This window comes from Bacillus bingmayongensis (genome assembly GCF_000299035.1).
GTDB classification, from domain to species: Bacteria; Bacillota; Bacilli; order Bacillales; family Bacillaceae_G; genus Bacillus_A; species Bacillus_A bingmayongensis.
This window is the reverse complement of record NZ_AKCS01000020.1, coordinates 1-56,688: the sequence shown is the minus strand read 5'-3', so window position 1 is coordinate 56,688 and position 56,688 is coordinate 1. Positions and strand designations below refer to the sequence as shown.

Here is a 56,688-nt window from a genome sequence, read left to right as displayed (position 1 = left end):
TCAGTTTTCAAAGAACTCGTTTGCCGCTCATTTGCGACTTCCTTATGTTAACATCTTCATTTTTCGATGTCAACTAAGTTTTTTAATTTCTTTTTTCGCTTTCTGCTGTTTCGCATCAGCGACGGTTATTAATATAGCATGTAGAAAAATGAAATGCAACACCCTTTTAAAACTTTTTTATAAAAATAGCCAAGTTTCTTTATTAACCTCATATACTTAAATAAAATAGCCATTTTCACCTCTATCCAATTCCTACATATATTCCAAAAGCTAATACCTCATTTGGCAGGAAATCATAACCCCGTTGTTAAAAACCTTAAGTTACGAATGAATATTTTACTCATTTATTATCACTACATTCCATTGAACAAACTTATCAAGGAGGAATATACATATGGACTATACCGATTTACTAATCAAGCTAGGTCTCTCTGCTATTTTAGGATTCGCTATCGGTTTAGAACGTGAGTTAAAGAGAAAACCACTCGGTTTAAAAACTTGCTTAGTCATTTCCATTATTAGTTGCCTCCTTACCATTGTTTCTATTAAAGCAGCTTATACTTTACCTCATACAGACCATATCAACATGGATCCACTTCGCCTTGCAGCTCAAATTGTTTCAGGAATCGGTTTTTTAGGTGCTGGCGTTATTTTACGAAGAGGTAATGACAGCATTGCAGGACTAACTACCGCTGCTATGATTTGGGGTGCTTCTGGTATCGGAATTGCTGTTGGGGCTGGTTTTTATCTTGAAGCAATTTTCGGCATGTGTTTTCTTATGATTAGCGTTGAGCTTATTCCATTAACGATGAAGTTTTTAGGTCCTAGGTCATTCAGACAACGAGATATTGCCGTCAAACTAGTCGTACGCAATATGGATAACATCCCCATCGTTATTGAAGAGATAAAAGAAATGGACATAAAAGTAAAGAACATGAAACTGAAAACACTAGAAAATGGCTCCCACTTTCTACATCTTAAATTATCTGTTGATCAAAAAAAGCATACAGCTGATGTTTATTATGCCTTGCAGCATTTCGAAAGCGTTCAGCAAACAGAAGTTGAAAGTATGTAGCACTTTCTATATAACGTTAAACGACTCTCTAAATAGATATAGAGAGTTTTTCTTTTTTTCATAATGGTAACAATGGATATAGCTATACAACATAAGGAGGAATAAAATTTTGAAATCACGAGCTAACCTAGTGGATGTATTTCGTAACTCCATTATTTTTCGTTTAGTCAGCTTCATCATCATACTTATCGCTACCTTTGGTTTCCTCATATATAAATTAGAACCAAAATACTTCTCTACATGGTTTGACGGTATATGGTGGGCAATTGTCACCACATTTACTATCGGTTACGGCGATTACGTCCCCCACACACCTGTAGGGAAACTCGTCGGCATGCTCCTTATTTTATTAGGAACAGGTTTTTGCTCTTATTATATGGTGCTATTTGCTACTGAAATGATCAGTAAACAATATATGAAAATTAAAGGGGAAGAAGCTGCTTCTTGTCATGGTCATATGATTATCGTTGGCTGGAATGAACGCGCCAAACATGTAGTAAGTCAAATGCATATTTTACAACCAAACCTTGATATCGTGCTCATCGATGAAACACTTTCCCTGCTTCCGAGACCATTTCATCACTTAGCGTTTATTAAAGGGTGTCCACATCACGATCAAACTTTATTAAAAGCGAATATTAAAACTGCCCACACCATTTTAATAACGGCAGATAAAGAAAAAAACGAAAGCTTGGCTGATACACAATCTATTTTAAATATTTTAACTGCGAAAGGATTAAATCCGACTATCCATTGTATTGCCGAACTCCTTACTTCCGATCAAGTTCAAAACGCAACTAGAGCTGGCGCAACAGAGATTATTGAAGGAAATAAATTAACAAGCTATGTCTTTACTGCCTCTCTTTTATTCCCTTCCATTTCAGGTGTGTTATTTACGCTTTATAATGAAATCTCAGAAAGCAAATTACAACTAATGACTGTTTCTTCATCATATATCGGAAAAACTTTTGAAGCTTGCAGTAACCTGCTTTTAAAACAAGATACTTTGCTATTAGGTATACAGCGCGATGAACAGTACCACATCAATCCCGTTCATTCTTTTATTATTATTGAAAGCGACATATTTATCGTAATTAAGCATTGATTAGATGCTGTTCCAGCTCTTGTACTAATACCTTTCCAATATCAATATATTTTCGTTTTATATTACCATCTGCATCTTTCGGTTCTGCAAATTGATCTAATCCACTTGCCCCAGCTGCTAGCGTATTTACTTGATCATCAAGTTCGTCTTGATATACATGCGAAAGAAGATACGGTGTTTCAAGACGAACCATTACATCTGGTACATCAAGCTCTCCTTCCACTGCTGTAAATGGCACTCGTAAAAACTGATAACCATCTTCCTCATCTATTTTATAATCGAAGCATCCTTTGTCATAATCCCAATTACCGCCAATACTATAGCCGAGTGGTTTTAATGTTTCTTCTAATTTAAAAAGCGCATATGTATGCCCTTCTAAATTTGATTGAATTGGAATCAAGCTATTCATCCTTCCTAGATTTTTTTCTTAGCATGTCCGATTCCTATTCGTTCTAATATCAATATATCGGCGATTCGACATAACTCATCGACCATTAAGCAATATTCGAGAGGCCTCGTCTCGATTTTGCCAATAAAAAAAGCTGTCGGGATAATCCCGACAGCTTCCGCTTTTCTTATTTCAAACGTTCTTCTAATTCTGCTTTTAGTTCTTCGAATCCTGGTTTTCCAAGTAGAGCGAACATATTTTTCTTGTATGCTTCTACACCTGGTTGGTCAAATGGATTTACGCCTAGTAAGTAGCCGCTCATCGCACATGCTTTTTCGAAGAAGTATACAAGGTAACCGAATGTGTACTCGTTTAATTCTGGAATGTTTACGATTAAGTTTGGTACTCCGCCATCACTATGTGCAAGTAATGTACCTTCGTATGCTTTTGTGTTAACGAAGTCTACGGTTTCACCAGCAAGATAGTTTAAACCATCTAAATCGTTCTCATCTAATTCGATTTTTAGTTCATGTGTAGATTTTCCTACTTTAAGAACTGTTTCAAATAAGTCACGACGTCCTTCTTGAATGTATTGACCTAATGAATGTAAATCAGTAGAGAAGTTTGCTGAAGATGGGAAAATACCTTTTTGATCTTTTCCTTCGCTTTCGCCAAATAGTTGTTTCCACCACTCAGCAAAGTATTGAAGCGCTGGCTCATAGTTAACAAGCATTTCAATTGTTTTCCCTTTATTGTATAGAGCATTACGCACAACTGCATATTGGTAAGCAGGGTTTTCTTCTAGCTCAGATTTTGCAAAGTCGTCACGTCCGGCAGCTGCCCCTTGCATCATCTCTTCAATATTTAAACCGCTCACTGCAATTGGTAATAGACCAACTGGTGTTAATACAGAGAAGCGACCGCCAACATCATCTGGAATTACGAATGTTTCGTATCCTTCTTCGTCAGCTAATGTTTTTAAAGCACCACGCGCTTTATCAGTTGTTGCATAAATACGTTTACGTGCTTCTTCTTTTCCATATTTCTCTTCTAATAATTTACGGAACAGGCGGAATGCAATTGCAGGTTCTGTTGTTGTACCTGATTTGGAAATAACGTTAATGGAGAAATCTTTACCTTCTAATACATCCATTAAATCTTTCATGTAAGTGGAGCTAATGTTTTGTCCAACAAATAGCACTTGTGGAGTTTTGCGTTGTTCTTTAGAAAGCGTGTTGTAGAAAGAATGATTTAACATTTCAATTGCTGCACGTGCTCCTAAGTAAGAACCACCAATACCTACAACAAGTAAAATGTCAGAGTCATTTTTAATTTTCTCTGCACTCTTTTGAATGCGAGCAAATTCTTCTTTGTCATATTGAAGCGGAAGCTCTACCCACCCAAGGAAATCGTTCCCAGCTCCAGTTTTTTCATGGATTGCATGATGTGATACTTTTACTGCATCACGTAAATAAGTTAGTTCGTGTTCACTGATGAACGATAACGCTTTAGAATAATCGAACGTTACATGTGTGCTCATCTTTTTCCCTCCAATTATGTATATGTATTTCTGTATTCACTTTAGCGAAACTGAAGGTGTAAATCAAGCAATTGGAAAATTGTAAACGTAACCAATATATATTTTTTTTAAAAAGTTCATTTTTTGCATAAAAATTCGCATTTTTCGGTATAGATGTATATACATCCTATAATAGATATTTTTTGTGTATAAAAACTACAAAAGACAACCATTCTATAAAGGAGTTAAGTTGTATAAAGCGTACTTCCATTTCGGATTTCGCTTTATATCCACTAAGGTGGATTCTTACTACTCACGTACACTAAAAGCTTGCTTATGCTTCAAATTTAAGGAGGACTTATTCGAGATGAGTACTTTACAACGTATTGCATTAGTATTCACTGTAATCGGTGCCGTCAACTGGGGGCTGATTGGATTCTTTCAATTTGATTTAGTAGCAGCTATCTTCGGTGGACAAGGTTCAGCACTTGCACGAATCATCTACGGTATTGTTGGTATTTCCGGGCTTATTAACCTTGGTTTATTATTTAAGCCATCTGAAAATCTTGGAACACACCCGGAAACACGCGAAGTTCGATAATAGACAAGTATAATTCGCGTTTTTCATCCGACATACGAATATGATTGCATGCAATCATATTTGCTAATATATATCATAACAAAGTAAAAGAGGATCGCTGGTTTAGCGATCCTCTTTTACTTTGTTAACTGTGATTCTTCAATCCACTCTGTTAACTTTTCGCGAAGCGTATTGAACCCTTTATCAGACGGCTTGGGTACCATGATTCTTCCTTGCTTACGCTTTGCTGCTTTTAACGATAAACTCATTTTTCTGTGTTCTTCATCAATTGAAAGTACCTTTACTTCTACCATATCTCCGACCTTTAAAAATTCATGAATATCTTTTACATATCCATTTGTAATTTCAGATATATGCACAAGTCCTTGCGTTTCTTGATCCAATGCTACAAATGCACCGTAATCTTGAATTCCAGTTACTTTCCCTTTTACAATCACTCCTGTTGTGTATTGTTCTGACATATGAAACACTCCCATACGTTTACCAGTTTCCCTGCTATTTACAGGTTGCAGTAAAAGTACTCACCTCAACATGTAAACGAATGTCGCTACGCAAAGTGAGTAACTGCTTATAAATACCCGATTGGTGAAGGCTCATTCTAAGCAGAAAGAAATATACCACTTGAGAAAAACTTCACTCTATATTAGTAAATTATACCACCAGCTCCCGTTTCATTCAAAATCCATGAAAAAGTTTCCTTTAGTAAGTATAATTTTCAAATATTGGGATAGAATACTAACACATGGCTTTCTAGTATTCCCCCCCTTTTATGGACAAAACGTATTCTGTTTTGTCCTTTTTTTATTCTCTATAAATCGTTTCATCCGCTTCATCGCTTCCATCAATTGTTCAAGCGAAGTTGCATATGAACAACGAATAAACCCTTCACCGCTCTCACCAAATACACTTCCAGGTACAACTGCTACTTTTTCTTCTAACAATAATTGTTCTGCAAATTCTGCTGAGGATAATCCTGTTGAAGAAATGGAAGGAAACACATAAAAAGCTCCGCCTGGCACATGACATGTTAAGCCCATTTCATTAAACGATGTCGTCATAAAATTACGACGCTTTTTATAACTGTCTCTCATTCGAATGACTTCATCATTCCCAAAGCGAAGCGCTTCCAATGCTGCAAACTGTGACATCGTTGGTGCGCACATCATTGAATATTGATGAATTTTCAGCATCAATTCTGAGAAATGTACAGGAGCCGCAATCATTCCGAGGCGCCATCCAGTCATCGCGAATCCTTTTGAAAATCCTGAAATTAAAATCGTATGATCGCGCATATTTTTAATGCTCGCAAAACTCGTATAAGCTTCGTCATATACAAGCTCTGCATAAATTTCATCAGATAATACAATGAGATTATACTTTTCAACGATTTTTGCTATCTCTTCCAATTCAGACTTGTTTAAAAGTGCTCCGGTTGGATTATTTGGAGAGCAAAGTAAAATTGCTTTTGTTTTTGTTGTAATGGCTGCTTCAATTTGCTCCGGTTGTACTTTAAATGCCGATTCTAAAGAAGTTGCTACTGGAACTGGCACTCCGCCAGCTAATGTAACAAGTGGCGCATATGATACAAAGCTCGGTTCAATAATGATCACTTCGTCACCAGGATTTATAATAGCGCGCATCGCAACATCTAATGCTTGGCTCGCCCCAACTGTAACAATAATTTCTTCATTTGCATCATATGAAACATGAAATTGCTTTTGAAGATACTTTGCTATTTCTTGACGTAACTCCAATAATCCTGCATTCGCAGTATATGCTGTATATCCTTCTTCTAACGAACGAATACATGCCTGCCTTACATTCCATGGTGTAACAAAATCCGGCTCTCCCACTCCAAGTGAAATAACACCTTTCATACCTGCCGCTAAGTCAAAAAACTTACGGATGCCGGATGGTTGTAAAGATTCTGCTGCTCTTGATAGTTCAAACTGCTTCATGGTGCCACCACAATTCGTTTATCATCATCAGTTTTGTCATAAATAAGTCCCTCATGTTTATATTTTTTCAAAATAAAATGTGTTGTTGTTGACACAACCGATTCAATTGTTGCTAACTTTTCAGAAACAAAGCTTGCCACTTCACTCATACTTTTTCCTTCTAACGTAATAGAAAGATCGTATGTCCCTGACATTAAATAAACAGATTTCACTTCTGAATAACGGTAAATTTGCTCTGCAACAGAATCAAAGCCAACGCCATGCTTCGGCGTAACCTTCACATCAATCATAGCTGTTAAACCGCTATGTTCTTTTACTTTTGTCCAATCTATATGTGTAACATAATCAACAATGATTTTTTCTCTTTCTAATTTCTCAACCATTTCTTTTACTGCTTCTACTTCTATATTTAACATTTTCGCTAAAGTTTCTACGGATAAACGACTACTTTTTTCAAGACAAGCTAATAATTCTAATTCTTTTTCAGTCACCATATTCTTCATCCTTCCTTTTCTTTGTTTCTAAATTATACAGACACCCTTTTATGTTTGAAAAGAAGATTTTTTTAGAGAATTATGTAAAAATAAAGTGAAACTTTAATCAGTGGAGGTCTTCTTCATCTCCGCTGATTATTAGCCCTCACCAATCGGGCTTTTACAGGCAGTTGATCCTCACCTATCTTCTTCGCTTCTCTCTAACTATTTAGGTGAGGGTTTTACTGCCCGCTAAAGTGGGGTAAAAAAGAAAGGGGTTGAAACCGTGAAACCAAAAGTATATATTGCTGAACGCGTTCCCAAATTTGTAGAAACATATATCTCTGAGCATTGTGAATATGAAAAATGGGATAGCAGTGAAAAGATACCTCGTGAAGTTCTATTAGAAAAAGTAAAAGATAAACATGGTTTGCTTAACTTTGGTTCCAAAATTGACGAAGAGTTGTTACAAGCAGCTCCTCACTTAAAAGTTGTCAGCAACATTTCTGTTGGTTATGATAATTTTGATTTAGAAGCGATGCGGGACAAAAATGTGATTGGAACAAATACTCCATATGTATTAGATGATACCGTTGCTGATCTTGTTTTCGCCCTGATGCTATCAGCTGGACGCCGGGTATGCGAACTTGATTCTTATGTAAAACAAGGGAATTGGAATGCTGAAATTAAAAAAGAGCACTTCGGGCTGGATGTACATCATAGTACAATTGGAATTATTGGAATGGGCCGAATTGGAGAGGCTGTTGCCAAGCGAGCAAAATTCGGATTCGATATGAATGTTCTGTACTATAATCGTCGCCGTAAAGAAGAAGCTGAACAAAAATTCGAAGCGACGTACTGTGATTTAAACACACTACTAGCGCAATCGGATTTCATCGTTCTTCTGACTCCTTTAACAGAAGAAACATACCATCTCATCGGAGAGAAGGAATTTTCATTAATGAAAGAAACAGCGATTTTCATTAACGCTTCTCGCGGGAAAACAGTCGATGAACCTGCATTAATTAATGCGCTGAAACAAAAGAAAATCTTTGCAGCAGGCATCGATACATTTACACAGGAACCGGTCGAAAAAGATAATCCGTTATTATCCTTAACCAATGTTGTTACTTTGCCACACATTGGTTCTGCGACATTAAAGACAAGACACGAAATGGCGATGACAGCTGCGAAAAATCTAGTGGCTGGATTACAAGGGAATACGCCGCCTAATATTGTGTGTGGATAAAGTGAAACTTTAATTAGCCCGCACCAATCGGGCTTTTACGGGCAGTTAACTTCTTTGCTTTCGCTGAATTTTGAGGCGGAAGTATTACTGCCCGCAAATAGCGGGATAAAACTAAAAAATACCAAAGGCAAGATGGATCTCCATCTTGCCTTTTTTTGTTAACATAAATCTTTTTCTATTAGGAGATGATATGAAAAAAATCAATGGAGTGAAAAAAAATGAAACATGAGATAGCGCATCCTTACTTCACTTTTTCCACTCGCGGCACTACTGTTCATTACGAGTTATATGAGCACCAGAGTAAAGAGGAAAGACCAACTTTTGTACTCGTTCACGGTTTTCTATCATCCTCATTTAGTTACCGGCGACTCATCCCACTGCTTGCAAAAGAAGGAACTGTTGTCGCACTTGATTTACCACCGTTTGGAAAAAGTGATAAGTCAAATCAATTTACATATTCCTATCATAATTTAGCAACTGTAATTATCGATTTAATGGAACATTTAGCATTGCAAAATATTGTGCTAGTCGGTCATTCAATGGGCGGACAAATCTCACTCTATGTCAATCGCATACGTCCTGATTTAATTGCAAAAACAATCTTACTATGTAGCTCAAGCTACTTAACAAGGGCTAAATTCCCGCTCATCTACTCTTCCTATTTACCGTTCTTTCATTTATACGTAAAAAACTGGATTATAAGAAGAGGCATTGTTCATAATTTAATGAATGTCGTTCATGACCACTCTTTAATTGATGATGAAATGATGGAAGGCTACGCTGCTCCCTTTTACGATAACCGCATTTTCCCTGCTTTAACGCGAATGATCAGAGACCGCGAAGGAGATTTATCGTCAGCTGAATTACGAAAAATTGAAACGCCAACTTTACTCATTTGGGGTGAAAAAGACCGCATTGTTCCTGTTCATGTTGGGCACCGGTTACACGAAGACTTGCCAAACTCTAAATTTATTTCATATGAAAATACAGGACACTTACTACCAGAGGAAAAACCAGAGCATGTATATGAAGAAATCATGGCATTTTCAGCACAGTAGTATCCATATATCGGCGACACGAACTTCCTATCAAAAAACAAAGGCTGTCGGAACACCCGACAGCCTACAATGAACAACTTCCGCCTTCTTTTAATACGAGTAATTCCGCTGCTAGCTTCTCGCATTTTTCAATAGCTGGTACTTCTTCAAACGACATGAAATAAATATGCTGGATTTTTTTTGCAATATATTTCGGATCGTCAAACGCGCTTACCACGTACACAACATCGCTTGCTTCTGTTTCATAAAATTCCGGTCCCATTTGAAAAGGATCCCAATTCTTCACCAACTCTACCATCTTTTCATATGCACCCATCTACTTCCCGCCTTTTCCACTTTTTATCATTGAGAATGAAGAAATTTCACAACGATAAAAGTTTCACTTTAATTCTTTTCTTTATCGTATCATATCAGCTATTCTAGAAGAAGTGAGAGCACTTTCACAAAATAATTCATCAAAAGAGAGGAGAACATATATGCAGCAATTTCACAAAACTGTAAACCGCCGAGGAACCCATAGTGTGAAGTGGGATACATATCCAAACAAGGAGCTTCTTCATGCATGGATTGCAGATATGGATTTTGAGGTCCCAGAACCAATTCAGACTGCACTAAAAAAACGACTTGAGCATCCTATCTTCGGGTATACAATACCGCCAGAAGAAATCACGGATACGATTTGCCAGTGGACGAGAAGCCAATACAATTGGGAGATCAAAAAAGAGTGGATTGTATTTAGTGCGGGCATCGTTCCTGCTCTCAGCACTAGTGTGCAGGCTTTAACGAATGAAAATGATACTGTACTGGTGCAACCACCTATTTATCCTCCATTCTTTGATATGGTCATAAAAAATCAGCGCCGTCTGTGTGAAAACCCATTACATTTGCAAAATGGTTTTTACACAATGAACTTTGAACATTTAGAAACACAGTTTAAACAAGGTGTAAAACTCATGCTTCTTTGCAGTCCACACAATCCTGTTGGCCGCGTTTGGACAAAAGAGGAGCTCACAAAACTTGGAACACTATGTGAAGAGTACAATGTAACCATCGTCTCAGATGAAATTCATGCAGACATGATTTTCTCAGGTCATACACATACACCATTTGCTTCATTGTCCGAACAATTAGCAATGCGCACCATCACTTGCATGGCGCCAAGTAAAACATTTAACATTGCAGGCTTACAAGCATCTATTATTATTATTCCTGACAAAAAACTTCGCCACGCCTTTACATCCGTACAACAACGCCAAGGATTCCACGGATTGAATATATTTGCTTATACCGCAATGCAAAGTGCCTATACAGAATGTAACGAATGGTTAACAGAAATCCGTTTATATATGGAAGAAAATGCTCGATTTGCTCGTGAATTTATTGAAACGCATATTCCTGCACTTTCTGTCATTCAATCAGAAGGTACTTTTTTACTATGGGTTGACTGTTCTCGCCTTGGACTGTCTCAAAAAGAACGCACAAAACAACTTGAAGACAAGGGAAAAATTATCGTTGAACCAGGTGAAAAATACGGAACAGGCGGAGAGCAGCATATTCGTATTAACATCGGTTGTCCAAGAAAACAACTTGAAGAAATACTGAACAGACTTAAGTATACATTTTCATAGTCAACTAAAAAGCTACCCTTTCGAAGGTAGCTTCTATTTTTTATTATTAGCTGATGCCTTTTTTACAATGACACCACAAGCTATTCGATTCCCTGAATTTCCAGCAGGCTGTGTCATACCATCATCAGGCTTTTCCGTAATAATAATAGATGCACCATCTTTTCGATGAATCGTCGTTTTTCCTTCTTCAAGTGTTATTTGGGGTGCCTCGATATCTGCCTTAATCTTCCCTGTATCATCAGCAATTACATTTGGCAAATCACCGTTCTCTGCTCCCTTTGGATTCATAAGTCCATGTTTCTTTTCCTTATCTAGATTAAAGTGATTACCAGCTGATATGAAACGAGGTGCTTTACACTCTCCAATTTCATGAATGTGCAATCCATGAGCTCCCGGTTTGAATCCTTCTGCATTAATGGATATTTTCACACCACTTGTTTGCTGAGTGACCTTTGCTGTTCCAACTTTATCACCAGAAGCATTATATAATTTCACATCAATTTCTTTTGGATTTCCTTTATCACAGCCTGCCATAAGAATCAGCAAACAACACCCGAATAAAAGCTGCTTTTTCATCACAATTCCCTCCAAAATACATTCTGCCCTTAGATTGTCCGAGCATAGAGGGAAACATACAAAAACGAATTAGTGTTTCTTTTCCGCTAACAACTTTTGTTCCACTTTCTGCAAACGTTCTGCCTCTTTCTTTGATACGCGAATAAACATGCGCCACGTTGCAATTGCACCGATTATAAATAAAACACAAACAATCCCTGGAATAATATATTCTGTTTTATCTTCTGGAAAATATAAAGGCATCATAAAGATCACTCCTTTGTTTTTTCTACAGTTTTGGTATCTGTAATGTTTCTCCTACTGGTTTTACACTTTCCAATACTTTATGAACCATATCTTCTCCGGCAGCAGTCGATACGTTACCAACATTCACGAAACTCTCTTCTACAACTGAACACCATATTTCGATAACTGCCTCGCAACTGTAAGATAAGTAGTCGCTCTTTTTCCAGTTAATAATCCCAGTATCCCAAGTATTAAAGCACCCGAACACATGGAACCGATCAGTTGTTTTTCAAGATTTTGTTTAAGCTGATTTAAATAATCCGGGTCATGAATAAGAAGCCGTACTCCTGGGCCACTAGCAAATATAACTGCATCCGCATCTTTCATATCCTCAATTGTCCCTGACATAGGAATAGTAAGCCTTGCCACCGATGTATGTACTGCTTTCGTTCCTACAATCTTAACTTCCCAATCCTTTATTTTTCCAACCAACCTTACTCTATTTAGTAAATCCCACGGCAAAAATACATCTATATCTGTGAATTCATCGAAGCAAATGATGCATACCTTCATCCTTTCAACTCATCAGAATTTTCTGTTATATCATTTTAAAGTATAACATTTCTCTCATCACAGGCGCACTTAACTTTTCAAAATCATTATCCAACAAATGATTTCTTTGACTCTATTCCCCACTTTCCTTACTATAAAATTGAGGTGAAAAATATGAGCGAAACATTCCAAATTGGTGATATTGTTACTGGTATCTATAAAACAGGAAAGTATATCGGTGAAATTACAAACAGCCGTCCTGGGAGCTATGTTGTCAAAGTATTAGCTGTTTTAAAGCATCCTACGCAAGGTGATTTACATAATGTTAAGCAAGCGGATGTTCCATTTTTCCATGAAAGACGTGCTTTAGCTTTTCGCGAACAAACAAATATTCCGCAAACAATGGTTAAAAAATATGAAGGTGACATACCGGATTATAAAGAATCTCTGCAAATCGCATTAGAAGCACAAATGAATGCCTTCTCAGAAGATGATTCTCCGTTTGCGAGGCGTAGTTTGCAAACGCTACAGCAATTAAAACAAGATTACAAGCTGTAAAAACAAAACGACCAAATTACATAGTTTGTAATTTGGTCGCTATTGTGTACTCACTTTCTTTAACACTTTCGAAAAGTCTATGAGCTCACCTAAAGTCGGCGGAGATGGCTTTACTAAATATTCTTTGTCCTTTTCGACCAGCTTAAAAATATTATATGTCGTCATCGCATCATCAAGCGCACAATGATGCTTCCCCGTTCCTACTTTCCCGTAGGCTTCAATCGCTTTCCATAATCCAGTTTGATTCCGTTCGCCAAAGAAACGTTTATACTCGAGTGATAAATCTCGGCATTGTCCCGAAAAAGGAAATGCTACACCTACAGCCTCACAATTACGCTTTAATACTTTCATATCCATATTGCCCCACGTTACAATCGTTGTTTGACAACGTTTTTCATATTGGACAAGTTTCTCAACAAGTTCCAAAAAAGAAATCCCTCCATCTACTGCTTCCTGTTTAATACCTAAAAATTTTTTGCACCGCTCTGTTAAGCATGAAAAAGTTTCCGGCCTTACATAAGATGAATACGTATCTTCCACTACACAATCAATAACTGATACAAGTCCTACCTCAATAATCTCTGGGAAAAAACCATTTGGTTTTTTCCTATTTTGAGGCATCGTGAACTCGAAATCTAAAAATAAAAATTGTTTTTCATCCATACGATCCCTTCCTTATCATTTCGTCTACTTTGTCCTCCTACACGAACAGGCTCGAATGCTAATCATTCAGATTGGATGTATCTTATGTATATGTCAAATAACCGCAAATATTTTCAAAAAGGAGAAAAATTCATTTCCACAGAAAATATGACAAAACAAATCCTTTCATTTACACCCGACATTTTTCTACTTTATAATGGCTTTAAGTGTGTTTCTTCCAGAAATTTATGACACACTAAGAAAAGTTATTCGAAAGGAGATGGAATTTTTGCACGAAACAACGCAAGAAATTGCAAACTGGCAATATTACTTTGCAATCGCAGTCTTTCTAATTACATATGCCATTATCATTTCAGAAAAAATTAACCGTGCTGTTATCGCACTTCTTGGTGCAGCACTTATGGTAATAGTAGGTGTTGTTGATTTACACAATGCTTTTACAAAACATATTGAGTGGGGAACCATCACGCTACTCATCGGTATGATGATTTTAGTAAACATTACAAGTAAGTCAGGCGTGTTCCAATATGTTGCGATTAAAGCAGCTAAACAAGCACAAGGAAATCCAATTAAGATTTTAATTTCTCTTTCCTTGCTTACCGGGCTAGGTTCTGCATTTCTAGATAACGTAACAACTGTACTTCTTGTTGTTCCTGTTACTTTATCTATTACGCGCATTTTACAAGTAAATCCTGTTCCATATTTACTTTCTGAGATTATTTTCTCGAATATTGGGGGAACTGCAACATTAATTGGTGACCCACCAAACATCATGATTGGTTCTGCGAACAAGCATTTAGATTTTAATGCTTTCTTATTCAACTTAGCTCCAATCGTAATTATCATTATCGCTGTAACAGCAACAATGATTTACTTTATGTACCGCAAGCAGCTCATCGCTGATCCTGTACAAGTTAAAAAATTAATGAGCTTAGATGAAAAGCAATACATTAAAGACCCTGTATTAATGAAAAAATCTTTAACAGTACTTGGCCTTACAATTCTTGGATTCATGACTCATTCTATTTTCCACATTGATGCAGCGGTAATTGCATTAACAGGTGCTACTGTACTTATGCTAATTGGTGTAAAAGAACATGAAATTGAAGAAGTATTTGCTCACGTAGAGTGGATTACAATTTTCTTCTTTGCTGGTCTATTCGTACTCGTTGGTGGACTTATCGATATCGGACTTATTAAAATGCTAGCTCAAAAAGTAATTAATTTAACAGGCGGAGATATTTCTTACGCATCTATCCTTATTTTATGGGTATCTGGTATTGCATCAGCAACAATTGATAACATTCCATTCGTTGCAACAATGATTCCACTTATTAACGATATGGCAGTCGGTCTTGGTCTATCACCTTCTGATGCACAAATCGATGTACTATGGTGGTCATTGGCACTCGGAGCTTGTCTAGGTGGAAACGGAACATTAATCGGTGCTTCTGCTAACGTAATCGTAGCAGGAATCGCAAGCCGTGAAGGACATAAATTTAGCTACATGGACTTCTTAAAAGTCGGTTTCCCAATTATGATCGTTTCATTAATTATTTCTCACATTTATATTTATCTACGTTACTTAATATAGTTATAAAAGCGGCAGTGGCTCGCTTAGAATGTGAGGGGGATGGAGCTTCTGACATAGAGGCGCCCTTTGCCTCGGCGGAAGAAGCGAAGCCACCGAATATTCTAGCCACTGGAGTTAGATTCCATAAAAAGCGGCAGTGGCTCACTTAAAAGTCACTATAAAAAAAGCTATCGCCATACGCGATAGCCTTTTTTATATAATAATATCGACCGATCGACAATATGCAACATAATTATATACAATAAATTCTAATATTTCGTTGGTTCATTTCGAATTAAAAACAGGTGAATCGGAAGAAAAATGGAACATGTTATCACATGAATAATCGTAAATAATACTGAATTCGTACCATACCGGTCCAAAATGGCATATACCAAATAAATTGACAGAACAAGCGAGACTCCTGTTGCTAGCACACTTATAATTGGAACAAAATTCAAAATAAAACATAGAACATATATCCCAAATACTTTCCACCCTGCCTCTTCTTTCAAAAAGCCAGGCAACTTCTCCCTTGCCAAATCCCCCCACACTTTACTATTTAAAAACGGAATAAAAGCAAGAACACCATCATTAGCACCATCATTTTTCGCCATCGTATAAAGTGCAAATGCCGTTAATACATACGCAAGGATACCCCAAATTACGATAATTAAAATAAAAGTAAAACTTAGCGCTAAAAAACCAGCAAATATACCTTGATCTTCCATTGCTCCCTCTCCTTTCTACTCTCATCATATTTTTATATCCATTTCGTATTACTTCTTTATATAATATGAACAAGAAGCCTGAAAGGAGAACGATTTTATGCACCTATTTGTCAAAGCCTTACAGCAACAGTTTATCGCACATCAAAACCTTGAAAAAGCCGAACCAATGGCTCGTTATATGAAAAATCACTTTCCCTTTCTCGGTATTCAAACACCGGAAAGAAGAAAGCTATTACGTGAAGTAATACAAGTACATAAAATTCCAGACAAAGAGGATTTTCAAATCGTCATCCGTGAACTCTGGTCTTTACCTGAACGTGAATTTCAAGCCGCCGCTCTTGATTTATTACAGAAATATAAAAAACATCTCAATAAAACCCACATCCCTTTCTTAGAAGAGCTCATTACAACAAAGTCATGGTGGGATTCCGTTGATGGTATCGTCCCTACATTCCTAGGGGACATCTTCTTGAAACATCCAGAGGCCATTCCTACCTATATTCCGAAATGGATTGCTTCAGAAAATATATGGTTACAGCGTTCCGCAATTTTATTTCAGCTGAAATATAAAAAACAAATGGATGAAAAACTTCTCTTCTCAATCATTGGACAACTCAAATCTTCAAAAGAATTTTTTATCCAAAAAGCAATTGGCTGGGTACTTCGTGAATATGCAAAAACAAGCCCAAATGTCGTATGGGAATACGTTCAAAACAACGAACTCGCTCCCTTAAGTAAACGAGAAGCAATTAAGCATATTCGTGCAACAATGAGCGTCTCCTCAGAATAGAGAGTAGTAAAATAGGCGAAACTCTATCATATATACATTTTGATTTTCCAACATACAACTCGCGGCTATGAAGAAAAAAGGGCCCTGCACTTATTTTCTCTCTTTGTTTTCACATGGCATGGGGCGAAAGAAGGATCCGACCGCTTCTATCCACGGCCGGATCCTCTCTCCCACCCCAAAAAGAAAGGTTTTCTATCAGTTTTTCTATTTGTATGTATGCAGATACAAGCGTTCCTCTATTGTGATTTAAAAAGGAACGTGATAGAATATGGTCATTATTATTAAATATAGTAGCGATGACGGACTTATAAGTACTTGCACAAAAAGCGATTCAGGGACAGTGAAAGCCTGAAAAAGCGAGGAAACGGCAGTCTCGAGCAATACGTGATAAAGTGGATGCGTGTTTACACACTCATCAACTAGGGTGGAACCGCGGGTATATACAAGCTCGTCCCTAGGCATAAATGCCTAGAGACGAGCTTTTTTGTATTTGGCTCGCTCAAGAAAATTGCCGCTTCACAAGTACACCCTGTCGTCGCCAATACGTTAACTTTTAAAAGGAGGATTTTTTATTATGTATTCAATGGAACAAGTTGTAAACTTAGCGAAGCATCGTGGTTTCGTTTTCCCTGGTTCTGAAATTTATGGTGGTCTTGCAAACACTTGGGACTACGGTCCACTTGGTATCGAGTTAAAAAATAACGTTAAAAAAGCTTGGTGGAAAAAATTCATTCAAGAATCTCCATACAACGTTGGTTTAGACGCGGCGATTTTAATGAACCCTAAAACTTGGGTAGCTTCTGGCCATGTTGGTAACTTTAACGATCCAATGATCGACTGTAAAAAATGTAAAGCGCGCCACCGTGCTGATAAATTAATCGAAGACGCATTAGATGCAAAAGGTATCGAAATGATCGTTGACGGTCTTACTTTCGATCAAATGGCTGACTTGATGAAAGAACACGAAGTAAAATGCCCAGACTGCGGTAGCGAAGACTTCACTGAAATCCGTCAGTTCAACTTAATGTTTAAAACATTCCAAGGTGTTACTGAATCTAGCACAAACGAAATCTTCCTTCGTCCTGAAACAGCACAAGGTATTTTCGTAAACTTCAAAAACGTGCAACGCTCTATGCGTAAGAAACTTCCATTTGGTATTGGCCAAATCGGTAAAAGTTTCCGTAACGAGATTACTCCTGGTAACTTCACATTCCGTACACGTGAATTCGAACAAATGGAACTTGAATTCTTCTGTAAGCCTGGTGAAGAACTAGAGTGGTTCACATTCTGGCGTAACACTTGTAAAAACTGGTTACTATCACTTGGTATGCACGAAGAAAGCATGCGCCTTCGTGACCACGGTGAAGAAGAATTATCTCACTACAGTAACGCAACTACTGATATTGAATTTAAATTCCCATTTGGCTGGGGCGAACTTTGGGGCGTTGCGTCTCGTACAGACTTCGACTTAAAACGTCATATGGAACATTCTAACGAAGACTTTAACTATATCGATCCACAAACGAACGAACGTTACGTACCATACTGCATCGAGCCATCTCTTGGCGCAGACCGCGTAACATTAGCATTCTTATGTGATGCATACGAAGAGGAGCAATTAGAAAACGATTCTCGTACAGTTCTTCGTTTCCACCCTGCTTTAGCACCGTACAAAGCAGCTATCTTACCACTATCTAAAAAGCTATCTGAAGGCGCTGTGGAAGTGTTCGCAGAACTAGCAAAAGACTTCGTGGTAGACTTTGATGAAACTGGTTCTATCGGTAAACGTTACCGTCGTCAAGACGAAATCGGTACACCATTCTGTATCACATATGACTTCGACTCTGTTGAAGACAAAGCTGTTACAGTACGTGACCGTGACACAATGGAACAAGTTCGTATGCCAATTAGTGAGCTAAAAGGCTTCTTAGAGAAGAAAATTCAGTTCTAATTATGAAAAGGCTGCCTCTGGGCAGCCTTTTCTTATGTCGCATATTGTCGGGCGGTCGATATATTCGAAAAATCGCTGATATATTGACGATCCTATTTTTCACGTTTCTCTTTAATTGCTACTGTACATCTTGAAATGCACAATAAATCATCATTTTCATCAATGATGCGTATATCCCAAACCATTGTTGTTTGTCCTTTATGGATTGGTGTGCCGATTGCTATTACAATTCCATCACGTTTCGAACGGATATGGTTCGCATTAATTTCAAGTCCAAAACAAATACACTTTTCCTGATCAATTAAATTATAGGAACCTACGCTCGCTACTGTTTCTGCTAATGCAACTGATGCCCCGCCATGTAAAAAACCAAACGGTTGGTGTGTACGTCCATCTACTGGCATAGTTGCTACCACTTTCTCTTCTGTCATTTCTAACAGCTCAATCCCAAGTGCATCCATTAATGTTTTTGGCATGTTACTTCCCCCTTTTCCTCATTTGAAAATGTATAATTTTCCCTATTTATTTTCAAACTATCCATAGCACTTATCTAAGGAGGTTCCATCTACATGAAAAATAAATTTTGTACTCTATTACTCTTAGTCTCCTTGCTCATTATTGTACCAAATTGTACGAATGCAGCCCACCCTTCTAACCTAACAATCGATATTAAGACTGTTACGCAAAAAGGTAAGAAACCTTATTTAGAATATCAAATTAGCAGGCCTTACTTTAGCAACTTTTACGATCCAGAATTTCAAAAGAAGTTGAATACATACTATAAAACAACTACAGATCGTTTTAAAACAACATTAGCGAAAGAAGCAAAAAAATACTATAAAGAAGCTCAGGAATCAGGCGCTCCTTTTCATCCGTATATTGCAAATGTCGATTATAAAGTCACATTACAACAGTCTCCCTTGCTTAGCTTATATGTAAATTATTATCAATATACGGGCGGAGCGCACGGCATATATACATGGAAAGCAAATACATTTGATCTAAAACAAAAGAAAGTACTACGTTTAGCTGATTTATTTCAAAAAGACAGCAACTATAAAGATATCATTCGTACAGAAATCGTTAGACAAATTAAACAAAATGAAAGTATTTACTTTCCAGATGCAGCTGAAAAAGTGATGAGCACAAAGAAATTCAACTACTTTTTAGAACCAGATAACCTTGTCGTCTATTTCTCTTTATATGAGATTGCTCCTTACTCAAGTGGCATTCCGCAATTTCGGATTCCATACACATTACTTAGAGATTCACTAAAGCCTAACTATCAAAACATTTTAATTGACAACAGATAAATGAATTCGCTACGATAATGTTAACCATTTGACAAATGGAGGTTAACATTATGAAACAATTACGCGCTTTAGATTTAGCATTAGCTGCCATGTTCGTTGCACTCATGGCGATTGGTGCAAATATCGTATCTTGGGCACCTTTTTTACAAGTAGCTGGTATCCCACTTTCTATGCAACCATTTTTCGCTATTTTAGCAGGCCTTCTTCTCGGAAGTAGACTTGGTGCCTTATCTATGACTGTTTATATGCTTGTTGGTATTGCAGGAGCACCGATTTTCGCCAATTTCAAAGCTGGGTTTGGTGCACTGTTAGACCCTACCGGTGGTTTTATTATCGCATTTATTATTGTTGCTTACGTATCAGGAAAACTAGTAGAACAAAGAGAAAAACCACAGTTCGGTACATTTGCAATTGCATCTTTTACCGGAATTATTTTAACGTATATCATTGGTACTACTTATATGTATGCAGCTGTAAACTTCTGGATGAGCGGAAATATGAGCTACAAAGCAGCTTGGGCAATTATGATGTGGTTCGCTGTTAAAGATATTATCTTTACAATTATCGGCGCTGTCATTGCACCTCGCATATATTATGCAGTTCGTCGTTCTGCTTATCAACATTCTCATTCAACACTATAACAATGAAAAAAGAGTTACTCCATACGTTGAGTAACTCTTTTTTATCTTAAGATTCTTGTTTCATTTGCTCTTCTAAAATTTTCTTCATCATAACAAGCATGTCATCTCTTAATTCTTCATGCTGAAGTGCCATTTCAATTGTCGTTTGAACAAAGCCTAATTTCTCCCCAACATCGTAGCGCTTTCCTTCAAAATCATAAGCAAATACACGTTGAATTTCATTTAAACTTTGAATCGCATCTGTTAATTGAATTTCGCCACCTGCACCAACATTTTGATTTTCTAAGAACATAAAGATCTCAGGTGTTAAGATGTAACGTCCCATAATTGCTAAGTTTGAAGGTGCTGTACCTTGTACTGGCTTCTCAACAAACTTTCGAACTTGATAACGACGACCTTCTTGTTCTAATGGATCAATGATTCCATAGCGATGTGTTTCTGCTTCTGGAACAGTTTGCACACCGATAACAGATGAAAGTGTTTTATCATATTCGTCAATTAATTGACGTAAACATGGTTTTTCAGCTTGAACAATATCATCACCTAATAAAACAGCGAATGGTTCATCACCAATGAATTTACGCGCACACCAAACTGCATGACCTAATCCTTTTGGTTCTTTTTGACGGATATAATGAATATCAACCATTTTAGAAGAAGCCTGTACTTTTTCAAGTAACTCATATTTTTTCTTCTCTAATAAATTTTGTTCTAACTCGAACGCATTATCAAAATGATCTTCAATAGAGCGTTTTCCTTTACCAGTAACAATAATAATATCTTCAATTCCAGATGCCACTGCTTCTTCTACAATATATTGAATCGTTGGCTTATCTACAATCGGAAGCATTTCTTTTGGCATTGCTTTTGTCGCTGGTAAAAAACGCGTTCCTAATCCCGCAGCAGGGATAATCGCTTTTCTCACTTTTTTCATAACAAATACCCTCTTTTCTAATCATCAAATATCTTTTTTTATTGTATGGTGTAATTCTATATCTTCTATACAGTGAAATGTTCTTTCACCCTTAGCAAGCGAATTTTTCCCACATGCAAGAAAAGAGGAGGCCGTTCTACGTTCTCCTCTTCCTTCATTAATGGAAGTAACACTCTATCTTATTATAAACGATTCATGATATCTTCTTTAATAGCAAGTAACTTTTGTTCACTATTTTGTAAGGAATCATCTTTCACACCAAAATAAAACTTGATTTTCGGCTCTGTTCCAGATGGACGTAAGCAGAACCAAGAACCATCTGCTAATTGATATTTTAACACATTTGATTTCGGTAAGTGAATCTCTTCCTTACTTCCATCTTCTAGAGATGTAATGATGCTTGCTTTATAATCCTCTACTGAAGTCACTGTTAAATCAGCTACTTCTTTTGGTGGATTTTCACGGAACGATGCCATCATCTCTTGAATTTTCTCTGCGCCATCTTTTCCTTTTAGCGTTAATGATACAAGGTCTTCACGGAAGAATCCGTATTTCGCAAACACTTCTAATAAACCATCATATAATGTTTTGCCTTGTGACTTATAGTATGCTGCAACTTCACATGCAAACAGTACAGATTGTACTGCATCTTTATCGCGGCAGAATGGACGAATTAAATAACCATAGCTTTCTTCATAGCCAAATTGGAAGTCATATTGTCCACTTTCTTCATACTGCTTAATCTTTTCACCGATAAATTTAAATCCAGTTAATGTATCTACTGTATCTAAACCATATGCTTTTGCAATTGTACGACCGATTTCAGAAGTTACGATTGTCTTTAATACAACACCATTTTCTGGAAGTGTACCATTTTGTTTCTTTTGTGATAATAAATAGTCAAGCATTAACGCACCTGTTTGGTTCCCTGTTAACACTTGGTACTCACCAGCGTGATTACGAACAGCTACGCCAAGACGGTCTGCATCTGGATCTGTTGCGATTAACACGTCTGCGCCTACTTTTTCACCGTCACGAATCGCAAGTTCAAACGCCGCATGCTCTTCTGGATTTGGTGATTTTACTGTGGAAAAGTTTGGATCTGGTAACTCTTGTTCTTTTACAACTGTTACATCTTTAAATCCAACTGCCTCTAAACCGCGATGCACAGGAATATTGGATGTTCCATGTAATGGTGTAAAGACAATTTTTAAGTTCTTTCCAACTTCTTGTACCATTTCTTTATTGATGATGACTGTTTTTAACTCTGCTAAGTATGCATCATCTACTTCTTGTCCAATCATATGTAATAAGCCGTCCGCTTTCAACTGTTCCACATCAGCAACTTCTACTGTTAATTCATCTTCTACTTCGTTTACGTAGCTAATTAACTCGTCGGCTTCTTTTGGAGGCAGTTGTCCACCATCTTCTCCATACACTTTATACCCGTTATATTCAGGTGGGTTATGACTTGCCGTAAGAACGATTCCACTTACTGTATGTAAATAACGAACTGCGAAAGAGAGTACCGGTGTTGGGCGTAAGCTTTCAAATACATATGTTGTAATACCATGTGCACCAAGTGTTGCCGCTACTTCCATTGCAAATTCAGGTGATTTATGACGAGAATCATACGCTACAACAACGCCGCGCTTCTTCGCTTCTTCACCTAATTTTTCAATAAAGTGTGCCAATCCTTTTGTTGCCTTTCGAACTGTATATACGTTCAAACGGTTCGTACCAGCACCAAGCTCTCCACGCATACCACCTGTACCGAATTCTAAGTTTTTATAGAAGCTATCTTCTATTTTCTTTTCATCTTGCTGCATATTTTCTAGCTGTTCTTTTAGTTCTGCATCTAAGTTTGCATATGAAAGCCAGCGACTATATTCTTTTTTCCAATCCATTATCTTATCTCCTCTCGCGTGTCATAACCTCATTATATGAAAAAAACGGTAAGTATCTCAATACATTTTGCAATCTAGCAGGATTTTACTGTTAGAATTTGTATACACTAACGCTATATACTTTTAACAAAAAGGTGAGAAAAATGGAAGAATGGGGATTATCAGAAGAGTTAAAAATAAAAACGAAACAAATGATTGAAGTTGTAGAGACCGAATTACGGGACATGAAGCAAACCGTTGAACAAGACGGTGAGTGCATTTTATGTAAAATGGAAGAAATTCATCATCTACTAAGCAATGTTCAAACACTAGCAGCTTCTTATTATTTAAAGGCCTATTTATCACCCTTCACATCAGGCTATGCTTCCATTACAACAGCAATTCAACATTTAGGCGATAGGAAACATGGTGCGTTAATTGTTGTAGAAAGAAATAATCCACTTGATTCCCTGATTCAAACCGGAACAAGACTTGAAGCGTATTTAACCGTTCCACTACTGGAATCCATCTTTTATCCAGGAAATCCGCTTCATGATGGAGCTATTCTCATTAAAAATAATCATATTGTTTCAGCAGCAAACATCCTCCCACTAACAAAGAATACAGAAATTGATTCAAGGTTTGGAACACGTCACCGAGCTGCAATTGGTTTATCAGAAAAAAGTGATGCACTCATATTAGTTGTCTCTGAAGAAACGGGTCGCACATCCTTTGCTTTAAACGGAACCTTATATACCATTTCTTTATAAAAAAGGCAGCGTAATTCGCTGCCTTTTCTACACCTATTTTATTCTTCTCCAAAGCGTTCAACAAGTGTCGCAAGCGTACGAACCATTGCACCCGTTGCTCCAGCTGGACCTAAATCATGCGCACTCGTTGTATCAGATGTCCCTGCAATATCTAAATGTACCCATGGTGTTTCTTCTGCAAACTCGCCAAGGAATGTTCCGGCCATTACCGCATGACCTTCGCGGCCTGGTGAGTTATTTAAATCAGCAAATTTACTGTTGCGAACGCGTTCTTTATCACGCTCAAAAATCGGTAATTGCCAAATTGGTTCATCTGTTTCCATTGATGCTTCTAACACTTGTTCATATAGTACTTCATTATTTGTCATTGCACCTGTTGTATGATTTCCAAGCGCAACGATAACACCACCTGTTAATGTTGCAATATCAACAAGATAGTTTGCACCAAGTTTCTTCGCATACGTAATACCATCAGCTAATGCAAGGCGGCCTTCTGCATCTGTATTTAATACTTCAATTGTTTTACCGCTCATAGATGTAATTACATCATCTGGTTTAAATGCTGTACCGCTCACGACATTATCTGTTGATGGGATAACAGCGACTACGTTTTGCTCTGGGCGAAGTTCACCGATAATTTCCATTGCGCCAAGAACTGCTGCAGCACCGCCCATATCACCTTTCATTCCTACCATGCCTTCGCGTGGTTTTAAAGAATAACCGCCTGTATCATATGTGATCCCTTTTCCAACGAATCCGATAACATCCGTCCATTCTTCTTTTCCTTTATAAATAAGAACAATCATTTTTGGTGGCTCTGTCGAACCTTGGTTTACGGCAAGTAATGCCCCCATACCAAGCTCTTCCATTTCTTCTTTCTCAAGCACCTTATAATCCATGTCATATTTCTCAGCTAATTCAACAGCATACTCTGCAAGTTTTGTTGCTGTTAATACGTTCGGCGGCATATTTACAAGTGTACGAGCTGAGTTTGTAGCACGTCCATGCACATATCCTACTGTTAATGCAGCTTCGATTTCTTTTGCATCCTCTGCTGTAATAACCACAAAATTTTCTAGCTCTACACTTTCTTTTTTGTCCGTTTTATATGTTTGTAAATCATATGTACTTTGGCAAGATACTTCATTGGCAATATGTGCAACATCAATTGCGTCTAACTTATCTGTTACGAATGAATCAAGTAAAATCGCAGCTTCTTTCACTTTATTAGCTTTTAATGTTTTAAATGCTTTACTAAGTGAAGCACGTAACGTTTCTGTTGAGTATGATTCTTTTTTGCCAAGACCGACAAAATAATAACGTTTTACATTTGTTTTTCCTAAGCTATGTACTTTGGAAATGGCTTTTTTCTTTGCAGAAAGCTCTTTTTCTTCTAATAAAACTTGTAATTGTCCTTCAAATGCTTTATCTAATTCCTGTACAAAACTACTCGCTTTTTCTTCTTCAAATAAAGCAACGATGACTGCTTCATGGCTTGCTAATTCTTTTTGTACTTGAAACATGTTCACACCCCCTAGATTTCGCTATTTTTATTATAACTGTATTTTCTTGAAAATGCGATAATTCCAACTTCTCTTGCACTTCACTTTTTTTATGTCACTTCATATATAGAATAAGCTCCGGTAATGACGGCAAATTATGCACTTGTTCATATGGGACTTTCTCTATCTGTTCAGGTATTACTTTCCGGCACTTTTGAATAAATGCCACGACCTCGTTTACATCTAAGCTCCAATACAAGGGGCAATACGGTGTCAAATATTGCTCCGCCACTTCCATCATCATTCGCGCCCCTTTTATATTTCCATAACTATAATGATACTGAGCAACTACCATTTGTAATAAACCTTTTAAAAATAAGTTGCTCCGCTCTTCCAGCCACATTTCTTCTAATAAGTCGTGACACGTATAATAATCTTCTTCATTATATTTCACAAAAAACTCATAGTATGCCAACGGATAATCTTCCACTTCCCCACCCCATTTTTCTTATATTGTGAACCAGGACAAATTAAAAAGTCTAGCGTTAACCCCACTAGACTATCTCTGTTTCAAATATTGGCTGCGAAATACCTGCAGCGTTTCATCTTGGTTCAGCAGCGTTAACTGCTCTTCTGTTAACTTACCGTTACCCAGTTTCACTACATATACATTTACCTTCTTCTTGCCCCACTCACTATATACATCTTGAACAGTTTCATAATATAAATCGAGTCTATTTCCTTTTATGGCTCCACCTTTATCCGCTACCACACCATACCCATAACCTGGTACAAAAAGAATGGTTCCAATCGGAAACACACGTAAATCCGCTGCGATTGTAGAATATATATCCCTTTTTGCCTTTACACCTGAATATGTAATGCCATACTCTGGGTGTCCGGGTCTTTTACCAGTTGATTCTATCCCTGACGTATAACCAGTTGCTGTCATTTCCATTACACGGTATTTAGACCAGTCTCTTCCCTGTTCTAAAGCATTTATCACTTCTTTACTCGGAACAACTCGTTGCTCTACTTCTGCCGCATGTACTTCTTTTACATCGCTTCCCTGATATGTTTTTATAATCTCTATTAAAGAGACTCCTGTGAATGCTTGCCATGTCACACATAAAGCTGCTACAAGTAAACAAGTCATCATAATGCGAATACCATATCGTTTTAACATTTTAATATTCCACACTCCTTCATCGTTAGTCATTCCCCATACGATGTAGAAATATGCAAAAAAAAATAATCCCCAGGAAGCTGGAGATTAAAACATTTGATACCCGCTTTGACGTAGTTTCTTTATCACAACACCGGACAAAATTGCCCCGATTAATCCAGTTGATAAAATAAAGAGATCCGCTTGTCCAAGATGCGAGACACTTGTTCCAAATGAGGAAAACGTTTCTTTCGGTTTTGAAAAATATTCCCAAACACTTGACTTATTAATGATTAGTATGCAAACAATTGGATAAATGATAACCATTACCCAAGTCGCACGTAAAATCATGTTAAGTAAAAATCCAATTCCGAAGAACAGTATAAAAAACAACATCATTGAAATAAGTAGTACCGGTATACTCACTTGTTCCCCATCTCCTTCTCTCCCGCCGTAAACACATGATACGCTGTATATCCAAATTGCTCTCCTGGATTTAATGTTGGATCCATTTCAAGAATTGATCCTGTATTCCCTTCTAATAAATATCGAATTAATATAGAAGTATTTTGATCATATGCAATATCTTTCGGATATAAAAATGCTACTTCCGACAATTCCTCTTCTTGAACCGTAACCTCTTCTCCTTCTGGTTCGAGTAGAAAAATAATCATATTATCACTAATTTCATCACGAATGACACCAGAGCGAATACCAATCACGCCTTTTACATGTGCAGTAATACCTGTCTCTTCCAAAATTTCACGTTTAACAGCTTCATCAATCGTTTCGCCTTCATTGACAAAGCCCGCTGGTAATGACCATTTCCCTTTTAACCCACTATATTTTTTCTTAACGAAGAGCCATCTACCATCCTTTGTCACTACTAGTCCACTTACAGCTAACCAGACCTTCCCACGTTTCCCCATGATGTAAAACCCCTTCCAATTAAACGAACAGAATATTCATTCTTTTCTATGTATTATACTATATTTTTCAGTGAGAATAATATAATCTTCCTTGTTCCTTAGTTGATACGTTTCTTTCTACTCTTCTATCTCATTTATCACTTTCCATATATTTGATATAATGTGAATATAGGGTATTTGCTCCCTTTAGAAATGTCTCAAATTCCTTCAAAATTCTTCCTTGAATATTACATCACACCTATTCATTGCGAAAGGAGTAAAAAGTAAAATGAGAAATCAATCAAAAAAGTCCAGTACTGTATTTGCAACATTAGTTTCCGCATTACTCTTCTGCTCTGTCTTAGTTTCCATTTCACTTTCACCACTTGCTGATTTAGGACCTAATGCAAATAAATTTAACTCTTTAGGCATGTGGAAATCAATCGGCATGATTTTACTATTTTATATCGTACCTCTACTTCTTTATATCGTAGGGGTGAAGGCAATACGATTTATCATGGCTTTTCTTTGCAGTATGGGGATATTCGTACATCTTGTGATACTTGTAGTCGTATCTATTATAATACGCACAGGTGACTATAACGCCTCCTCTTTCTTAGGAGTCATCATTCTTTGCGCAGCAGTATCCATCACAAATGTAATTTGGTTTTTTGTTGCTTTTCGCCCAAAAAGAACTTCTACTTATACACTGAATGTACGCTGAAATAGAAGTGTAAGAAAAGCTTGTATTACACAAAAAGCAGAAACGACTCATAGCCGTTTCTGCTTTTTTCTACTATATACTAAAAGAACTTTAATTTACCTTTTTTAAGAACTAATAAAGGTCCACCAAGTAGGAATAGGTAACGGTTATCGATTACTTTCTTCATGAAGGAAGCTTTCCATCCTGTTAACTTTTTCCCCATAACAACGCCCATTGCATCGTCATGTCCTAATGAACATACAGATCCTTTGTTATCAAATACGAATTTCTTCATTTCGCCTTTACCACGAATTAACACAGCTAAGTTGTGTGCAATGTTGTAACCTTGTTGAATTGCAATTTGTGCTGTTGGTGGGTATGGACGATTAATCTCTTCATTGATGATTAACGCTGCGTCACCAACCATGAATACATCTTCATGACCTGGAGCATGCATATACTCATCAACTTTTACACGTCCGCGCATTGCTTCAAAGCCAGACTCTTCCACAATACCGTTACCGCGAACACCAGCAGCCCAAACAACAGTTTCAGACTTAAGTAATTCTACATCGTCACCGTTCGCAACTAGAATACCTTCTTCAGTTGCTTCTTTGATTGCTGTACCGATGCGGAATTCTACACCTTTTTTCTCTAACTGTTTTACAGCGTACTCAACTAATTCTGGATCGAAACCAGGAAGTGCCGATGGAGCAGCTTCTACACAGATGATACGTGCTTTTTCACGTGGAACATCATACTCTTTGCAAAGTTCAGGAATACGATTTGCAAGCTCACCTACATACTCGATACCTGTAAATCCTGCGCCACCAACAACAATTGTTACTAACTCATCACGTTTTTCAGTCGCATATTGAGAGAACTTGTATTCCATATGCTCACGAATTTGGCGAGTTGCATTAATGTTAGTAATAGAGAATGCATGCTCTTTCAATCCTTTAATACCAAATGTTTCAGACTCAAAACCAAGACCGATTACTAAGTAATCATACTCTAACTCAGCATTTTTTAAGATAACGCGTTTTTCAGCTGCCTTAATTTCTACAACTGTATCTTGTACAAAGTTTACTTTATTTGTATCAATAACGTCTTGAATGTCGAGACGGATTTTATCATGATGTAATGTACCAGCTGCACTTTCATGTAACCAAGTTGCTTGGTAGTGATAGCTGTTGTTGTTTACTAACGTAATTTCAGCTTCACTTACAGATAATGTTTTTTGCAGACGAACAGTCGTAATCATCCCGCCATAACCTGCACCTAAAACTACGATTTTTGGAGTTTTCACTCAATCACAACCCTTTTCTTTATATAATAGTAATAAAAAATAAGACCAAAGTACTAAACACTTACTTTGTCAAGAATGTGGAATTCCTCACATTCTCAAGCATAACAAAACGTATTCAAAAAATCTTACGAAATTTGTCATAAAAAATTAACATAATACTTTCCTATATTAGTCGGTTTTATGTCATAATTCAAGCGCCTAGGGAATTATCAATATTTTAAAATAACATAGCGTTTTCAAGGGTTTTTTAGCCTTTTTTTCATCGATTTACCTATTTGGTATATTTTATACATTTTCATCCTATCTATGCACAAGCTTACATATAATTCAGTCATTTCTTGCAGTATTATAAACTGAAATATGTTATCATTTTTATTGTAAAGTGCAATCTTATTTGCAGGATTTCCGTATACATATGAACAATATATGGAATCAATATCAAAATTCCATCTATAGGGGGAATAAATAGTGACAGAAAATCAAAAAGTTTACGACATAACGATTATCGGTGGAGGTCCAACAGGGTTATTCACAGCGTTTTATGGCGGAATGAGACAGGCCAGTGTAAAAATTATTGAAAGCTTACCGCAGCTTGGAGGACAATTATCCGCACTATACCCTGAAAAATATATTTACGACGTTGCGGGATTCCCGAAAGTACGCGCACAAGAACTTGTTGATAATTTAAAAGAACAAATGAAAAAGTTTGAACCGACTGTTTGCCTAGAAGAAGCAGTTGATACACTTGAAAAGCAAGCTGATGGCGTATTTAAGCTTGTAACAAATAAAGAAACGCACTATTCTAAGTCTGTCATTATTACAGCTGGTAATGGCGCTTTCCAACCACGCCGTTTGGAATTAGAGGGTGTGGAAAAATTCGAGAAGAAAAATTTACACTATTTCGTTGATGATATGAACAAATTCGCCGGAAAACGCGTCGTTGTATTTGGCGGCGGCGACTCTGCAGTGGACTGGACAATGATGTTGGAACCAATCGCTGAACAAGTAACAATCATTCATCGCCGTGATAAATTCCGCGCTCATGAGCACAGCGTAGAAAACTTAATGAACTCCCGTGCAGACGTAAAAACACCTTACGTTCCGGTTGAATTAATTGGCGAAGATAAAATTGAACAAGTTGTATTGCAACATGTAAAAACAGAAGAAAAAGTTGTCATCGACGTTGATGATGTCATCGTAAACTACGGCTTTGTTTCTTCTCTTGGTCCAATTAAAAATTGGGGCTTAGACATTCAAAAGAACAGCATCCTTGTAAACTCTAAAATGGAAACAAACATCCCTGGTATTTACGCAGCTGGTGACATTTGTACATATGAAGGAAAAGTAAAACTGATTGCATGTGGCTTTGGTGAAGCACCAACAGCAGTAAACAATGCAAAAGCTTACTTCGATCCAAATGCAAAACTGCAACCAATGCATAGTTCTAGTATGTTTTAATTTATAGGTATGATAACAAAGACGCAATTTCTAAGGCAGAAATTGCGTCTTCTTTATTCTATGTAAACAAGTGACAAAGGTTAAAACGTTATAGGATAATTATAGATAAAGCATTTTTTAAAGGCGGCTTTTGACATGGACATTAGATGGAAAAGTGAAGATGTTATTTTTGACACACAGAGGGAATCTGAAGTATGGACGGACTCGATAGCAAACGAAATATATGGAAGAACGATTGACGGGTATATAACCCCTGACTATAAAATTGCTTACGCGCTTTCACAATAGACTTTGAACTATACGATGAACGAGCTATTGATCCAAATGATGCACAGGTTGATATTCATATCGCACTTGCTTAATCCATTTCATGTATTACACTCTTTACCTCAAAAGAAACAGCGAATCTTCGCTGTTTTTTTTACTATACTACATTTTATAATGCAATCCATATTTATCATTTCATTACATATACATTCAATTTCTCCAAACCTTACAAAACTGTGAGGTTTTTGTAAGATGAATCGATAGTACTTTACTGCATTCTACCTCATACTAAAAGTATAACAACAAACACTATTTCATGAGGTGATATATATGAACGGAAATAAATTATTATCTGCTTTTTCATACTGGAGTGTTTTCTTTGCTCCTATTTTATTCCCAATTATTGTTTGGATTATAGGTGAAGATGAAACGAAATATCATGCAAAGCGAGCGCTATGGACACATATTATTCCAAGTATCGCAGCCTTTGTAGGAATGATTGTAGTAGGAATTATGGGACTTGGTTCCAATCAACCTGATGTGACACTTGGCATCGGTGCGATTATTACTTTATGCATTTGTGGTATTATTAGCCTATACTTCTTTATTTGGAATATCGTAAAAGGAATTCAAGTCATGAAATCCTAACATGAAAAACCATCAAACACTCCAGGCGAAGAGAACGTCTGATGGTTTTTTTTATGTTTTCTACTGTAAGATGACTCCCCTCTTTTTTTCCTTAAAAAATACACTGGGCAAATGTAATATTATTGTCTACAATGAAAAAGTGCAGTATAGAAATATTAGAAACTGTATAGAACGAGTGTTAACAGGATTTTATATTCATTCAAAATTGTTATATAGAAAGGAAGCAATATGGAGGAACTACAACAAAACAAATCTGCTCCAGCAGAAAGCAGAACACCTTTGTTAAAAAATACAAACTTCCTATTTCTCTGGGCAGCTACACTGTTTTCAAGCTTTGCTTTAGCTTTTTTTACTTTTTCCCAAACATGGTACATAGCGAAAACATTAAATCTCGAAGCTTCACTAGGCGTTGTTTTTGTTGCACTTAGCGTCCCAAGGCTTATCTTTATGATTGTCGGCGGGGCCGTCGCAGATAAATTTCCGAAAAAAAATATTATGTTTTACTCAAATATCATTCGTGCACTTCTTGTTGCAACGATTCTTGTTTGGTTTATCGTCGGTCATGTAACATTATATACATTTGCTTTGTTTGCTTTATTTTTCGGATTAGCGGACGCCTTCTTCTGGTCAGCGGATGGTTCCATTCTACCTGAGCTCGTAGAAAAAGATCGTTTAACACAAGCGAATTCACTTACACAAATGACAAACCAAGCATCCGTAATTTTAGGACCTGTACTTGGGGGAATCCTTATTAAATTTAGTAACTATGAGACAATCTTTACGATTACAATTCTTTTACTAATTGTCGCCGCCATACTCGTCCAAAAAATCCAGTCTACATTGCAAATCGAACACGATAAACACAAAGGAATGTTTACATCTATTAAAGAAGGGATTTTGTATGTTAAGGAATCGCCTTTTCTTTCAACATTCCTCATTTGCAGCGCCTTTTTAAATTTATTTTTAATCGGTCCGATGCAAGTTGGTTTCCCATTATTTATCAAAAACGTTCTTCATGGTGACTCGCTTCAATTTAGTTATTTAGAAGCAGCTGTTGGAGCCGGTATGGGAATCGGAGCTGTCATTGTTGGTCTTAAGAATATTAATCGTAGACGCGGCTTATTCTGCATCATTATGATGCTGTTATCTGGTGTCTTCTTCTTATCGATTAATTTCAGTACAGCACTTTGGCAAGCATTATTAGCAGGCGCATTTTACGGCATTACCATTGCCATGGCCATCGTTCCATTAATGGCAATGATTCAATCTACTGTCAAAGAAGAAATGATGGGACGCGTCATGAGCTTACTGATGCTGTCATCCATGGGCTTCATCCCGCTTTCCTATGCATTCACATCACTCGCACTTGCTGCTGGTATTCCAATTGTGACAATTATGAAAAGCGGCGCCATCGCAGTTATTGTCTTTGTATTATTTGTGGCAATTCGCGTTCCTGTTGTACGAAAATTCGATTGATCAGGGAGAGTCATGTATTATACACATGACTCTTTTTTAAATGGATCAAATAAAGTCACCTTGGTGCTTCTTCTTATAGCCGCTCCCCACTCTAACTCAATATCTAGAAATAGATCTCGCATCGTACTATATAAAAGAGCCTTAACATCTTTACGAATTTCTCCTAACTTATACGCCCTGACGACACTTTTCACACGCCAAATGAGCTTTGCCTGCATGTCTTCATCATTTATTAACTGTTCCAAAAATATACCTTGCTCTAATAATCCACTCTTTTTATAAGCAAGTTGCACCTTACTCCAAAGCACATTAATCATTTGTGGATTTCGTGACATCGGTACAATCGCATGTATGAATTCAGCTGGAATATCATGACGACAATATGTTTCATCAAGCTCATACGTTATTCTATTCTTTTGTATTTGAGAATAGTTTTTAAAAAGAACTCTTTCCCTCTCTTCCTGCATCTCTTCCTTCTTACATCCATCTACACTTTCTCTCTTTTCACATGCGGTCATTTCCATGCGGTCATCCATGCGGTCAATAGCAGTTTTACGAAACACATACAAGTTTGCACTATACCCTCCGCGCTTATGTCTTTCTTTCGTAGGAATCCGCTCAATAATCCTAAGTTCCTCCAGTTTTGCAACAGAGCGCCGCACCGTACGAATGCTTTTTCCTATCTTAGCTGCGATCGTTGCCATTAACGGACAAGCAACTCCAACTGTTTTTTGCTTTTCATTAATCGCATACCTTCCTAACAAACGAATCACTAAAAAATCCGTTTTATTTATATCAGCTTGATAACGTACAAAAATTTGCTGTTGATACGTATTAAATTCTTCTTTACTTTGAAATTCGCTGTATGTTTTCATTAAATTATAGAAAGTTCCCATTTTTATCACCTCGTATATAAATAGAAACTTAAAAGCAAAATTGGCGTTGACTTCATCAATTTTTAATGAACTGAGGTAGAAAAATATGATTGTACTTAGTGCTTGTTTAGGCGGTATTGCCTGTCGTTACGATGGAAATGACAATCTAATCTCAAAAATAGAAGAGTTATTACAAAACGAAGAAGCTGTGTTAATCTGCCCAGAAGTATTAGGTGGATTACCAACCCCGCGCCCATCAGCGGAAATCATCGGCGGTAATGGGGACGATGTACTAGATGGCGAAGCAATGGTAATGGATAAAGATGGAAACGATGTAACAGAAGCTTTTATTCAAGGGGCTTATAAAGCCTTAGAAGCAATAAAAGATTTGAATCCGGAATACATCATTTTAAAAGAACGCAGTCCGTCTTGCGGAAGTTCTACGATTTATACGGGAGAATTTAACGGAAACAAACAAGATGGTTATGGCGTAACAACAGCTTTATTTCGAAGACACGGTTTTACGGTAATGTCAGAAGAGGATTTTGCAAACAAATAAAGGAGTTGACCTACAGGTCAACTCCTTCTTCATTATTTCACGCCTAATTTTTCTTTTACCTTCGCAGGAAGCTCATCCTTTTTCACTTCTTCCCAAGCTGTTACACCTTTTTTATCAGAGTAATATACGCGAAGGAATGCTTCTTTACGAAGATTTTTCTGAGCTGTAAATTCCATTTCTTTTTCTTTACCTTCTTTATCGAATGCAGGTAATTTATACTTAAATGATTTAAACTTCTCACCAGAATCTGATTTTGAAACTTCCTCTTTTCCATCAACTGTAATTTGTACATAGTACTCATCTTTTCCCATACGGTTTAAATCACAACCAACTAACATCGTAGCAAATACAACTAAAATACTAAAAAGTGCAATATATCGTTTCACGTCATTCACCTCATATGTTTTTTATTATGTCATTATCATAGTCCTTTTTCATTTGAGGAGAAATTCAAAAACGTGACATGAACATTACACTTTTGTAAGATAATAAAAATAACCTTCTCACTTATTCGTGAGAAGGTTATTTTTAGCACTCTTCCGGCTTACCAGCATTCGTTGCTGTACGGAAAGATGATCCACATCCGCACGATGCGATTGCATTCGGGTTATCGATTGTGAACCCGCCGCCAAGCATAGATTGCTTGTAATCAATTTTTACTCCTTTTACAATAGGCGCACTTTCTTTATCAATAACAAATTCAACACCGAAAAACTCAAGAACTGTGTCGTCTTCATTTGGTTCTCTTTCAAATCCTAAGCCGTAAGAAAGACCGCTACATCCACCGCCATGTACAGCAAGGCGAACGTATTTCTCTCCATCTTCAGCATCTTTTAACATATCTTTAATTTGATATGCTGCTTGTTCTGTTACATCAATCATGAAATCCACCTTCCTTTCTTCTCTCGTTCTATTATACATCTTTACGCTTCTATCTTGTACTCATACACTCCGCGGCAAATTACTTCCGCTGGACCTTTCATCATAACGTTCCCTTCTTCTGTCCAAGCAATCATTAAATCGCCGCCTGCTAAATGAACCGTAATTTCTTCACCACGCTTCATTTTTTCATTTAATACTGCTGCCACAACTGCTGCGCATGCTCCTGTTCCACAAGCCTGCGTTACACCTGATCCACGTTCCCAAACGCGGAAATTCATTTCATTGTCATTCACAATTTCAATGAATTCCACATTCACTCGTTCTGGGAACATTTCATGAGTCTCAAGTACCGGTCCTAGTGTTGTAAGCGGTGCTTCTTCCACATCATCAACAAAAATGACCGCATGCGGATTTCCCATTGACACACCTGTAAATATATAACGATGATTATTATATAGGAAGTCTTCACGAATAAATGGTGTTTCTCCTTCACCAAGCATTGGTAACTCTGCACGCGTTAAACGAGGTGCTCCCATATCAACCTTCACCAATGTAACGATATCGTCTTCTACCGTTACCTCAGCTGTTACAACTCCAGCTAATGTTTCAATAGTAAAAACAGTTTCTTCTACTAGTTTATGCTCATACGCATATTTCGCTACGCAGCGCAGTCCATTCCCGCAACTCTTTCCTTCTGAACCATCATTATTAAACATGCGCATTTTAACCGGTGCTACTTCAGATGGACAAATTAAAATCATCCCATCTGCCCCAATTCCAGTGTTAATATTCGAAACTTTTTCCGCCACAAGAGCTAGTTCTTCCTCTGGAATTTGTTCTTCAAACATATTTACATATATATAACTATTTCCAAGACCATGCATTTTTGTAAAAGAAAATTGGTTCATCCTCATTCACTCCAAAAAAAATTTGTTGTTTTAAGTATAAAATGCATGCTTTTGGAACACAATAAGAACGTCCCCCGTTTCTCATATTTGACAACATTTTGGCGGCTTCCCTATAGAAGTCGTTCTTACACAAGTTGTGTAAGAAAAAAGCCCTTCTAACAAAGGGCCTTTTTTTATTTCATACAAACATCCCAGCAATTGCGACGCGTCGGTGCCATTCCACCTAATCCTCCAAGTAAAATGGTAACCGAAGATAAATTGGCAAATCCGCAAAGTGCAAATGTAATCATCGCTGTTGTTTTCTCTGAAAGTTTTCCCATATGAGGAGCAAAGTCAGTAAATGCTACAAACTCATTTAAAATTAACTTTTCTCCAATAAAACTTCCAGCTATAATAGCTTCTGTCCACGGTATACCAATAACAAAAGCAAGCGGTGAAATCGCTCTTCTATTATTTGAAAGCAAATATCCAATAAGAAAAATAACAATAATTCCAGCTAATCCCCAAATAATATTCATCCTATCACCTCAAAGATTCAAATTATTTGTTAGCATTTCCTCCGAAAGAATTTTTACTCTGATGGAACAGATGACAAATGAAAAAGGTGCTGCTTATTTGCAGGCACCTTAAAACATTGGATTTTCATCTAAGTAATCATATACGTTTTTCACAAGCTCTTCTACCGTTGCACCTTGTACGACTTCTCCGTTTACAAGTGCAAAAGGCCCTTCAAAACAAATACCACAATATCCTAGACAACCATACTCCATAACATCTAAATTCGGATCTTTTTCTAATTTTTCTAGCGCTGCTTGTGAACCACTTGCAAGGTTACCTACACAAAATTCAATTAATGGCTTAATCAAAACTATCCCCCCTGTATCTCTAAAAAATAAATCTATAATAAGAAAACTAAGCTGTTTCTTGTTGTTTTCATTACACTTGCTAAAATATTTAGTTGCTTCACTATTTCATTTCAAAGCAAAAGGCCTTTTTTATTCAAAAATCCATTTCTATATAAATATGTTTTTTTCAAACAAATTGACAAAATGAAACAGTTTGCTTCACTTTTCTTCTTATTGTACAACAGAGTACACATTCATGCATTGTTATTTGTTCACAAATTCGATATAATTTGAGTGAGTAAAGTCAAAATATTTTTTCAATATATAATTATATGATTAGGGGATATTTCAACAGAAAAGGGGTAATCCATCATGAAACACCTCGTACTACTAGGTGGAGGCTACGGCGGGATGAGAATTCTACAGCGGCTTCTTCCAAACAATCAACTTCCAGATGATGTCCAAGTGACATTAATCGACAAAGTACCATACCACTGTTTTAAAACAGAATATTATGCATTAGTAGCGGGTACAATTTCAGAAACGCATATTCGCATTCCGTTTCCAGAACATCCGCGCCTCAACATTCAATATGGCACCGTGACGAATGTTGACCTCGAAAACAAAGCCGTTCATCTCGATAGTGGTGAAGAAATCCAGTATGATGATTTAATTATTGGACTTGGCTGTGAAGACAAGTATCATAACGTTCCAGGCGCAAAGGAAAATACACATAGCCTACAATCCATTGAACAAACTCGTAAAACATATGAACAATTAAACAGTTTAGAACCAAACGCAACGGTTGCAGTTGTCGGTGCTGGTTTAAGCGGCGTTGAAGTAGCAAGTGAACTTCGGGAAAGCCGTTCTGATTTAAAGATCTACTTATTTGATCGAAAGGATCGGATTCTATTCCCGTTCCCAGAAAAATTAAGTAGATACGTAGAAGAGTGGTTTGTAAAGCATAATGTTACGATTATACGAAACTCTAACATTACGAAAGTAGAACCAAATATTGTGTACAACCATGATGAACCGCTTGAATGTGATGCAATCGTATGGACAGCTGGTATTCAAGCAAACGAAGTTGTACGAAACCTTCCAGTCGAGCAAGATAGTAGCGGACGGGTTATATTAACAAAATATCATAATATTCCGAACAATGAGCATGTTTATGTCGTAGGTGATTGCGCATCCTTACCACATGCACCATCTGCCCAACTTGCTGAAGGCCAAGGTGAACAAATTGTCCAAATATTATTGAAACGTTGGAACAATGAAGCACTTCCTGATGAACTGCCTGTTATTAAATTAAAAGGTGTTCTCGGTTCTCTCGGTAAGAAACATGGATTCGGATTATTAGCAAATCAACCGTTAATGGGACGAGTACCTAGACTTTTAAAGTCCGGTATTCTTTGGATGTATAAATATCATAATGGTTAAGCAGAAAAACAAGAGCGGATCGCTCTTGTTTTTTCTATTTTCCGCCTTTTTTGGTACGATATGAATATATAAAGACAAATTGAAAAACCGACATAAAACCTTTCTTTTTAAATGGGAAAGAGCATCCGGTCCTGCAGAGAAACGGTCATGGCCTTTCCCTGCTCCATGCCATGTTAAAATAAAGTGAGCAAACGAGTGGAAATCCGCTTTTGTTTCTATAGCCACGATTTATATGTTGGAAAATCAAAATGGATTTATATCGAACCAGAAAGGAGAAAATTATGTTTCTATTAAAAGACGTAACATATAAAGACATCTTACACATTCCTTACTTAGAGATTCACAAAGAAAATATCACCTGCATTATCGGTGAAAGCGGCAGCGGAAAAAGTACATTACTTCGCATGCTCAATGATCTACAATCACCAACAGCTGGCGAAATTGAATATAATGGGGCGCCTATTTCGTCTTATCCACCTATTCCATTACGCCGTGAAATTGTTATGCTAGGACAAACGCCTCCCATATTTGAGGGAACGGTAAAAGATAATCTGCTAATGGGACTTCGCTTTTCAGAGAAACCTTTTCCAACTGATGAATCATTACAAGAAGCCCTAGCAATTGTAAACTTGGAAAAAGATTTAACAAGTGTCGCCTCTTCATTATCTGGCGGCGAAAAACAAAGACTTTCCTTAGCACGCGTATTATTAATGGACCCGCCCGTTTATTTATTAGATGAGCCAACTTCTGCATTAGATGCTGATACAGAAAGGCGCGTCATGAAACAGTTTACTGCCATTGCGAAACAAAAAAAGAAAACGGTTATCTTTATTACCCATTCACAAAGGCTCCCAGAAGAAATCGCAGACGACATTATTGAAATTAGTAAAACCAAAGGTGCTATTAGAAGGGAAGTGCACGCACTTGAAGGGCGTTATTGAACTACAAATTTGGCAACTTGCTGCAGCATATATTTTCATTATCGTTTTAATCGGACTTGTAAAATTAAAAGGAATACCGCGCGAAAAACAAATTACGATTGCTACATTCCGTATGACAATCCAGCTTGTACTTGTTGCATACGTACTTACATACATATTTGAAAATAGTAATCCATTTTATACAATCGCTATTATTACTTCTATTACCACATTCGCTATTTTTAACATTTATAAACGAGTAAATATACCTATGTCAAAAGAGTTAAAACGTGTGGCTGCACTCTCGATGATTGCGGGATCAATCGGGCCGCTCTTATTATTTATCTTTGTCATTATTGGACACGACCCTTGGTATGCTCCGCAGTATATCGTTCCAATCGCCGGAATGCTTATCGGAAACGCTATGACTGGTATATCTCTCGGTGCAAATACATTCTTAAACAACATGAAATCAAAGCGTGAGCAAATTGAAGGCGCACTTATGCTTGGGGCAAATCCAAAACAAGCAGCCGCTCCGCTTGTTAGAGACGCTTTTGATTCAGCTATTCTGCCAACCATTAATTCCATGGTAGGAATGGGAATTATTAGCCTCCCAGGTATGATGACAGGACAAATTTTATCAGGGATTTCACCGTTTACCGCTATTCAATATCAAATTGCTATTATACTTGGTATTTCCGGAAGTACAGCTTTTTCTGTCCTCATCTTTTTACAGCTTGGGTATAAGACATTTTTTAATAAGCGATGTCAGTTGAAACAGATGGAGTCTTAAATGCTAATTGTGCTACTTAAGGAACCATACTATAATCATTAAGACTGTACAGATAACATAGAGGCGAATTTCATGAAAAAACATAAAAACTGCCAAAGCTGTGGCATGCCATTTTCAAAAGATGAAAAAGGTGGCGGAACAGAAAAAAATGGAGAAAAAAGTACGACTTATTGCAGTCATTGTTATGAAAATGGAGAATTCACTCTCCCACATATCACAGTAGATGAAATGAAACAGCTTGTTGAAAATAAAATTGTTTCATTTGGTTTCCCTAGATTTTTATCTAAATTCTTTACAAGAAGTATCCATAAACTAGAGCGCTGGAAAAATATTTAATATAAAAAGAGTTCACATCCTATTGTGAACTCTTTTTATATTAAATATCTCTTTTTAGGTATCTCAATCCAATTTATGGATAATATAGTAATAAATCTTTAGATTTGGATCGTTCTATAACGGAGGTGTATGTGATGTATTATGTTAAATTAATTCAGGGACAATCCTTCTATGCTTTTGATCATCGCTTCTTATTAGATCAAGAAGAACAAGTTACACAAAGGATTTTTAAATACTTGTGCAAAAATGAATTTTTTGAAGTACGTAAAGATGAGAATAGTTCCACAGCATAATAATGAGTAGCTATGTAGCGTGTACGTTAAGAACTAACAAATCCCTTTATCTACAAACCGACCTCTATAGTGCTACTACAGAGGTCATAATATTTTATCCCGCTATTCGAGGGCAGTAAGACCCCGATTGGTGAGGACTAATAATCAGTGAGGGATGAAGCCCCCACTGATTAACTTTTCACTTCATGGAGTTTCATTTAGAGTTTTACGATTAATACCACGCATTTTCCTCAATATAAATTTGATACTCTTCTGCTTTTTTATCCTTCCCACTTCTTCCGGCACTCCTCAATCCCACTAAGCAAATACCTCTTCGTCATACCTGCCCGCTTCCAAATGGACATCGTTCGTTTTGCTCCCTTATTATGGCGTATCCGCTCTACCTCTTGTAACAAAGGTTCCCATTTTCCAGAGGATGATTCCATCATATATTGTAATCCTTTATCCTTCGAAACAATCGTTTCATGCTCTAACGTATACAAAATACGTCCCATCGTTACAACAGCCGATTCCACCCACTCTTCAATAAGAAATAAGTATGGCCTCGCTGCTTTTTCACTCCAGTATTGTTCCACGTTATATTTCATTGTCTCTACAACTTTACTCCATGGAGCCTCAAAGGGAAGCTCACTTACTTCTTCTCCGATCACAGTAATTCCACGGTTCTTCAGTGTCCACCATGTCACAGCATTCACATCCCAGTGACCTACGTTAATCTTCCCATCAGCACAATATACATATTGCGGCATCTCCTGATTTTGTTTTCCTAAATTAGCAAGCGGAATATACATACCATCCATTCGTCTTCCTAAAGTATGATTGTTAAGTCTCTTATGTAGATTCATTATTTGTATTTTCTCAGCTGCACTAATCTCTTCTCTCGTTACCGTTACAAAATCAACATCGCTTGTATCTAAATGAAACGCACCTAAAGCGATTGAACCGTATACATATACACCAATTAACTTTTCATTCGAAAAAACGGCTTGCAATCCATTCACATATTGCTTCATCAAACTCTGTATTTCTTCTGGCAACTCATGTTTCACTACATATTCCCTCCTAAATGAAACAATCCACATATAAGAAAAGCCTTTGCAATGTTTCACTCATCACGAAGGCTTTTATATTATAAATATTTCTCGATTTCTTCGTATACGTCCTTCAAACGAGGATTTCCTTCTCCAACAATCTCTCCGTTTACAAGAACAACTGGATAAAATAAATCCTCCTCAATCACACGCTCTGCAAAAGCTTGCTTCTCAGCATCTTCTTGCTCTTCCTGAATATCAATGTATTCAAACTTGAATTTATCATCTTGTCCTTCATATTTGCGGCCAATCGCCGCTTGTAGCCATTCAAATGTTTCAGTCGAAGACGGCATTCCAACGCAGCTCGCACAAATTACTTTCGCCCCATATACTTGAACATTTACCATTACTTTTCCCCCATTTCCCTGTTCTAACAGTACATCTAGACGCCTTATCTTATAAGCACATCCCTTTACAAGTTCATTTCTTGTCCCTATACTGAAAAAACACGTTGTAAACATGATACAATATTTTGACAATAAAACAAGAACAGAAAAAATAGATTTTCCCCTGTATCTTGATTATAATAAAATGGATGAAAGGAGTCGATAAAAATGGAAAACCCAAATATGCAAGAACAAGTACTAGAAGTATTAGATAAATTACGCCCGTTCTTACTTCGTGATGGCGGTGACGTTGAGTTAGTAGATATTGAAGATGGTATTGTAAAACTGCGTCTTATGGGTGCATGCGGTAGCTGTCCAAGTTCTACAATCACATTAAAAGCTGGTATCGAACGCGCACTACTTGAAGAAGTACCAGGCGTTATCGAAGTAGAACAAGTATTTTAATTTAAAAGCGGAAGCGGCTTGCTCAGAATCGCAGGACGTTGGAGCCTCCGACAGAGAAGCGCTTTTTGCTTCGTCCGAGGAGGCGAAACGGCCGGAGATTCTAGCCGCTGGAGCTGGATATCTTTTAAAAGCGGAAGCGGCTTGTTTAGAATCGCTGAAACTGGATAATTTATAAAAAAGAGACCATAATTGGTCTCTTTTTTATAAATTCCTATTAAGATAACCAATCCAACTTTCGAATCCCGAACTTATCAACAGGCAAACGAAGAAATTCATAGAAGTGTTTCATAAATTGCTCTGAACGGTTCACATCGTGTAAAATGTCTTCTAAGTGATCTCGGTACATGCTCTTTTGTTCTTCATTTCCCGTCAGATAGTACTGTTCTACCGTTTCAAAGTAGCGAAGTGGAAAAAGAAGACGCGCAAATAGTAAACGCCAGCCGAAAGAAGAGAGTGTATAATTTTTCTCATAATCAGTTACAAACTGAAAAATTGTTTGTTCCCAATCTTGCTTCTTTTCCATCGATATATAGCGAATCCATTCCGCTATATCCCTGCTTGGATGATCATATACCCAATCGATGGGGATTTTTAATTTATTCGTTTGCTGCCATAATAAAGGTGTAAAGCGTTCTTGACAGATCGTTGCTGCATCAGCGAGCTGAGGTGTATCATCTATTTCTGTATCAACAACATATTGAATTGCATTTTCAGCAATGCCTAAATAGTATGGGAAAGACTCAATAAATAGTTGATCGAATACATCTGACGGCTGATTCATAAGTTGTGATTGCCAAAATTTCTCTAATTGATCAAGCCTTTTTTCCCATAATGACTTCCATTCACCGATGCGACTTAATTGTTCTATTTCTTCAGGAAAAAAGGCGCCTCGTTTATGGAATAAGGAAAGCTCGCTTCCTAACGAAGTAGCATGTCGATCAAGCAAACGCATACCTTTTAATAAGCAGTAGTTTTTTTCTTCTATCTCACTTACATAGTAACCGTGCACCGTCGGAACGAAAGTCGCAACAGTAATATCCCCTTGCTGGTTCATATAATCACTTAATTTTTTCATTTCAACAAGTACATCTTCCTCCATATTCCCAATCGGGAGGAGTACATAAATTTTATTGCGAATCCAAAAGCTTTTATAGGGGCCAAGGGGGATTAATTCTTTGACATGCATTTGATAATGCTCATAAATATGCTGAATCATCATAGTCGCCACCTATGGTTTTTCTATATATATATGAGCTTGTGCTCGACTTTCATTCCTATCTATGCACATGATACAGCAGCGAAACGTATACAAATAATAAAAAGAAAAAAAGGTGATAACATGAAAGAATCCAATCAACTACAAGAAAGAGCATTACAACTACTACAAGAACGTGGTGTAACAATCGATGATATTGCGGAGCTTGTTCATTTTCTTCAAAAGAAATACCATCCAAAATTAGAGATGTCAGAATGTCGTTACAACGTAGAACGTGTATTATCCAAACGCGAAGTACAAAATGCACTCATTACAGGAATCGAATTAGACGTCCTTACCGAAAAAGGAATGTTAAGCGAACCATTACAAGATATCGTAAAACGTGATGAAGGCTTATATGGAGTCGATGAAGTAATCGCACTTTCAATCGTAAACGTGTACGGCTCTATCGGTTTCACAAACTTTGGATATATCGATAAATTAAAACCGGGTATTTTAGAATATTTAAATGATAAATCATCTGGAAAGGTTCATACATTCCTTGATGATATTGTCGGAGCAATTGCTGCCGCTGCGTCTAGTCGCTTGGCGCATCGCGCTGAGCATGCGGAATAAAATTGTATGTCTAGGCTGTCAGTTTCGTGCTGACAGCCTTTTTCATGTTACATTTTGTTGAATGGTCGATATATATAAAAACTCCGATATATTTATTTCAAGTCGTATTCCATTAGCATAAACTCTATTCCTCGGCTCATGAAAGTTGGTCCTATTTGAAAACCAATATTTTTATATAATTTAATTGCACGTTTATTAAAAGTTGCTACACTTAAACGTATTTTTTTAGCCTGAAATTCACTTATGGCAAACTCTATTCCTGTTTGAAAAAAAGACTTCCCCGTCCTTTTCCCTGTTAGCTCTGGCTTCATTCCAAGTCCGATATCTACGGTCTCTTCTCCTGTATATAAATTCGCATCCCTTCCCCCTGGAACTTGCGCGTGTCCTCCAAAACAAAAGAAACCAATGAATTCTCCATGTTCATTACTGCAACCATAATATGTACCATCTAGCAGTTCTTCTATTGTTTCATCACTTCCTGAAAAGCTGTATAACGAATACGGTTCCTCATACTGCCATGTATTGATTTCTTTTGCTTCTGTCCTTGTTAGTTTATGTATATTCATCTTTCTTTCCCCTTTCTAAAAACGAATTACTAACAAAGTTCTACATGAATCCTGAAATTAACCTTCTATTTTTGAAAACTTTGTAAATTTTTAAAATACTAAATTGGAAAACTTTTGTTAGCGTGTTACGATTGGGTTAACTATTTTAAATGAGGTGGTGACAACTTGAAGTATTTTTCCTACCTCCCTGTTGAAGAAAAGCAAAAACTTTTCTATCAGGAGCCTATTGAGTTTTCAAAAGACATGCCAAAAGAACAATTAGCTTATGCATTAGGAGCTACTCTATATACACCTGGAACAAAGAGAACTATTGCAGATGACATCGTTAGAAAAAAGCACGAAGGTACAACATCGATTGTACTTTGTTTAGAAGATTCCATTAGTGATGGAGAAGTGAAACTTGCCGAGCAAAACGTCGTCATACAAATGCAACTACTGGCTCATATGATTGATGTAAATAAATTTCTTCCATCAGATATACCACTTCTCTTTATTCGGATTCGTGAACCAAAACAAATGCGTTCACTTGTTCACGAACTAGGCAACGCCATTCATTGTATAAGTGGTTTTGTTTTTCCTAAGTTCACTCCAGCTAACGGAATGTCTTACATTCATGAACTATCGGATATAAACGAAACATATTCGCTTTCACTTTATGGGATGCCTATTTTAGAGTCTCCTGAAATTATTTATAAAGAAACTCGTATTGATACGTTACTAGCAATTAAAGAAATCTTAGATTCTTACCGTGATTTTATTTTAAATGTCCGAATTGGTGCGACGGATTTTTCAGGTCTATTCGGCATTCGCCGTAACAAGGATACGACGATCTATGACATTTCTATTATTCGCGATTGTATTTCTGATATTATCAATATTTTTTCTAGAAAGGCAGATGAATATGTTATATCTGGACCGGTGTGGGAGTACTTCGGAAACACGCAGCGCGTACTAAAACCACAGCTCCGGCAAACACCGTTTCGTGATTCATTCGGAAGCGCTGGGCTTACAATGCGTGAGGACATGCTTCATCGCTATGAGGATGGATTAATTCATGAAGTCTTGCTCGATCAATCAAATGGATTGATTGGAAAAACGGTTATTCACCCTTCCCACATTAAACTTGTACAAGCCTTGCATGTTGTAACGTTAGAGGATTATTTAGATGCAAAAACAATTTTTGAAGCTGCTCAGACGTATAACGGCGTGATGAAAAGCAGCTTTTCTAACAAAATGAATGAAGTGAAGCCGCATTATAATTGGGCGCGTAAAACACTTCTGAAATCTAATATTTACGGGGTGCTACATGAACAACAAACTTTCATCGATCTCCTTACCGAAAAATCAAAACAAAACGTACACGTACCACATTTTAAATAAAATAACAGTTCATATAGATGTACGAGATAATCCATATTTATTATCGCCAGATCAGCTATTTCAAATGGCCGCAAGAATGAATAAGAAACGCGGTTTTTTATTTGTGAGTACCATTTTAGGGAAACACCTTCCCGTTCTACCTGCAACCTCTTTAGCTGGAGGACGCGCTCTTGCTGCAAGATATATGGAGATATTGCATCATACAAATCATCCATATCAAAAAGAAATTCTTAACCTGATTTCTTCTAAAGACAGTACCAATAATGAACTAGAGGCAATTCTCCAGTATCAATTCCCTCTAGAAAAAGAAGTCTTATTTATTGGATTTGCTGAAACAGCTACCGCATTAGGACACGCTATGTTTCAATGTTTTCAAAATGCAAAATATGTTCATACAACAAGGGAGACGATCTCACAAATCGATTCCGTCATTACATTTGAAGAAGAACATTCTCATGCGACGTCTCATCGTTGCTATGTGGACAAAAGCTATTTCCAAAATGAACAGCCTATCGTCCTTGTGGATGACGAAATGACAACAGGAAAAACCGTACTAAATATCATCAGATCCATTCAAGAAAAGTTTCCAAGAAAAGAATATATCGTTGCTTCTTTATTAGATTGGCGCTCAGATGCACATCGAAAACAATTTACAGAGCTCGAGCAAGAACTTGATATTACGATTCATGTGATTTCTCTATTAAGCGGTTCAATTAACGTAATTGGTAGTCCTATTGTTACTTCCTCTTCACGTGATGAAACAGCTTATCAATCAATAGAATCTAAAATAGAAAAACATATAATTCCATGCCCTACTTTACCTTATACATCTATCCAGCATGATATCAACTACATAAACTACACAGGGCGCTTTGGCATTTCATCTGATGATCAAAAGCATATCCACTCTTTTTCTAAAAAGATTGGCCATGATTTAAAGAAAAAACGAAAAGGTCAACAGACACTCTGCTTAGGAACCGGTGAATTTATGTATCTTCCAATGCGGATTGCTGCTGAAATGGGAGAAAACATTTCCTATCAATCAACAACACGAAGTCCGATTCATCCTTACATAGGTGATACACAATATGCTATTTATAGCCGTTTTTCCTATGAAAGCCCTGAAGACAAAGCAGTTACAAATTATTTTTATAACATCCGGCCGGGGGACTACGATGAAGTCTTTCTTTTTATAGAGCGTGATTTACAAGAAGATACTTTCCACCCCCTTCTTACACAATTACAAACGGTTATTCCGCTCATTCATATCGTTTCATTTAAGGGCTTACTAGAAAGCGAGGGTGAAGAAATATGACCAGGGCCAAAACATTACAACTTATCGGTAGTTATGCGAAAGAAGATGCTATTTTTCTATTAAAAGATATTAGTGATGTCATAGAAGAAAGGGCAACAGAAGAAAGAGAACAAGCAATTCAAACGGGCACACATTACTCTGAAATGCTTCCAATTGAATATAAACCATCTAAACCTTATATGGATTTATTTTTTGCTTCACTCGAGCAATACAAACGTAAGCTAGCCATTGCAGCCGGTGTAGTAGCCGAGCAAATTATAAGAACGAAAGGAAAGAACCTTGTTCTTGTTTCGCTAGCAAGAGCCGGTACACCAATTGGCGTTTTAATAAAACGATATATTCGTTATCAATATAATCTTGACTTGCCACATTATTGTGTTTCTATTATTCGGGGGCGTGGCATTGATGAAAATGCACTTCATTATATTTTGCAGCACCATCCAAATCAAACCATTCAGTTCATTGATGGCTGGACTGGAAAAGGTGCGATAAAAAAAGAACTACGCCAATCTGTGCATACATTTAACGAAAAGAATCATGAATATATCTCAGACTGCATGGCCGTACTTGCTGATCCTGGCTATTGTACTTCTATATATGGAACACGAGAGGATTACCTCATTCCAAGCGCATGTTTAAACGCGACCGTATCAGGATTAATCAGTCGCACAGTTTTAAATGAAACTTATATTGGTCCAAATGATTTTCACGGCGCCAAATATTATAGAGAACTAGAAACAGAAGATTTATCTAACTTCTTTATTGAAGAAATCACAGCACTATTCCCTTCCATTAGCAATGACGTAACAAAGCAACTAGAGCACGTTATCGCTACCTATACAGAACCATCTTGGCAAGGGCTGCAAGACATCACGTCTATTCAAAAGCATTTTGGAATAGAAAATATAAATTTAATTAAACCAGGAGTTGGAGAAACAACGCGGGTTTTACTAAGACGAGTACCATGGAAAATTTTAATCCGTGACGAAAACAATCCAGACCTAAAACACATTTTACTTCTTGCAAAAGAAAAAAACGTACCAGTAGAACTCTATAAAGATATGACATACTCGTGCTGTGGCCTAATCAAACCTCTTGGGAGGAAACCTTCATGATTTTTGCAAGTGACCTTGATCAAACGCTTATATATTCACGTAAAGCATTTCGTACTTCTATAGAAGATGAACACATTCAACTTATCGAGACGTTAGACGGTAAAGAGATCTCTTTTATTACACACAAAACTATCTCTTTATTAAAAGAACTACAATTACAAGCACAATTCATCCCAGTTACAACACGAACAATGGAACAGTTTCAACGCATCACACTATTTCAAACAGAAGTCATTCCGGAATATGCGATTACGAGCAACGGTGGAAATATTCTTCACAATGGCAAACAAGATAGCACTTGGAAGAACATACAAACAAAGCGCTTAGCAGCATGCATGGAGAAAGAAGACATTCTAACAGAATTTCAAAATATCGCTCATGAAGAATGGGTCACTTCACAAAAAACAGCAGATGATTTATTTCACTACTGCATCATTAAGCGTGACAATATTCCATACGACGAATTACATTCATTCACCACTTGGCTTGATAAACAAGGATGGACTCATTCATTGCAAGGCAGAAAATTATATTTTGTGCCAAAGCCTGTGAACAAATGGGATGCTGTCCAGTATGTACAAGAAAAACTCCAGACAACAACCGTAATTACTGCTGGAGATTCCTTACTTGATTTATGCATGTTAGAAGGGGCTAACCATGCAATTGCCCCTATTCACGGTGAACTTGAAACAAAACAAAAAAGTTTATTACCTCACATTGTAAGAACAAATGAAATTGGTATATATGCAGCAGAGGAAATTGTCAGTACAGCCCTTAAACTTATCCACACCTCTCTTCCTACTGCCTAAATTGGTAAAAGGAGCGATTAAAATGGGAACTATTACATTAAGAAAAGAAGCGGTACGCGTTGTATTAGAAAAAAAGAAATTAACAGGAGTTGTCGCAAAAGTTGCGCTCGTATTAGACATTTCCGGATCAATGCGAACACTATATAAAAACGGCACTGTCCAAGAAGTTGTTGAACGTGTTCTTGCAGTTGCGAGTCAATTCGATGATGATGGTTCGCTAGATATTTGGGTATACGATAATGAATTTTCAAGATTACCATCTGTTACCGAGAAAGACTTTGCTAATTACGTAGAAAATCACATTTTAAATAATAACTCCATTCATAAATTTGGCCGAAATGACGAGCCACAAGTAATGGAAGATATCATTAGAAAATACACGATTGAGGAGAAAAGTGAAGAGCCTGCCTTTGTTATTTTCATTAACGATGGTGGTTGTAAAAAAGGCATTCAAAAACCGATTGTATTCTCTTCTAACCAACCGATTTTTTGGCAGTTTGTCGGCATCGGCAACGGAAAATTTGATGTTTTAAGAAAGCTAGACGAGATGGACGGCCGTTTCATCGATAACGCTAACTTTTTCCACATTCGCGATATCGAAAAAACAACAGATGAAATGCTGTATAACAACTTATTGAATGAACTTCCGACGTGGATAAAAGAGGCAAAGGAGAAACGCATTTTAATCTAAAATAGAAGGTTTTGAGCCTGATATTATTATTCGTGATGGATTTACTCTTAAAGATTACGGCGTTCCTGGTAAAGTTATACATACTCCCGGTCACACAGCAGGTTCACTCTCTATTATTTTAGAGAACCAGGACGCTATTATTGGCGACTTACTGATGGGCGGGCATTTTGGGGGGCATTCTATCTCCTCATGCTCCAAACATTCATTACTTCGCTGACGATATGGAACAAGTCCACAACCATATCCACAAAGCAATGAGTTATCAACCAAAGCGGGTCTTTGTTGGTCATGGCGGGATGTTGCTTTGGGATAATATTAGGAGATGTTTCCCTATCCCTGTTGATAGAGTTACATCATTTGACGTAACTCCAAAATTATAACTAAAATATTTACAATAACCCTTTATTATTTGAACAAACTATCTACATATCCACAAATAGGAGGAACAAACATGAAACATTTAATCGTTTATGCACATCCAAATCCACAAAGTTTTAACCATGCAATTTTAGAAACAGTACAAGCTGAACTAGAAGGAAAAGATCATGAAGTACGCGTTCGTGACTTATATGAATTAAACTTCAATCCAGTATTAAACGCTTCTGATTTTGTTTCCTTTTCTCAAGGGAGTACGCCAGCTGATATTAAAGAAGAACAAGAACATATCACTTGGGCTGATAACATCACATTTATTTATCCAGTTTGGTGGGCGGGTCTTCCAGCAATCTTAAAAGGATATGTTGACCGTGTGTTTAGCCATGGCTTTGCGTATGCTTACGGTGAAAATGGAATTGAAAAGTTACTAAGTGGTAAAAAAGGATTGTTATTATCCACAATGGGGAATACGAAAGAAGCGTATACAGCAAGTGGCATGTTTGACGCAATGAAGAAAACAACGGATGCTGGTATTTTTGAATTTACAGGAATTGAAACGTTAGAACACACATTCTATACAAGTGTTCCTGCTGTGGATAACGATGTGAGAAAACAATATCTTGAAGAAGTGAAAGAAGTAGTGAATCGCGTATTTTAATGAAAAATCCACCTTTATAAGGTGGATTTTTCATTTCATGATAAGCTTAGGAATATATCTTTGTAGAATGTTTTCTAGCTCACTCATATCTTCTTGCCTGATGAGTAAGTTCACATTATCATGCCACTTTTCTTGCCCACGATATAAGAAGATATTTTCTTTCGGATTTTCCCATGTGGATGTTTTATAACCCTTTAATTCTGCATAAAAATAGTAATTCATCCCATCAATAACTCCCTTTTCATACACCTTGACGTCTTTAATTAGATGAATCACGAAAAGGATCATAAAACAAATCGCTACCATGTAAGCTCCTATTTTGAGTAAAAATAGTTCGAAGCTATCAATTTCTCCATCTATATACCGAACGTATGTGAGTATAAGTTGTACAAAGAAATAAGCTGGACCAAGCAATGTGAACCAACGGCTTTTTTTACGTGGATAAGTAGCGATGAGCTCTCCAATACCATTTTGCACACTTTTTATTTTATATATTTTCCATATAGCAAAGCCTAAAATACACAACGTTAAAACAAGGATAATAATAGACATTATATACAATTCTATTCCTCCTATCTCTATTGCATATATCCATTAATAACACAAACACTTTATATACTAATAAATTAATTTTACCTTTTATATCCACATATCAAATATGCAATTATGCATAAAAAACAGGCAACCTAAAAGATTGCCTGCTCATTATTACATCTTCTCAATCCACTCCGTTAAGTTATGCACAACATGAGTTGGTTGCACATCATATTCCGTTAACTTCTCCACAGTTGTGACTCCAGTGTGGACAAGAAGCGTATGCATACCAGCATTTATCCCCGCTAAAATGTCAGTATCATAGTTATCCCCAACCATTAGCGCCTCTTCTTTCGCCATGCCAAGTACTTTTAATGCTTGCTCCATAATAATGGATTCTGGTTTACCGATAAAAATTGGATCTACACCTGTGGATACTGTAACAACAGATGTTAATGAACCGTTCCCTGGTAGTAAACCACGCTCAGTTGGAATGGCAATATCTCCATTTGTTGAAATAAATGTCGCGCCATTACGTACTGCAAGACATGCCTTCGCTAGCTTTTCATATGTAATTTCACGATCTAATCCAACAACAACAAAATCAGGATTTTCATCCACAAGCTTGAATCCTTTTTCCACAAGTGCGTCATGCAATCCTTCTTCACCAATCATATAAACAGACGCATCTTGTTTACGGTCATAAATAAAGTTTGCTGTCGCCATGCTCGTTGTAAAAACTTGCTCTGGCTTAGCTGGAATATCAAAACGAACAAGCTTCTCTGCCACTTGCTCTGGTTTACGTGTTGAATTATTTGTTACAAACAAATATGGGATACCGCGCTCCTGCAAGGCCTTTACAAAGTCACTCGCTTCTTCAATTTGTTCTTCACCGCGATACATTGTACCGTCTAAGTCGATTAAATAGCCTTTATACATCTATGTCTCTCTCCTTTTTGTCCTAGCGTTCATACCTTCTTATATTAACCGCTTTTGCCAAAGAAAAAAACGCTTCGTCTAAAAGCGTCCCATAACGTTCATTTTTTCTCTTGTATGTGATACGAACAGTGACAGTCACCATCGCACATATTTGATAACACTTTCACATCTTCATCAGAAAACAACCGCTTATACATATTTTCTTCCTCCAAACAAAGCTGTGGATATTTTTCAGCAACAGCCTTTAATGGACAATTTTGTTTTTGTAATATGTATGAGTTTTCCCCATCTTGCTTCACTTGTACCATATATCCATTTTCCTCTTGGATAACGGTAACCTCCCTAAGCTTCTGCAATACATTCTCTCGGCGACTTACTCGTTTTTGTAATTGCTCCTCCATCCGATTCGTCCTTGCCTTTAAAATGGCATTTACAATGGTTTCATCACCAATTTGCTCTAAATCCTCTAACATCCCTAAAGCAAATTGCTTATAATCTTTCGGAAATGAATCTTCGCCTTTTTGACTTAGGGCGTATACATATGTTGGCCTTCCTACATGTTGGCGCACCATTTTCGATTGGATTATTTCTTCTTTCTCAAGCTTACTTAAATGACGACGTACTGCCATCTCTGTAATCTCCAAAGATTCCGCTAGCGATCCAACCGTTTGTTCACCATTTATTTTTAAAAGCTGTACAATTTCTTCCTTCGTTGTACGTGCTTCCCCCATCTCTCACCCTTCTTTCTTTTAAGCGCCTGCATAAAAATATAAGACCCCCAAAAAGGTGAATGGGGATCTTATCCATACACTTATTCTGCTACAAAAGCAGATACAGGTCCTAATTCCTTTTCTAAGTAACGGCGAATATTCGCAGGGTATTTCTGTACCACAGCGATTTGTTTTTGAATCGTTGTATATAATTCTTCATGGTTCATTTGAATATAATCTTGCATAAGCATTTTCCGAAGAAGAATCACTTCTTTTATTCCTTCTCCTTCTTCCGCGCTTATGACTTTTTCATCCATTAAAATATCAATAATATCTTCGTAACTTCCTGGATCACGCATAATAAATCCATCAATCATTGCATTTCCAACATCTAATATGCAATCAATGACAAGATGCGACATACGCTCTAATGCGTAATATTCAAAAGGAGTTTCATATTGCTGCTTCTCTTGAAATGTATCCACTACCTGCTCTAAACATGTTAACATTTGTTCTATTTTTTTTCTGTCTACAAAGTACATGAATGTCACCTACCTGGAAATAAAAGCATTTACATTTTAATTGTAACCGTTTCTTCTGAAAAAATCGACAATTTTTCGAATTCACCTTTTCCTCGTTATTTGTTATAGTTATAACTGTATGATTTTTGAAATTGGAGGAATGTCACCTTGGAACGTGAACTCGCATTAGAAATTGTCCGTGTAACAGAAGCAGCAGCCTTAGCATCCGCACAATGGATGGGCCGCGGAAAGAAAAACGAAGCAGATGATGCAGCAACTACAGCTATGCGTGATATGTTTGATTCAGTAAACATGGCGGGTACTGTTGTAATTGGTGAAGGAGAACTTGATGAAGCACCAATGTTGTATATTGGTGAAAAACTAGGAACAGGTAACGGTCCAGAAGTTGATATCGCTGTTGACCCATTAGAAGGTACAAACATTGTTGCCAAAGGCCTTGCAAATGCAATGGCAGTTATCGCAATCGCAGATAAAGGAAACCTTCTTCATGCTCCGGATATGTACATGGAAAAAATCGCGGTTGGTCCAAAAGCAGCTGGTAAAATTAGCTTAGATGATCCAATTGAAAAAACAATTGAAATTGTAGCAGAAGCAAACAATAAAAAAATTCGTGACCTAACGGTTATCGTCCAAGAACGTGAACGTCATCAAGATATTATTGACCGTGTGCGTGCAAAAGGTGCACGTGTAAAACTATTTGGTGATGGCGATGTTGGTGCGTCAATCGCAACAGCTCTTCCAGGAACAGGTATCGATTTATTCGTTGGTATTGGCGGTGCTCCAGAAGGGGTTATCTCTGCAGCAGCACTAAAATGCCTTGAAGGCGAAATGCAAGCACGCTTAGTTCCAATGAACGAAGAAGAAGAAGCACGTTGCCGTAAAATGGGATTAGAAGATCCTCGTCAACTTCTTATGTTAGATGACTTAGTATCAGGTGATGATGCAATCTTCTCAGCAACAGGTGTATCCGCTGGTGAGCTATTAGATGGTGTTAAATTCCTTGGTGGGGATTTAGCAGAAACGTATTCTATCGTTATGCGCTACAAAACAAGAACAGTACGCTTTATTAAAACGCATCATCATTTAGATCATAAACCTCACTTAAACTTAGATATTTAAAAAAAGGAGCCTGTGTAGTATGGAAGAACGTTTCTTTCTTTACGACGATACAGTCGATACAAAAACGCGTTTCGTTAGCTTTATGGGAGAAAATGAGCGCCACGATTTAGCGCTTTTATATTCCGATCGTCATTACGGTAAAACAATTGTCCTTGATATGCAGCGCAATAAATTTGCAATCATCGGTACCGACGATTTAAACGAACCCGGCTACTTAGAGCACGCTTTTTCTGTTTCTGAAGAAATTGCAGAGGAACTACGCTCATTCTTATTCGAACTTATATAGTATTATGCACCAGCTATTACTTTAGCTGGTGTTTTTTCATGTAATTTATTTTGAATTTTCAATCTTTTATGATATACTTATGAGCAAACCTATTTGGAAGAAAGGACGTCTACTACGTATGCCAACATTTACTTTGTAATGGATCAGCAATTGAATAGCATTACTCTTAAAAAAGCTGTGTGCTTTTATCAAGGGAGTAGTCTGTTCATTTCCCATTACAAAGGAACGTAACGCATCTGTAGTATGATGTTGTATGGAGGTTCCTATAAGGGAACCTCTTTTTATTTTTGTCTATTTCTTCCTCATTCATACTGCAAGACATCCAAATAGCTGTATTACGTTCCTTTACCATCAAACGAGGTGAAGGAAAATGCAGAAAGTACAACTTTCTTCAGAGTGTTGGGAAACCCTTTAGGGTTTCCGACACTC

Annotated in this window: 67 protein-coding genes and 3 pseudogenes; 35 read left to right on the top strand and 35 right to left on the bottom strand. The window is 37.1% G+C overall.

The genetic code is table 11. From position 1 onward, the window contains the following. Nucleotides 1–394 precede the first annotated feature (394 nt). Both Y7E_RS0105125 and Y7E_RS0105120 read left to right on the top strand, forming a co-directional pair. Nucleotides 395–1,075, top strand: coding sequence for an MgtC/SapB family protein (locus Y7E_RS0105125; RefSeq protein WP_017150220.1), 681 nt, complete (start codon nt 395–397; stop codon nt 1,073–1,075). 109 nt (nt 1,076–1,184) lie between these two features. Then, a complete protein-coding gene (locus Y7E_RS0105120) occupies nt 1,185–2,180 on the top strand; it encodes an ion channel (protein WP_017150219.1) in 996 nt (331 codons plus the stop codon). Here the strand turns inward: Y7E_RS0105120 and Y7E_RS0105115 are convergent. Together Y7E_RS0105115 and Y7E_RS0105110 are read right to left on the bottom strand one after the other, a co-directional pair. After that, nucleotides 2,170–2,580, bottom strand: a complete 411-nt coding sequence (locus Y7E_RS0105115; protein WP_017150218.1) for a YugN-like family protein — start codon at nt 2,578–2,580, stop codon at nt 2,170–2,172. The two genes, Y7E_RS0105120 and Y7E_RS0105115, sit on opposite strands and share 11 nt — an antisense overlap. A gap of 175 nt (nt 2,581–2,755) precedes the next feature. Then, on the bottom strand, nt 2,756–4,108 hold the full coding sequence (locus Y7E_RS0105110; RefSeq protein ID WP_017150217.1) for a glucose-6-phosphate isomerase: 1,353 nt from the start codon (nt 4,106–4,108) through the stop codon (nt 2,756–2,758). 346 nt (nt 4,109–4,454) lie between these two features. Between Y7E_RS0105110 and Y7E_RS0105105 the strand changes: the two genes are divergently transcribed. Next, nucleotides 4,455–4,688, top strand: coding sequence for a DUF378 domain-containing protein (locus tag Y7E_RS0105105; protein ID WP_017150216.1), 234 nt, complete (start codon nt 4,455–4,457; stop codon nt 4,686–4,688). Nucleotides 4,689–4,804: 116 nt separating this feature from the next. On the opposite strand, the gene yugI is transcribed toward Y7E_RS0105105, so the two are convergent. The 3 genes from yugI to Y7E_RS0105090 all read right to left on the bottom strand — a co-directional run bounded on the left by yugI (nt 4,805) and on the right by Y7E_RS0105090 (nt 7,140). Further along, entirely contained in the window at nt 4,805–5,149 is a 345-nt protein-coding gene (gene yugI / locus Y7E_RS0105100; protein ID WP_017150215.1) for a S1 domain-containing post-transcriptional regulator GSP13, read from the bottom strand. A gap of 306 nt (nt 5,150–5,455) precedes the next feature. After that, nucleotides 5,456–6,646, bottom strand: coding sequence for an aminotransferase (locus tag Y7E_RS0105095; RefSeq protein WP_017150214.1), 1,191 nt, complete (start codon nt 6,644–6,646; stop codon nt 5,456–5,458). Further along, nucleotides 6,643–7,140: an Lrp/AsnC family transcriptional regulator gene (locus Y7E_RS0105090; protein WP_017150213.1), complete on the bottom strand. Its 498-nt coding sequence runs from the start codon at nt 7,138–7,140 to the stop codon at nt 6,643–6,645. Before Y7E_RS0105090 ends, Y7E_RS0105095 begins: the two co-directional genes overlap by 4 nt. Nucleotides 7,141–7,405: 265 nt before the next feature. Between Y7E_RS0105090 and Y7E_RS0105085 the strand changes: the two genes are divergently transcribed. Further along, entirely contained in the window at nt 7,406–8,368 is a 963-nt protein-coding gene (locus Y7E_RS0105085; protein WP_017150212.1) for a 2-hydroxyacid dehydrogenase, read from the top strand. A gap of 218 nt (nt 8,369–8,586) precedes the next feature. After that, nucleotides 8,587–9,426 (top strand): alpha/beta fold hydrolase, encoded by an 840-nt coding sequence (locus Y7E_RS0105080; RefSeq protein ID WP_017150211.1) that lies wholly within the window; start codon nt 8,587–8,589, stop codon nt 9,424–9,426. Nucleotides 9,427–9,490: 64 nt separating this feature from the next. Here the strand turns inward: Y7E_RS0105080 and Y7E_RS0105075 are convergent, their stop codons facing one another. Beyond that, nucleotides 9,491–9,742, bottom strand: coding sequence for a DUF1871 family protein (locus tag Y7E_RS0105075; protein WP_017150210.1), 252 nt, complete (start codon nt 9,740–9,742; stop codon nt 9,491–9,493). Between the two features lie 160 nt (nt 9,743–9,902). Between Y7E_RS0105075 and Y7E_RS0105070 the strand changes: the two genes are divergently transcribed. After that, nucleotides 9,903–11,054 (top strand): MalY/PatB family protein, encoded by a 1,152-nt coding sequence (locus Y7E_RS0105070; protein ID WP_017150209.1) that lies wholly within the window; start codon nt 9,903–9,905, stop codon nt 11,052–11,054. Between the two features lie 33 nt (nt 11,055–11,087). Here Y7E_RS0105070 and Y7E_RS0105065 read toward each other — a convergent pair whose 3' ends face one another. The 3 genes and pseudogenes from Y7E_RS0105065 to Y7E_RS0105050 form a co-directional block, all read right to left on the bottom strand. After that, on the bottom strand, nt 11,088–11,630 hold the full coding sequence (locus tag Y7E_RS0105065) for a superoxide dismutase family protein (protein WP_017150208.1): 543 nt from the start codon (nt 11,628–11,630) through the stop codon (nt 11,088–11,090). 69 nt (nt 11,631–11,699) lie between these two features. Next, nucleotides 11,700–11,876, bottom strand: a complete 177-nt coding sequence (locus tag Y7E_RS33535; RefSeq protein WP_017150207.1) for a hypothetical protein — start codon at nt 11,874–11,876, stop codon at nt 11,700–11,702. A 22-nt stretch (nt 11,877–11,898) separates the two neighbouring features. Continuing rightward, nucleotides 11,899–12,428, bottom strand: a pseudogene (locus tag Y7E_RS0105050) (DJ-1/PfpI family protein). A 153-nt stretch (nt 12,429–12,581) separates the two neighbouring features. Between Y7E_RS0105050 and kapB the strand changes: the two are divergent. Beyond that, the gene (gene kapB, locus Y7E_RS0105045; protein ID WP_017150204.1) at nt 12,582–12,965 is read left to right on the top strand and encodes a kinase-associated lipoprotein KapB; all 384 of its coding nucleotides are present in this window, start codon (nt 12,582–12,584) and stop codon (nt 12,963–12,965) included. A 39-nt stretch (nt 12,966–13,004) separates the two neighbouring features. Here kapB and kapD read toward each other — a convergent pair whose 3' ends face one another. Continuing rightward, nucleotides 13,005–13,628 carry a 3'-5' exonuclease KapD gene (gene kapD / locus Y7E_RS0105040; protein ID WP_017150203.1) on the bottom strand — a complete coding sequence of 208 codons (624 nt, stop codon included), beginning with the start codon at nt 13,626–13,628 and terminating at the stop codon, nt 13,005–13,007. 196 nt (nt 13,629–13,824) lie between these two features. Between kapD and Y7E_RS0105035 the strand changes: the two genes are divergently transcribed. After that, nucleotides 13,825–15,222, top strand: coding sequence for an ArsB/NhaD family transporter (locus Y7E_RS0105035; RefSeq protein WP_081584549.1), 1,398 nt, complete (start codon nt 13,825–13,827; stop codon nt 15,220–15,222). Nucleotides 15,223–15,470: 248 nt separating this feature from the next. On the opposite strand, the gene Y7E_RS0105030 is transcribed toward Y7E_RS0105035, so the two are convergent. Next, on the bottom strand, nt 15,471–15,932 hold the full coding sequence (locus Y7E_RS0105030) for a hypothetical protein (protein ID WP_017150201.1): 462 nt from the start codon (nt 15,930–15,932) through the stop codon (nt 15,471–15,473). Between the two features lie 97 nt (nt 15,933–16,029). Here Y7E_RS0105030 and Y7E_RS0105025 point away from each other — a divergent pair, with 97 nt between their 5' ends. Both Y7E_RS0105025 and Y7E_RS0105020 read left to right on the top strand, forming a co-directional pair. Then, nucleotides 16,030–16,722, top strand: a complete 693-nt coding sequence (locus Y7E_RS0105025; RefSeq protein ID WP_017150200.1) for a DNA alkylation repair protein — start codon at nt 16,030–16,032, stop codon at nt 16,720–16,722. 574 nt (nt 16,723–17,296) lie between these two features. Further along, nucleotides 17,297–18,673 carry a glycine--tRNA ligase gene (locus Y7E_RS0105020; RefSeq protein ID WP_017150199.1) on the top strand — a complete coding sequence of 459 codons (1,377 nt, stop codon included), beginning with the start codon at nt 17,297–17,299 and terminating at the stop codon, nt 18,671–18,673. A gap of 92 nt (nt 18,674–18,765) precedes the next feature. Here Y7E_RS0105020 and Y7E_RS0105015 read toward each other — a convergent pair whose 3' ends face one another. Beyond that, on the bottom strand, nt 18,766–19,149 hold the full coding sequence (locus Y7E_RS0105015; RefSeq protein WP_017150198.1) for a hotdog fold thioesterase: 384 nt from the start codon (nt 19,147–19,149) through the stop codon (nt 18,766–18,768). Nucleotides 19,150–19,242: 93 nt separating this feature from the next. Here Y7E_RS0105015 and Y7E_RS0105010 point away from each other — a divergent pair, with 93 nt between their 5' ends. Both Y7E_RS0105010 and Y7E_RS0105005 read left to right on the top strand, forming a co-directional pair. Beyond that, on the top strand, nt 19,243–19,986 hold the full coding sequence (locus Y7E_RS0105010) for a DUF3298 and DUF4163 domain-containing protein (protein ID WP_017150197.1): 744 nt from the start codon (nt 19,243–19,245) through the stop codon (nt 19,984–19,986). 50 nt (nt 19,987–20,036) lie between these two features. Then, on the top strand, nt 20,037–20,627 hold the full coding sequence (locus Y7E_RS0105005; protein ID WP_017150196.1) for a biotin transporter BioY: 591 nt from the start codon (nt 20,037–20,039) through the stop codon (nt 20,625–20,627). A 46-nt stretch (nt 20,628–20,673) separates the two neighbouring features. Here Y7E_RS0105005 and galU read toward each other — a convergent pair whose 3' ends face one another. Both galU and Y7E_RS0104995 read right to left on the bottom strand, forming a co-directional pair. Continuing rightward, entirely contained in the window at nt 20,674–21,561 is an 888-nt protein-coding gene (gene galU / locus Y7E_RS0105000) for a UTP--glucose-1-phosphate uridylyltransferase GalU (protein WP_017150195.1), read from the bottom strand. Between the two features lie 182 nt (nt 21,562–21,743). Continuing rightward, nucleotides 21,744–23,468 carry a phospho-sugar mutase gene (locus Y7E_RS0104995; protein ID WP_017150194.1) on the bottom strand — a complete coding sequence of 575 codons (1,725 nt, stop codon included), beginning with the start codon at nt 23,466–23,468 and terminating at the stop codon, nt 21,744–21,746. 143 nt (nt 23,469–23,611) lie between these two features. On the opposite strand from Y7E_RS0104995, the gene cdaS reads away from it, so the two are divergent. Continuing rightward, nucleotides 23,612–24,217, top strand: a complete 606-nt coding sequence (gene cdaS, locus Y7E_RS0104990) for a sporulation-specific diadenylate cyclase CdaS (RefSeq protein ID WP_017150193.1) — start codon at nt 23,612–23,614, stop codon at nt 24,215–24,217. Nucleotides 24,218–24,255: 38 nt separating this feature from the next. On the opposite strand, the gene Y7E_RS0104985 is transcribed toward cdaS, so the two are convergent. The 5 genes from Y7E_RS0104985 to Y7E_RS0104965 all read right to left on the bottom strand — a co-directional run bounded on the left by Y7E_RS0104985 (nt 24,256) and on the right by Y7E_RS0104965 (nt 27,813). Continuing rightward, nucleotides 24,256–25,740 (bottom strand): leucyl aminopeptidase, encoded by a 1,485-nt coding sequence (locus Y7E_RS0104985; RefSeq protein ID WP_017150192.1) that lies wholly within the window; start codon nt 25,738–25,740, stop codon nt 24,256–24,258. 94 nt (nt 25,741–25,834) lie between these two features. After that, nucleotides 25,835–26,209 (bottom strand): DUF309 domain-containing protein, encoded by a 375-nt coding sequence (locus Y7E_RS0104980; RefSeq protein ID WP_017150191.1) that lies wholly within the window; start codon nt 26,207–26,209, stop codon nt 25,835–25,837. Between the two features lie 69 nt (nt 26,210–26,278). Further along, nucleotides 26,279–26,905, bottom strand: coding sequence for a 3D domain-containing protein (locus Y7E_RS0104975; protein ID WP_017150190.1), 627 nt, complete (start codon nt 26,903–26,905; stop codon nt 26,279–26,281). A gap of 87 nt (nt 26,906–26,992) precedes the next feature. Further along, complete coding sequence (locus tag Y7E_RS0104970; protein WP_017150189.1) at nt 26,993–27,310, bottom strand: YuiB family protein; 318 nt, start codon at nt 27,308–27,310, stop codon at nt 26,993–26,995. Next, the gene (locus Y7E_RS0104965; RefSeq protein WP_017150188.1) at nt 27,307–27,813 is read right to left on the bottom strand and encodes an NUDIX hydrolase; all 507 of its coding nucleotides are present in this window, start codon (nt 27,811–27,813) and stop codon (nt 27,307–27,309) included. Before Y7E_RS0104965 ends, Y7E_RS0104970 begins: the two co-directional genes overlap by 4 nt. A gap of 268 nt (nt 27,814–28,081) precedes the next feature. Here Y7E_RS0104965 and Y7E_RS31380 point away from each other — a divergent pair, with 268 nt between their 5' ends. Next, nucleotides 28,082–28,516: a DUF5391 family protein gene (locus tag Y7E_RS31380; RefSeq protein WP_081584547.1), complete on the top strand. Its 435-nt coding sequence runs from the start codon at nt 28,082–28,084 to the stop codon at nt 28,514–28,516. A gap of 79 nt (nt 28,517–28,595) precedes the next feature. On the opposite strand, the gene Y7E_RS0104955 is transcribed toward Y7E_RS31380, so the two are convergent. Then, nucleotides 28,596–29,804, bottom strand: coding sequence for an NAD(P)/FAD-dependent oxidoreductase (locus Y7E_RS0104955; RefSeq protein ID WP_017150186.1), 1,209 nt, complete (start codon nt 29,802–29,804; stop codon nt 28,596–28,598). A gap of 468 nt (nt 29,805–30,272) precedes the next feature. Here Y7E_RS0104955 and Y7E_RS0104950 point away from each other — a divergent pair, with 468 nt between their 5' ends. From Y7E_RS0104950 to Y7E_RS0104935, 5 genes and pseudogenes are all read left to right on the top strand, one after another. Next, complete coding sequence (locus Y7E_RS0104950; protein WP_017150185.1) at nt 30,273–31,262, top strand: NAD(P)/FAD-dependent oxidoreductase; 990 nt, start codon at nt 30,273–30,275, stop codon at nt 31,260–31,262. A 135-nt stretch (nt 31,263–31,397) separates the two neighbouring features. Then, nucleotides 31,398–31,550, top strand: a complete 153-nt coding sequence (locus Y7E_RS33530) for a hypothetical protein (protein WP_017150184.1) — start codon at nt 31,398–31,400, stop codon at nt 31,548–31,550. Continuing rightward, nucleotides 31,535–31,624 (top strand): annotated as a pseudogene (locus Y7E_RS31375) (GyrI-like domain-containing protein); the annotation flags it as partial. The gene Y7E_RS33530 and the pseudogene Y7E_RS31375, both read left to right, overlap by 16 nt. A gap of 235 nt (nt 31,625–31,859) precedes the next feature. Further along, nucleotides 31,860–32,177 carry a magnetosome magnetite crystal formation protein family gene (locus Y7E_RS0104940; RefSeq protein ID WP_017150183.1) on the top strand — a complete coding sequence of 106 codons (318 nt, stop codon included), beginning with the start codon at nt 31,860–31,862 and terminating at the stop codon, nt 32,175–32,177. A gap of 228 nt (nt 32,178–32,405) precedes the next feature. After that, nucleotides 32,406–33,653, top strand: coding sequence for an MFS transporter (locus tag Y7E_RS0104935; RefSeq protein WP_017150182.1), 1,248 nt, complete (start codon nt 32,406–32,408; stop codon nt 33,651–33,653). A gap of 17 nt (nt 33,654–33,670) precedes the next feature. Here Y7E_RS0104935 and Y7E_RS0104930 read toward each other — a convergent pair whose 3' ends face one another. Continuing rightward, nucleotides 33,671–34,549, bottom strand: a complete 879-nt coding sequence (locus Y7E_RS0104930) for a helix-turn-helix domain-containing protein (protein WP_017150181.1) — start codon at nt 34,547–34,549, stop codon at nt 33,671–33,673. A gap of 85 nt (nt 34,550–34,634) precedes the next feature. Between Y7E_RS0104930 and Y7E_RS0104925 the strand changes: the two genes are divergently transcribed. Beyond that, nucleotides 34,635–35,087, top strand: a complete 453-nt coding sequence (locus Y7E_RS0104925) for a 2-thiouracil desulfurase family protein (RefSeq protein WP_017150180.1) — start codon at nt 34,635–34,637, stop codon at nt 35,085–35,087. Between the two features lie 32 nt (nt 35,088–35,119). Here the strand turns inward: Y7E_RS0104925 and Y7E_RS0104920 are convergent, their stop codons facing one another. From Y7E_RS0104920 to Y7E_RS0104900, 5 genes and pseudogenes are all read right to left on the bottom strand, one after another. Next, on the bottom strand, nt 35,120–35,473 hold the full coding sequence (locus Y7E_RS0104920; protein ID WP_017150179.1) for a YxeA family protein: 354 nt from the start codon (nt 35,471–35,473) through the stop codon (nt 35,120–35,122). A 142-nt stretch (nt 35,474–35,615) separates the two neighbouring features. After that, on the bottom strand, nt 35,616–35,969 hold the full coding sequence (locus Y7E_RS0104915) for a HesB/IscA family protein (RefSeq protein ID WP_017150178.1): 354 nt from the start codon (nt 35,967–35,969) through the stop codon (nt 35,616–35,618). A 41-nt stretch (nt 35,970–36,010) separates the two neighbouring features. Then, complete coding sequence (dapF, locus tag Y7E_RS0104910; protein WP_017150177.1) at nt 36,011–36,877, bottom strand: diaminopimelate epimerase; 867 nt, start codon at nt 36,875–36,877, stop codon at nt 36,011–36,013. A gap of 197 nt (nt 36,878–37,074) precedes the next feature. After that, nucleotides 37,075–37,314: pseudogene (locus Y7E_RS29095) on the bottom strand (nucleoside transporter C-terminal domain-containing protein); the annotation flags it as partial. 189 nt (nt 37,315–37,503) lie between these two features. Next, nucleotides 37,504–37,743: a YuzB family protein gene (locus Y7E_RS0104900; protein ID WP_017150175.1), complete on the bottom strand. Its 240-nt coding sequence runs from the start codon at nt 37,741–37,743 to the stop codon at nt 37,504–37,506. Between the two features lie 351 nt (nt 37,744–38,094). Between Y7E_RS0104900 and Y7E_RS0104895 the strand changes: the two genes are divergently transcribed. Continuing rightward, entirely contained in the window at nt 38,095–39,165 is a 1,071-nt protein-coding gene (locus Y7E_RS0104895) for an NAD(P)/FAD-dependent oxidoreductase (RefSeq protein ID WP_017150174.1), read from the top strand. Here Y7E_RS0104895 and Y7E_RS34190 read toward each other — a convergent pair. Then, a complete protein-coding gene (locus tag Y7E_RS34190) occupies nt 39,121–39,390 on the bottom strand; it encodes a hypothetical protein (protein WP_237741342.1) in 270 nt (89 codons plus the stop codon). The genes Y7E_RS0104895 and Y7E_RS34190 overlap by 45 nt on opposite strands. Before the next feature lie 56 nt (nt 39,391–39,446). Here Y7E_RS34190 and Y7E_RS0104890 point away from each other — a divergent pair, with 56 nt between their 5' ends. The 4 genes from Y7E_RS0104890 to Y7E_RS31370 all read left to right on the top strand — a co-directional run bounded on the left by Y7E_RS0104890 (nt 39,447) and on the right by Y7E_RS31370 (nt 41,507). Further along, nucleotides 39,447–40,106 (top strand): ABC transporter ATP-binding protein, encoded by a 660-nt coding sequence (locus tag Y7E_RS0104890; protein WP_017150173.1) that lies wholly within the window; start codon nt 39,447–39,449, stop codon nt 40,104–40,106. Continuing rightward, entirely contained in the window at nt 40,090–40,878 is a 789-nt protein-coding gene (locus tag Y7E_RS0104885; protein ID WP_017150172.1) for an ABC transporter permease, read from the top strand. Before Y7E_RS0104890 ends, Y7E_RS0104885 begins: the two co-directional genes overlap by 17 nt. Before the next feature lie 72 nt (nt 40,879–40,950). Next, a complete protein-coding gene (locus Y7E_RS0104880; protein ID WP_017150171.1) occupies nt 40,951–41,214 on the top strand; it encodes a zinc ribbon domain-containing protein in 264 nt (87 codons plus the stop codon). Nucleotides 41,215–41,348: 134 nt separating this feature from the next. Continuing rightward, nucleotides 41,349–41,507: a YqbF domain-containing protein gene (locus Y7E_RS31370; protein ID WP_017150170.1), complete on the top strand. Its 159-nt coding sequence runs from the start codon at nt 41,349–41,351 to the stop codon at nt 41,505–41,507. Between the two features lie 260 nt (nt 41,508–41,767). Here the strand turns inward: Y7E_RS31370 and Y7E_RS0104870 are convergent, their stop codons facing one another. Together Y7E_RS0104870 and Y7E_RS0104865 are read right to left on the bottom strand one after the other, a co-directional pair. After that, nucleotides 41,768–42,589, bottom strand: coding sequence for a nucleotidyltransferase domain-containing protein (locus Y7E_RS0104870; protein ID WP_034277746.1), 822 nt, complete (start codon nt 42,587–42,589; stop codon nt 41,768–41,770). A gap of 47 nt (nt 42,590–42,636) precedes the next feature. Then, entirely contained in the window at nt 42,637–42,945 is a 309-nt protein-coding gene (locus tag Y7E_RS0104865; protein ID WP_017150168.1) for a YuzD family protein, read from the bottom strand. A 207-nt stretch (nt 42,946–43,152) separates the two neighbouring features. Here Y7E_RS0104865 and Y7E_RS0104860 point away from each other — a divergent pair, with 207 nt between their 5' ends. Continuing rightward, on the top strand, nt 43,153–43,389 hold the full coding sequence (locus Y7E_RS0104860) for a NifU family protein (RefSeq protein ID WP_012096008.1): 237 nt from the start codon (nt 43,153–43,155) through the stop codon (nt 43,387–43,389). 214 nt (nt 43,390–43,603) lie between these two features. On the opposite strand, the gene yutH is transcribed toward Y7E_RS0104860, so the two are convergent. Beyond that, nucleotides 43,604–44,605, bottom strand: coding sequence for a spore coat putative kinase YutH (gene yutH, locus Y7E_RS0104855; protein WP_017150167.1), 1,002 nt, complete (start codon nt 44,603–44,605; stop codon nt 43,604–43,606). Nucleotides 44,606–44,728: 123 nt separating this feature from the next. Between yutH and Y7E_RS0104850 the strand changes: the two genes are divergently transcribed. Next, entirely contained in the window at nt 44,729–45,220 is a 492-nt protein-coding gene (locus Y7E_RS0104850; RefSeq protein ID WP_017150166.1) for a phosphatidylglycerophosphatase A family protein, read from the top strand. Nucleotides 45,221–45,312: 92 nt separating this feature from the next. On the opposite strand, the gene Y7E_RS0104845 is transcribed toward Y7E_RS0104850, so the two are convergent. Further along, a complete protein-coding gene (locus tag Y7E_RS0104845) occupies nt 45,313–45,786 on the bottom strand; it encodes a GNAT family N-acetyltransferase (protein WP_017150165.1) in 474 nt (157 codons plus the stop codon). Between the two features lie 165 nt (nt 45,787–45,951). Between Y7E_RS0104845 and Y7E_RS0104840 the strand changes: the two genes are divergently transcribed. The 6 genes from Y7E_RS0104840 (at nt 45,952) to Y7E_RS0104810 (ending at nt 52,129) form a co-directional block, all read left to right on the top strand. Next, the gene (locus Y7E_RS0104840; protein WP_017150164.1) at nt 45,952–47,166 is read left to right on the top strand and encodes an HpcH/HpaI aldolase/citrate lyase family protein; all 1,215 of its coding nucleotides are present in this window, start codon (nt 45,952–45,954) and stop codon (nt 47,164–47,166) included. Next, nucleotides 47,093–48,481: a phosphoribosyltransferase family protein gene (locus Y7E_RS0104835; protein ID WP_017150163.1), complete on the top strand. Its 1,389-nt coding sequence runs from the start codon at nt 47,093–47,095 to the stop codon at nt 48,479–48,481. Before Y7E_RS0104840 ends, Y7E_RS0104835 begins: the two co-directional genes overlap by 74 nt. Then, nucleotides 48,478–49,596, top strand: coding sequence for a cysteine protease StiP family protein (locus Y7E_RS0104830; protein ID WP_017150162.1), 1,119 nt, complete (start codon nt 48,478–48,480; stop codon nt 49,594–49,596). Before Y7E_RS0104835 ends, Y7E_RS0104830 begins: the two co-directional genes overlap by 4 nt. Continuing rightward, nucleotides 49,593–50,405 (top strand): HAD family hydrolase, encoded by an 813-nt coding sequence (locus Y7E_RS0104825; RefSeq protein WP_017150161.1) that lies wholly within the window; start codon nt 49,593–49,595, stop codon nt 50,403–50,405. Before Y7E_RS0104830 ends, Y7E_RS0104825 begins: the two co-directional genes overlap by 4 nt. Nucleotides 50,406–50,427: 22 nt before the next feature. Beyond that, nucleotides 50,428–51,096, top strand: coding sequence for a vWA domain-containing protein (locus Y7E_RS0104820; protein ID WP_017150160.1), 669 nt, complete (start codon nt 50,428–50,430; stop codon nt 51,094–51,096). 451 nt (nt 51,097–51,547) lie between these two features. Further along, entirely contained in the window at nt 51,548–52,129 is a 582-nt protein-coding gene (locus tag Y7E_RS0104810) for an NAD(P)H-dependent oxidoreductase (RefSeq protein ID WP_017150158.1), read from the top strand. 30 nt (nt 52,130–52,159) lie between these two features. Here the strand turns inward: Y7E_RS0104810 and Y7E_RS0104805 are convergent, their stop codons facing one another. The 4 genes from Y7E_RS0104805 to Y7E_RS0104790 form a co-directional block, all read right to left on the bottom strand. Next, nucleotides 52,160–52,690, bottom strand: a complete 531-nt coding sequence (locus Y7E_RS0104805) for a hypothetical protein (protein WP_026049092.1) — start codon at nt 52,688–52,690, stop codon at nt 52,160–52,162. A gap of 147 nt (nt 52,691–52,837) precedes the next feature. After that, on the bottom strand, nt 52,838–53,602 hold the full coding sequence (locus Y7E_RS0104800) for a TIGR01457 family HAD-type hydrolase (RefSeq protein ID WP_017150156.1): 765 nt from the start codon (nt 53,600–53,602) through the stop codon (nt 52,838–52,840). Nucleotides 53,603–53,700: 98 nt separating this feature from the next. Then, nucleotides 53,701–54,333, bottom strand: coding sequence for a helix-turn-helix transcriptional regulator (locus Y7E_RS0104795; RefSeq protein WP_017150155.1), 633 nt, complete (start codon nt 54,331–54,333; stop codon nt 53,701–53,703). Nucleotides 54,334–54,413: 80 nt separating this feature from the next. After that, nucleotides 54,414–54,854, bottom strand: a complete 441-nt coding sequence (locus tag Y7E_RS0104790) for a DUF86 domain-containing protein (protein WP_017150154.1) — start codon at nt 54,852–54,854, stop codon at nt 54,414–54,416. A gap of 147 nt (nt 54,855–55,001) precedes the next feature. Between Y7E_RS0104790 and glpX the strand changes: the two genes are divergently transcribed. Then, nucleotides 55,002–55,973 carry a class II fructose-bisphosphatase gene (gene glpX, locus Y7E_RS0104785; protein WP_017150153.1) on the top strand — a complete coding sequence of 324 codons (972 nt, stop codon included), beginning with the start codon at nt 55,002–55,004 and terminating at the stop codon, nt 55,971–55,973. A gap of 19 nt (nt 55,974–55,992) precedes the next feature. Beyond that, nucleotides 55,993–56,259 carry a DUF3055 domain-containing protein gene (locus tag Y7E_RS0104780; RefSeq protein WP_003208880.1) on the top strand — a complete coding sequence of 89 codons (267 nt, stop codon included), beginning with the start codon at nt 55,993–55,995 and terminating at the stop codon, nt 56,257–56,259. Nucleotides 56,260–56,688 lie beyond the last annotated feature (429 nt).

Coding starts and splice junctions, on each gene's coding strand:
- Y7E_RS0105005 (WP_017150196.1), top strand. CDS start 20,037: ATGAAACAATTACGCGCTTTAGATTTAGCATTAGCTGCCATGTTCGTT.
- Y7E_RS0105125 (WP_017150220.1), top strand. CDS start 395: ATGGACTATACCGATTTACTAATCAAGCTAGGTCTCTCTGCTATTTTA.
- Y7E_RS0105025 (WP_017150200.1), top strand. CDS start 16,030: ATGCACCTATTTGTCAAAGCCTTACAGCAACAGTTTATCGCACATCAA.
- Y7E_RS0104865 (WP_017150168.1), bottom strand. CDS start 42,945: ATGGTAAATGTTCAAGTATATGGGGCGAAAGTAATTTGTGCGAGCTGC.
- Y7E_RS0104845 (WP_017150165.1), bottom strand. CDS start 45,786: ATGAATATACATAAACTAACAAGGACAGAAGCAAAAGAAATCAATACA.
- Y7E_RS0104810 (WP_017150158.1), top strand. CDS start 51,548: ATGAAACATTTAATCGTTTATGCACATCCAAATCCACAAAGTTTTAAC.
- Y7E_RS0104965 (WP_017150188.1), bottom strand. CDS start 27,813: ATGGGGAAACGTGGGAAGGTCTGGTTAGCTGTAAGTGGACTAGTAGTG.
- Y7E_RS0104925 (WP_017150180.1), top strand. CDS start 34,635: ATGATTGTACTTAGTGCTTGTTTAGGCGGTATTGCCTGTCGTTACGAT.
- Y7E_RS0104860 (WP_012096008.1), top strand. CDS start 43,153: ATGGAAAACCCAAATATGCAAGAACAAGTACTAGAAGTATTAGATAAA.
- Y7E_RS0104825 (WP_017150161.1), top strand. CDS start 49,593: ATGATTTTTGCAAGTGACCTTGATCAAACGCTTATATATTCACGTAAA.
- Y7E_RS0104790 (WP_017150154.1), bottom strand. CDS start 54,854: ATGTACTTTGTAGACAGAAAAAAAATAGAACAAATGTTAACATGTTTA.
- Y7E_RS33535 (WP_017150207.1), bottom strand. CDS start 11,876: ATGATGCCTTTATATTTTCCAGAAGATAAAACAGAATATATTATTCCA.
- Y7E_RS31380 (WP_081584547.1), top strand. CDS start 28,082: ATGAGAAATCAATCAAAAAAGTCCAGTACTGTATTTGCAACATTAGTT.
- Y7E_RS0104880 (WP_017150171.1), top strand. CDS start 40,951: ATGAAAAAACATAAAAACTGCCAAAGCTGTGGCATGCCATTTTCAAAA.
- Y7E_RS0104935 (WP_017150182.1), top strand. CDS start 32,406: ATGGAGGAACTACAACAAAACAAATCTGCTCCAGCAGAAAGCAGAACA.
- cdaS (WP_017150193.1), top strand. CDS start 23,612: ATGGAAGAATGGGGATTATCAGAAGAGTTAAAAATAAAAACGAAACAA.
- Y7E_RS33530 (WP_017150184.1), top strand. CDS start 31,398: ATGGACATTAGATGGAAAAGTGAAGATGTTATTTTTGACACACAGAGG.
- Y7E_RS0104780 (WP_003208880.1), top strand. CDS start 55,993: ATGGAAGAACGTTTCTTTCTTTACGACGATACAGTCGATACAAAAACG.
- Y7E_RS0104930 (WP_017150181.1), bottom strand. CDS start 34,549: ATGGGAACTTTCTATAATTTAATGAAAACATACAGCGAATTTCAAAGT.
- Y7E_RS0105035 (WP_081584549.1), top strand. CDS start 13,825: ATGGCTTTAAGTGTGTTTCTTCCAGAAATTTATGACACACTAAGAAAA.
- yugI (WP_017150215.1), bottom strand. CDS start 5,149: ATGTCAGAACAATACACAACAGGAGTGATTGTAAAAGGGAAAGTAACT.
- Y7E_RS0104995 (WP_017150194.1), bottom strand. CDS start 23,468: ATGGATTGGAAAAAAGAATATAGTCGCTGGCTTTCATATGCAAACTTA.
- Y7E_RS0104940 (WP_017150183.1), top strand. CDS start 31,860: ATGAACGGAAATAAATTATTATCTGCTTTTTCATACTGGAGTGTTTTC.
- Y7E_RS0105065 (WP_017150208.1), bottom strand. CDS start 11,630: ATGAAAAAGCAGCTTTTATTCGGGTGTTGTTTGCTGATTCTTATGGCA.
- Y7E_RS0104870 (WP_034277746.1), bottom strand. CDS start 42,589: ATGTGGATTGTTTCATTTAGGAGGGAATATGTAGTGAAACATGAGTTG.
- Y7E_RS0105075 (WP_017150210.1), bottom strand. CDS start 9,742: ATGGGTGCATATGAAAAGATGGTAGAGTTGGTGAAGAATTGGGATCCT.
- galU (WP_017150195.1), bottom strand. CDS start 21,561: ATGAAAAAAGTGAGAAAAGCGATTATCCCTGCTGCGGGATTAGGAACG.
- dapF (WP_017150177.1), bottom strand. CDS start 36,877: ATGAACCAATTTTCTTTTACAAAAATGCATGGTCTTGGAAATAGTTAT.
- Y7E_RS0105010 (WP_017150197.1), top strand. CDS start 19,243: ATGAAAAATAAATTTTGTACTCTATTACTCTTAGTCTCCTTGCTCATT.
- Y7E_RS0104820 (WP_017150160.1), top strand. CDS start 50,428: ATGGGAACTATTACATTAAGAAAAGAAGCGGTACGCGTTGTATTAGAA.
- Y7E_RS0105105 (WP_017150216.1), top strand. CDS start 4,455: ATGAGTACTTTACAACGTATTGCATTAGTATTCACTGTAATCGGTGCC.
- Y7E_RS31370 (WP_017150170.1), top strand. CDS start 41,349: ATGTATTATGTTAAATTAATTCAGGGACAATCCTTCTATGCTTTTGAT.
- Y7E_RS0104895 (WP_017150174.1), top strand. CDS start 38,095: ATGAAACACCTCGTACTACTAGGTGGAGGCTACGGCGGGATGAGAATT.
- kapB (WP_017150204.1), top strand. CDS start 12,582: ATGAGCGAAACATTCCAAATTGGTGATATTGTTACTGGTATCTATAAA.
- Y7E_RS0105030 (WP_017150201.1), bottom strand. CDS start 15,932: ATGGAAGATCAAGGTATATTTGCTGGTTTTTTAGCGCTAAGTTTTACT.
- Y7E_RS0105080 (WP_017150211.1), top strand. CDS start 8,587: ATGAAACATGAGATAGCGCATCCTTACTTCACTTTTTCCACTCGCGGC.
- Y7E_RS0104795 (WP_017150155.1), bottom strand. CDS start 54,333: ATGGGGGAAGCACGTACAACGAAGGAAGAAATTGTACAGCTTTTAAAA.
- Y7E_RS0104800 (WP_017150156.1), bottom strand. CDS start 53,602: ATGTATAAAGGCTATTTAATCGACTTAGACGGTACAATGTATCGCGGT.
- Y7E_RS0105090 (WP_017150213.1), bottom strand. CDS start 7,140: ATGGTGACTGAAAAAGAATTAGAATTATTAGCTTGTCTTGAAAAAAGT.
- Y7E_RS0104830 (WP_017150162.1), top strand. CDS start 48,478: ATGACCAGGGCCAAAACATTACAACTTATCGGTAGTTATGCGAAAGAA.
- yutH (WP_017150167.1), bottom strand. CDS start 44,605: ATGATTCAGCATATTTATGAGCATTATCAAATGCATGTCAAAGAATTA.
- Y7E_RS0105070 (WP_017150209.1), top strand. CDS start 9,903: ATGCAGCAATTTCACAAAACTGTAAACCGCCGAGGAACCCATAGTGTG.
- Y7E_RS0105020 (WP_017150199.1), top strand. CDS start 17,297: ATGTATTCAATGGAACAAGTTGTAAACTTAGCGAAGCATCGTGGTTTC.
- Y7E_RS0104985 (WP_017150192.1), bottom strand. CDS start 25,740: ATGTTTCAAGTACAAAAAGAATTAGCAAGCCATGAAGCAGTCATCGTT.
- Y7E_RS0105095 (WP_017150214.1), bottom strand. CDS start 6,646: ATGAAGCAGTTTGAACTATCAAGAGCAGCAGAATCTTTACAACCATCC.
- kapD (WP_017150203.1), bottom strand. CDS start 13,628: ATGGATGAAAAACAATTTTTATTTTTAGATTTCGAGTTCACGATGCCT.
- Y7E_RS0104850 (WP_017150166.1), top strand. CDS start 44,729: ATGAAAGAATCCAATCAACTACAAGAAAGAGCATTACAACTACTACAA.
- Y7E_RS0104835 (WP_017150163.1), top strand. CDS start 47,093: ATGAACAACAAACTTTCATCGATCTCCTTACCGAAAAATCAAAACAAA.
- Y7E_RS0105110 (WP_017150217.1), bottom strand. CDS start 4,108: ATGAGCACACATGTAACGTTCGATTATTCTAAAGCGTTATCGTTCATC.
- Y7E_RS0105015 (WP_017150198.1), bottom strand. CDS start 19,149: ATGCCAAAAACATTAATGGATGCACTTGGGATTGAGCTGTTAGAAATG.
- Y7E_RS0104975 (WP_017150190.1), bottom strand. CDS start 26,905: ATGTTAAAACGATATGGTATTCGCATTATGATGACTTGTTTACTTGTA.
- Y7E_RS0104890 (WP_017150173.1), top strand. CDS start 39,447: ATGTTTCTATTAAAAGACGTAACATATAAAGACATCTTACACATTCCT.
- Y7E_RS0104915 (WP_017150178.1), bottom strand. CDS start 35,969: ATGATTGATGTAACAGAACAAGCAGCATATCAAATTAAAGATATGTTA.